47 protein-coding genes and 1 pseudogene (1 of these 48 running past the window's edge) are annotated in these 57,671 nt (G+C 59.6%); 14 read left to right on the top strand and 34 right to left on the bottom strand.

Annotated elements, in window-relative coordinates:
• Window positions 1-533, top strand: partial view of an eCIS core domain-containing protein gene (locus EHF33_RS16425; RefSeq protein WP_124874196.1) — the 3' portion only. Its footprint begins 4,963 nt before the window's first position; 533 of the gene's 5,496 nt are visible here — the last part of the coding sequence; its start codon lies off the left edge, out of view; its stop codon occupies window positions 531-533.
• Window positions 534-953: 420 nt separating this feature from the next.
• Here EHF33_RS16425 and EHF33_RS16420 read toward each other — a convergent pair whose 3' ends face one another.
• Entirely contained in the window at window positions 954-1,859 is a 906-nt protein-coding gene (locus EHF33_RS16420; protein WP_124874194.1) for an SDR family oxidoreductase, read from the bottom strand.
• A gap of 562 nt (window positions 1,860-2,421) precedes the next feature.
• Window positions 2,422-3,195 (bottom strand): IS982 family transposase, encoded by a 774-nt coding sequence (locus tag EHF33_RS16415; RefSeq protein WP_124874192.1) that lies wholly within the window; start codon window positions 3,193-3,195, stop codon window positions 2,422-2,424.
• 161 nt (window positions 3,196-3,356) lie between these two features.
• Between EHF33_RS16415 and EHF33_RS16410 the strand changes: the two genes are divergently transcribed.
• The 5 genes from EHF33_RS16410 to EHF33_RS16390 all read left to right on the top strand — a co-directional run bounded on the left by EHF33_RS16410 (window position 3,357) and on the right by EHF33_RS16390 (window position 8,548).
• A complete protein-coding gene (locus EHF33_RS16410; RefSeq protein WP_124874190.1) occupies window positions 3,357-4,031 on the top strand; it encodes a ParA family protein in 675 nt (224 codons plus the stop codon).
• Complete coding sequence (locus EHF33_RS16405) at window positions 4,028-4,978, top strand: ParB/RepB/Spo0J family partition protein (protein WP_124874188.1); 951 nt, start codon at window positions 4,028-4,030, stop codon at window positions 4,976-4,978. Before EHF33_RS16410 ends, EHF33_RS16405 begins: the two co-directional genes overlap by 4 nt.
• A gap of 162 nt (window positions 4,979-5,140) precedes the next feature.
• Window positions 5,141-6,739, top strand: a complete 1,599-nt coding sequence (locus EHF33_RS16400) for a dihydrolipoyl dehydrogenase family protein (protein ID WP_124874186.1) — start codon at window positions 5,141-5,143, stop codon at window positions 6,737-6,739.
• Complete coding sequence (locus EHF33_RS16395; protein WP_124874184.1) at window positions 6,739-7,815, top strand: flavin-containing monooxygenase; 1,077 nt, start codon at window positions 6,739-6,741, stop codon at window positions 7,813-7,815. The genes EHF33_RS16400 and EHF33_RS16395 overlap by 1 nt, the downstream gene beginning before the upstream one ends.
• Window positions 7,790-8,548 carry a hypothetical protein gene (locus EHF33_RS16390; RefSeq protein WP_124874182.1) on the top strand — a complete coding sequence of 253 codons (759 nt, stop codon included), beginning with the start codon at window positions 7,790-7,792 and terminating at the stop codon, window positions 8,546-8,548. The genes EHF33_RS16395 and EHF33_RS16390 overlap by 26 nt, the downstream gene beginning before the upstream one ends.
• A 136-nt stretch (window positions 8,549-8,684) precedes the next feature.
• On the opposite strand, the gene EHF33_RS16385 is transcribed toward EHF33_RS16390, so the two are convergent.
• The 3 genes from EHF33_RS16385 to EHF33_RS16375 all read right to left on the bottom strand — a co-directional run bounded on the left by EHF33_RS16385 (window position 8,685) and on the right by EHF33_RS16375 (window position 11,336).
• Window positions 8,685-10,169, bottom strand: a complete 1,485-nt coding sequence (locus EHF33_RS16385) for an MFS transporter (RefSeq protein WP_124874180.1) — start codon at window positions 10,167-10,169, stop codon at window positions 8,685-8,687.
• Window positions 10,166-10,675: a MarR family winged helix-turn-helix transcriptional regulator gene (locus EHF33_RS16380; protein ID WP_124874178.1), complete on the bottom strand. Its 510-nt coding sequence runs from the start codon at window positions 10,673-10,675 to the stop codon at window positions 10,166-10,168. Before EHF33_RS16380 ends, EHF33_RS16385 begins: the two co-directional genes overlap by 4 nt.
• Before the next feature lie 82 nt (window positions 10,676-10,757).
• The gene (locus EHF33_RS16375) at window positions 10,758-11,336 is read right to left on the bottom strand and encodes a TetR/AcrR family transcriptional regulator (protein WP_124874176.1); all 579 of its coding nucleotides are present in this window, start codon (window positions 11,334-11,336) and stop codon (window positions 10,758-10,760) included.
• Window positions 11,337-11,486: 150 nt separating this feature from the next.
• Between EHF33_RS16375 and EHF33_RS16370 the strand changes: the two genes are divergently transcribed.
• Window positions 11,487-13,931, top strand: coding sequence for a YhgE/Pip domain-containing protein (locus EHF33_RS16370; RefSeq protein WP_124874174.1), 2,445 nt, complete (start codon window positions 11,487-11,489; stop codon window positions 13,929-13,931).
• A gap of 122 nt (window positions 13,932-14,053) precedes the next feature.
• Here EHF33_RS16370 and EHF33_RS16365 read toward each other — a convergent pair whose 3' ends face one another.
• The 10 genes from EHF33_RS16365 to EHF33_RS16320 all read right to left on the bottom strand — a co-directional run bounded on the left by EHF33_RS16365 (window position 14,054) and on the right by EHF33_RS16320 (window position 20,287).
• Window positions 14,054-14,473, bottom strand: coding sequence for a hypothetical protein (locus EHF33_RS16365; RefSeq protein WP_124874158.1), 420 nt, complete (start codon window positions 14,471-14,473; stop codon window positions 14,054-14,056).
• A gap of 77 nt (window positions 14,474-14,550) precedes the next feature.
• Window positions 14,551-14,871, bottom strand: coding sequence for a hypothetical protein (locus EHF33_RS16360; protein ID WP_124874172.1), 321 nt, complete (start codon window positions 14,869-14,871; stop codon window positions 14,551-14,553).
• A 218-nt stretch (window positions 14,872-15,089) separates the two neighbouring features.
• A complete protein-coding gene (locus tag EHF33_RS16355) occupies window positions 15,090-15,335 on the bottom strand; it encodes a hypothetical protein (RefSeq protein WP_124874170.1) in 246 nt (81 codons plus the stop codon).
• Window positions 15,322-15,510, bottom strand: coding sequence for a hypothetical protein (locus tag EHF33_RS16350; RefSeq protein WP_124874168.1), 189 nt, complete (start codon window positions 15,508-15,510; stop codon window positions 15,322-15,324). The genes EHF33_RS16355 and EHF33_RS16350 overlap by 14 nt, the downstream gene beginning before the upstream one ends.
• Window positions 15,511-15,587: 77 nt before the next feature.
• Window positions 15,588-15,935, bottom strand: coding sequence for a hypothetical protein (locus tag EHF33_RS16345; RefSeq protein WP_124874166.1), 348 nt, complete (start codon window positions 15,933-15,935; stop codon window positions 15,588-15,590).
• Window positions 15,936-15,993: 58 nt separating this feature from the next.
• Window positions 15,994-16,389, bottom strand: a complete 396-nt coding sequence (locus EHF33_RS16340) for a hypothetical protein (protein ID WP_164473582.1) — start codon at window positions 16,387-16,389, stop codon at window positions 15,994-15,996.
• 156 nt (window positions 16,390-16,545) lie between these two features.
• Window positions 16,546-16,944, bottom strand: a complete 399-nt coding sequence (locus EHF33_RS16335; protein WP_124874162.1) for a hypothetical protein — start codon at window positions 16,942-16,944, stop codon at window positions 16,546-16,548.
• A gap of 92 nt (window positions 16,945-17,036) precedes the next feature.
• On the bottom strand, window positions 17,037-17,345 hold the full coding sequence (locus EHF33_RS16330; RefSeq protein WP_124874160.1) for a hypothetical protein: 309 nt from the start codon (window positions 17,343-17,345) through the stop codon (window positions 17,037-17,039).
• Between the two features lie 87 nt (window positions 17,346-17,432).
• Window positions 17,433-17,852, bottom strand: a complete 420-nt coding sequence (locus tag EHF33_RS16325; protein WP_124874158.1) for a hypothetical protein — start codon at window positions 17,850-17,852, stop codon at window positions 17,433-17,435.
• 77 nt (window positions 17,853-17,929) lie between these two features.
• Window positions 17,930-20,287 (bottom strand): alpha/beta fold hydrolase, encoded by a 2,358-nt coding sequence (locus EHF33_RS16320; protein WP_124874156.1) that lies wholly within the window; start codon window positions 20,285-20,287, stop codon window positions 17,930-17,932.
• 207 nt (window positions 20,288-20,494) lie between these two features.
• Here EHF33_RS16320 and EHF33_RS16315 point away from each other — a divergent pair, with 207 nt between their 5' ends.
• Window positions 20,495-22,549, top strand: a complete 2,055-nt coding sequence (locus EHF33_RS16315; RefSeq protein WP_124874154.1) for an ATP-binding protein — start codon at window positions 20,495-20,497, stop codon at window positions 22,547-22,549.
• Window positions 22,550-22,558: 9 nt separating this feature from the next.
• Here EHF33_RS16315 and murQ read toward each other — a convergent pair whose 3' ends face one another.
• From murQ to EHF33_RS16285, 6 genes are all read right to left on the bottom strand, one after another.
• On the bottom strand, window positions 22,559-23,509 hold the full coding sequence (gene murQ, locus EHF33_RS16310; RefSeq protein WP_124874152.1) for an N-acetylmuramic acid 6-phosphate etherase: 951 nt from the start codon (window positions 23,507-23,509) through the stop codon (window positions 22,559-22,561).
• The gene (locus EHF33_RS16305; protein WP_164473581.1) at window positions 23,506-24,417 is read right to left on the bottom strand and encodes an N-acetylglucosamine kinase; all 912 of its coding nucleotides are present in this window, start codon (window positions 24,415-24,417) and stop codon (window positions 23,506-23,508) included. Before EHF33_RS16305 ends, murQ begins: the two co-directional genes overlap by 4 nt.
• Window positions 24,418-24,485: 68 nt before the next feature.
• On the bottom strand, window positions 24,486-25,745 hold the full coding sequence (locus tag EHF33_RS16300) for a cytochrome P450 (RefSeq protein ID WP_124874148.1): 1,260 nt from the start codon (window positions 25,743-25,745) through the stop codon (window positions 24,486-24,488).
• Window positions 25,742-26,242, bottom strand: a complete 501-nt coding sequence (locus tag EHF33_RS16295) for a MarR family winged helix-turn-helix transcriptional regulator (RefSeq protein ID WP_164473580.1) — start codon at window positions 26,240-26,242, stop codon at window positions 25,742-25,744. Before EHF33_RS16295 ends, EHF33_RS16300 begins: the two co-directional genes overlap by 4 nt.
• 415 nt (window positions 26,243-26,657) lie before the next feature.
• Complete coding sequence (locus EHF33_RS16290; RefSeq protein ID WP_124874144.1) at window positions 26,658-27,101, bottom strand: hypothetical protein; 444 nt, start codon at window positions 27,099-27,101, stop codon at window positions 26,658-26,660.
• A gap of 444 nt (window positions 27,102-27,545) precedes the next feature.
• A complete protein-coding gene (locus tag EHF33_RS16285; protein WP_164473579.1) occupies window positions 27,546-28,046 on the bottom strand; it encodes a hypothetical protein in 501 nt (166 codons plus the stop codon).
• A 343-nt stretch (window positions 28,047-28,389) separates the two neighbouring features.
• Between EHF33_RS16285 and EHF33_RS16280 the strand changes: the two genes are divergently transcribed.
• From EHF33_RS16280 to EHF33_RS16260, 5 genes and pseudogenes are all read left to right on the top strand, one after another.
• Window positions 28,390-29,700: a hypothetical protein gene (locus EHF33_RS16280; protein ID WP_124874140.1), complete on the top strand. Its 1,311-nt coding sequence runs from the start codon at window positions 28,390-28,392 to the stop codon at window positions 29,698-29,700.
• Between the two features lie 37 nt (window positions 29,701-29,737).
• Entirely contained in the window at window positions 29,738-35,452 is a 5,715-nt protein-coding gene (locus EHF33_RS16275) for a hypothetical protein (RefSeq protein ID WP_124874138.1), read from the top strand.
• 24 nt (window positions 35,453-35,476) lie between these two features.
• Window positions 35,477-37,420 carry a fibronectin type III domain-containing protein gene (locus tag EHF33_RS16270; protein WP_124874136.1) on the top strand — a complete coding sequence of 648 codons (1,944 nt, stop codon included), beginning with the start codon at window positions 35,477-35,479 and terminating at the stop codon, window positions 37,418-37,420.
• A gap of 243 nt (window positions 37,421-37,663) precedes the next feature.
• Window positions 37,664-38,134: a helix-turn-helix domain-containing protein gene (locus EHF33_RS16265; protein WP_124874134.1), complete on the top strand. Its 471-nt coding sequence runs from the start codon at window positions 37,664-37,666 to the stop codon at window positions 38,132-38,134.
• Window positions 38,135-38,142: 8 nt separating this feature from the next.
• A pseudogene (locus tag EHF33_RS16260) lies at window positions 38,143-38,748 on the top strand (IS630 family transposase); the annotation flags it as partial.
• A gap of 158 nt (window positions 38,749-38,906) precedes the next feature.
• Here the strand turns inward: EHF33_RS16260 and EHF33_RS16255 are convergent.
• From EHF33_RS16255 to EHF33_RS16215, 9 genes are all read right to left on the bottom strand, one after another.
• Entirely contained in the window at window positions 38,907-42,083 is a 3,177-nt protein-coding gene (locus EHF33_RS16255) for a hypothetical protein (protein ID WP_124874132.1), read from the bottom strand.
• Between the two features lie 156 nt (window positions 42,084-42,239).
• Window positions 42,240-42,767, bottom strand: a complete 528-nt coding sequence (locus EHF33_RS16250) for a hypothetical protein (protein WP_124874130.1) — start codon at window positions 42,765-42,767, stop codon at window positions 42,240-42,242.
• 3 nt (window positions 42,768-42,770) lie between these two features.
• The gene (locus tag EHF33_RS16245) at window positions 42,771-43,616 is read right to left on the bottom strand and encodes a COG1361 family protein (protein ID WP_124874128.1); all 846 of its coding nucleotides are present in this window, start codon (window positions 43,614-43,616) and stop codon (window positions 42,771-42,773) included.
• Window positions 43,617-43,777: 161 nt separating this feature from the next.
• The gene (locus EHF33_RS16240) at window positions 43,778-44,653 is read right to left on the bottom strand and encodes a hypothetical protein (protein WP_124874126.1); all 876 of its coding nucleotides are present in this window, start codon (window positions 44,651-44,653) and stop codon (window positions 43,778-43,780) included.
• A gap of 405 nt (window positions 44,654-45,058) precedes the next feature.
• Window positions 45,059-45,916 (bottom strand): tyrosine-type recombinase/integrase, encoded by an 858-nt coding sequence (locus tag EHF33_RS16235; RefSeq protein ID WP_124874124.1) that lies wholly within the window; start codon window positions 45,914-45,916, stop codon window positions 45,059-45,061.
• Window positions 45,917-46,002: 86 nt separating this feature from the next.
• Window positions 46,003-46,935, bottom strand: a complete 933-nt coding sequence (locus EHF33_RS16230; RefSeq protein ID WP_241191404.1) for a VOC family protein — start codon at window positions 46,933-46,935, stop codon at window positions 46,003-46,005.
• 15 nt (window positions 46,936-46,950) lie between these two features.
• Window positions 46,951-48,342 (bottom strand): NAD-dependent succinate-semialdehyde dehydrogenase, encoded by a 1,392-nt coding sequence (locus EHF33_RS16225; protein WP_124874122.1) that lies wholly within the window; start codon window positions 48,340-48,342, stop codon window positions 46,951-46,953.
• Between the two features lie 139 nt (window positions 48,343-48,481).
• Entirely contained in the window at window positions 48,482-49,396 is a 915-nt protein-coding gene (locus tag EHF33_RS16220; protein ID WP_241191403.1) for a lysophospholipid acyltransferase family protein, read from the bottom strand.
• Between the two features lie 87 nt (window positions 49,397-49,483).
• Window positions 49,484-50,872, bottom strand: a complete 1,389-nt coding sequence (locus tag EHF33_RS16215; RefSeq protein ID WP_124874120.1) for an FAD-binding oxidoreductase — start codon at window positions 50,870-50,872, stop codon at window positions 49,484-49,486.
• A 62-nt stretch (window positions 50,873-50,934) separates the two neighbouring features.
• Here EHF33_RS16215 and EHF33_RS16210 point away from each other — a divergent pair, with 62 nt between their 5' ends.
• Window positions 50,935-51,990 carry an alpha-hydroxy acid oxidase gene (locus EHF33_RS16210; protein ID WP_124874118.1) on the top strand — a complete coding sequence of 352 codons (1,056 nt, stop codon included), beginning with the start codon at window positions 50,935-50,937 and terminating at the stop codon, window positions 51,988-51,990.
• 13 nt (window positions 51,991-52,003) lie between these two features.
• On the opposite strand, the gene EHF33_RS16205 is transcribed toward EHF33_RS16210, so the two are convergent.
• The 4 genes from EHF33_RS16205 to EHF33_RS16190 all read right to left on the bottom strand — a co-directional run bounded on the left by EHF33_RS16205 (window position 52,004) and on the right by EHF33_RS16190 (window position 57,671).
• Window positions 52,004-52,492 carry a hypothetical protein gene (locus EHF33_RS16205; protein WP_124874116.1) on the bottom strand — a complete coding sequence of 163 codons (489 nt, stop codon included), beginning with the start codon at window positions 52,490-52,492 and terminating at the stop codon, window positions 52,004-52,006.
• Window positions 52,493-52,977: 485 nt separating this feature from the next.
• Complete coding sequence (locus EHF33_RS16200; protein WP_124874114.1) at window positions 52,978-54,264, bottom strand: PKD domain-containing protein; 1,287 nt, start codon at window positions 54,262-54,264, stop codon at window positions 52,978-52,980.
• A gap of 75 nt (window positions 54,265-54,339) precedes the next feature.
• On the bottom strand, window positions 54,340-55,692 hold the full coding sequence (locus EHF33_RS16195) for a PKD domain-containing protein (RefSeq protein WP_124874112.1): 1,353 nt from the start codon (window positions 55,690-55,692) through the stop codon (window positions 54,340-54,342).
• A 260-nt stretch (window positions 55,693-55,952) separates the two neighbouring features.
• Window positions 55,953-57,671: a S8 family serine peptidase gene (locus EHF33_RS16190; RefSeq protein WP_124874110.1), complete on the bottom strand. Its 1,719-nt coding sequence runs from the start codon at window positions 57,669-57,671 to the stop codon at window positions 55,953-55,955.

Genomic DNA, 57,671 nt, shown 5'->3' with positions numbered 1-57,671 from the left:
AAAACTCGGCAGCCCACAACTCGCCCAGTCCCAGCTTTGCCAACCTCCCCGCTGGAGCAGACGAAGAGGGGTTGGCGGAATACGTCGAAGGCCAAGTTCGTAGCCGCTTTCAGGCAGCAGCGTTGACGCAGGCCAGCTCCAATGCTTTTTCGGCTGCTGCGGCTGCGCCCGAATCACCTTGGGGCAACCTGCCTGCGCCTTGGGAGCCGATGCCGATTTGGGATGTGCCAAGTACACCGACGCCGCAGGCCGCTGCACGTCCGACGTCAGTCCCGGTTTCCCGGCCCACCGTAATAGCCAAAGTCAGCTCGCCGGGCCGCATGGCCGCGCCTCAGGCCGTCAGCGCTCAAGCGGCCAGCAGCTCGCGTTCCGACACTGCCCCTGCTGCTGCGCCTCTTGCCATGAAGGGGCCGCCCACCGGCTCAGACCCCAATAAATCCAACCGATCTTCACCGGATCTTGACCGCCTCGCACAGCAAATTTACGGCATTCTCAAACGCCGTCTGGCCACCGAAGTGCGCCGGGAGCATTAAGGCAGAAAACATACGCCTCGTTCAAAACTCGTCTACTGTGGCCCTGTAGCCCTGTAGCGTCGCGGGCAAAAAGCAGTGGATCAGTTGACTCAGGGCAATAGTTTGAGTTACAGCATCTATAGCTGCTCGTTGGAACGACTGAAGGCAAACTTGCCGTAAATTGTTAAGTTGAAGTTGTTAGTCAGCAGACCAAGACAGAGCCGCTAGTGGGCATATCTACAAACGAACAAACTGTGCCTCAAGTGGTCAAATCGAGCGCCAAAAGCTGCCCCCGACTCTCAAGAATGAACCAATCTGCCACTGAGACGCCGAACCGCGTACTCTCAGGTCGCCGCTGGCTCACGACACAGGGGAGGTGAGCCAGCGCTTAAGAAGCCATGCCAAACCAACTCCAGTAGACGGCGCGGGGTGTGCGGTAAATCAGCTCAGCAACAAGCCGCCGGTACTGCCGAACAAGCTGCCTGTGCTGTAACTTGATTCCTGAGAAGCCAAAAACACGTACAGCGGCGCAATTTCGGCGGGCTGTCCGGGACGGCCCAGTGGCGTGGATTTGCCAAATTCTTCGATGGCGTCTTGAGGCTGCCCGCCACTGGGTTGGAGCGGCGTCCAGTACGGCCCCGGAGCTACCGCGTTGACACGAATACCCTTCTCGGCGACTTGCTGCGCCAATGACTGGGTGAAAGCGTAAATCGCCGCCTTGGTCGAAGCGTAGTCGAGCAGATTTGGGGAAGGCTGGGTGGCCTGAATAGATGAGGTATTGATAATGGTTGCTCCATCCCCAAGGTGAGGCAGGGCGGCTTTACAGATCCAAAACAGAGCGTAGACATTGGTCTTGAACGTTGCGTCGAACTGTTCGGTGCTGATGTCGGCGATGCTTTCCTGAGCAGTTTGCTTGCCCGCGTTGTTGACCAGAATATCCAAGCCGCCCAACTGCTTTGCAGCGTTTTTGACGAGTTGAGCACAAAAGTCTTCGCTGCTGATGTCACCGGCCAGCGCCACCGCTATCTGCCCCGCCGCTTCAATCAGCTTGATGACTTCCTGCGCGTCCCCCTCTTCTGAAGGGAGGTAATTGATGGCCACGTCTGCGCCCTCGCGGGCGAAAGCAATGGCGACGGCTCGACCAATGCCTGAATCGCCACCAGTAATCAGCGCTTTACGCCCTTTGAGACGGCCCGAACCCTTGTAGGTCTCCTCGCCGTGATCGGGTAACGGGTTCATTCGATTGACGCTGCCCGGTGCGTCTTGGGGCTGGCGCTTGAAAGGCGGCTGCGGGTACTGTGTCACGGGATTTTTCATCTCGGTCTGATCTTTTTTATCGCTACTCATATGGTCTCCTTGTTTGGTGCTAGGGAATTTCTCGACGGCTTTCTGTGATTTTCTCTTTCAACCTAGTGCTCTAGAATTCTTCTTGACATCATGGCCGTCAATTACAGTTTGCCGCTGAGCAGATACCCACAAATCAGCAAAATGGGTGAGTCTTACCCGCTGACGGTGTAATGGATGCTGGCTCCGTCGATCTCTGGGTTGCGCTAAGGCCGAGGTGCTGCCAGATGAGGCCAGAGAAATGAATAAAGCAGACAAGAGGGCATTCATCTGTAGAGTCTTTTGAAAGGTGCACGAAAATCCATCTCCGATAGTTTGCCGCCGCACAAGCAAGCTGGCTATTACGGGAGGCAAGAGCTTTTATTGAGCTGACCTTGGGTTTTGAAAAGTGTAATGAAAAGTTCAAACTGCCCTGACTGAGAGAAAATGACTGTTGCCGGTAAATATAAAATGCTGGTCACCTCAGATAAACTAGGGTGAAGCCCTTTAACCTCACTTATTGACCGATAGTGGACGCCCTCCCCCACTGCAAGTTTTCGTCTTTGATGCTAACGGCTAACGCCGTTTAGGGCTGAGCGAGATTGTGGGCAAGCACGGCCAGCACGACACGCAGCCGTAAGGCGGCTACGGTTTTCGTTTGTGCCGAACGAATTTGGGTGTTGACCAGTTGAGAAAAGACCGTTTCAATACGTTTGCGGAGCTGGGGGTGGCGGGAAACCCGCCACCCGGTGTCATAGCGAGTGTTTTTCTTGGGTGGAAAGACGAATCCTAAGCAGCAATAGCCTTTATCGCCAATGATCTTCGGGCCGTCAAAGTCCGGCCAACGCTGGTTGAGTTCAAAACCGACCGTCGTGTCATGGAGATTGGCAGGTTTCACGAGATATTGGAGAATCCGGCCTTGAGGGCTGACCCAAGCGTGAAGCTTGTATCCGAAGACATGGCCTTGTGTGCCGTACCCCCAACGAGCACCCGGAAACGTACACCCCTTCGCCCGCTTGGGACGACAGACTGGGAGTGGCATGGAGTCAATGATGACCTCCGCACACTGCTGTGGTGGGCTGACCACGGCCTCCAACTGCGCGAGGAGCCGGACGCCACGTGTGTAGGCTTGGGTGTAAGACGGAAGACCGGGACGGTCTTCACGCAAGATGTTCCACCATACTGAAGCGTAGGGATGCTTGAAAACGAATCGCGTCAACAGCAAAGCGACGAGCATCGCGTCGGTCATTTTTTGATGTTTACAGCGCTTCGTATCCCAGAAGTAACGTTGAGACCAGCGATGAAAGAAGCGGATGACCGAACGACGGGTTAAACTGTGGTGGGGACGGTATCTGTACATACCCTCCCCATTTTCGCTGTCCACGTGCATCCGGAGTCAACCTCATCGCACCCCTAAACGGCGTGGCTAATATAGAAAAATGCCCTCGCAGACGCTCTTTTCCGCTGAATTACGTAATTCAGAGCTTGTCTTTTACGCTATAAGCGCTCTAATCTGAAGCCATGAAACGAACCAAAACTGAGGCAAACGTGGTTGGCCCAGAGTCGCCGCTTTCAAAATGTCTCATCATCGCGCTGACTAGTCTGAAGGGAGGTGTTGGCAAAACCACACTCACTATGCATTTGGCGGCGGCTATTGCTGAAGAACTCGAAAACGTCGTGGTGCTGGACGCCGACGAGGAAGTGAGCGCAGTGCGTTGGCAGCAGCACGCCGCAGCCGATCAGATCCGGTTGCCCTTCGAAGTGGTGGCTGCTCAGCGTAACAGCTTGATGCGCCAAGCCCGCGAACTGGCCCGGACAGGACACACCGTGATTATTGACACGCCGCCCAACAACCGCGAGGTCCTCAAGAGCGCCGCAACGGTGGCGGACGTGGTGCTGGTGCCAGTGTTGCCGACGGGTCTGGACGTAGACCGACTGGCCACCACACTCGAACTCCTGACCGATCTGGAAGCGGCTCTCGAAACCTTTAACTACGCGATAGTGCTGAACCGTTTCGATGCCCGCAAAGGCATGGCCCACGAAGCCAATCAAGCCCTCAACGCCCATCCGCGCCTAGAGACGGTTATCAAGTCGCTCAGTGCTTATGAGAAAGTGTTTGGGCAAACGCCCAGTGAGTTGGGGCAATTTAGAGCAATGTGGGCCGAGATCAAGGTCGCATTTGGAGAAGAGGCATGACCAAAAACCGTTTCCAAAGAGGAAATCAGGCCTCAGGTTTGGGTAATCTACTGAACCGTTCTTTGCAAATGTCGGGTGTGGGCACGCCAGATTTAGCTGATCAGCAGCGTCTGCCTGAGGCTCAGGTCTTGCCGCTGAGCGCTTTGATGGCCAATCCGCGCCAGCCGAGGCGCTTTTTTGATCCGGCCTCACTGCAACAACTCTCGGAGAGTCTCAAAGAACGGGGCGTCTTGCAACCGCTGATGGTGCGGCCATTGGAAGGCCAAAACGGGCAATACGAGATTGTTTACGGCGAGCGGCGTTGGCGGGCTGCACAGCTTGCCCAACTCAGCGAAGTACCGGTGCTGATTCGTGATTTGACGCCGCAAGAAGCCGAGATCATTTCGGCAGTCGAAAACTTGCAGCGAGAAGACCTCAACCGTTACGACGAAGTGGTGTACAAGCTGCGCTTGGTGGCCCAGCTGTTTGAAATCACGCCTGAAGAAGCCAGTAGCGTCCTCAAAGGGCTCCGCGCCAATCCGGAGAGTGGCCCTGAGAAGGTCACTCAGTTAGACGAGCTGTTTACCCAGCTTGGGCGCGAGCAGTGGCGCTCGTTTGTCACCAACGGTTTGCCGGTGCTTAGACTGCCGCCAAGCATTGCAGATGCGCTGCAAAGCGGAGCACTGGAATACAGCAAAGCGGTGCTGCTTTCCCGCGCTCCAGAGCAGCACCACAAAGCGCTGCTCAAGCGGGTCATCACCAAAAATCTGACCCACGCCGAACTCAAAGAAGCGATTGCCAAGCTCAAACCCGCAGCGCCTCAGCCCGCCGCTTCACCGCTGAGCCAGGTGAAGCGCCACCTCTCCGTTCAGCGTTTAAGCCAGTTGCCTGAGCAACAGCGGCAGCGGGCGGAAACGCTCATAAGTGAACTCGCCGACCTGCTGCAAATCTCAAATCAGAGCTCCTGAATTACGTAATTCAGAAGAATAAGCCGTGTGGGACAAGTCCTATGTCTTTCGCTTGAATTGGATTGTAGCAGTCAATGGCATCTGGCCTGCGGTGTGATTTGGTTGTGGCGTGCAAGATAAATACTCAAGGTCATTCCCAACCGTTTCACCAAAAGGAGCAGCATGAACCGCACGCCGGAGTCCCCTCATCCTCAACTCAACCCGCCGGATTACTCGTGGGCCGAGCCGCAAGAGAGCGGCCACTCGCCCCTCAAGGCAGATGTGGCGGTGATCGGAGGGGGAGCGGGTGGCCTGACAGCTGCGTTGATGGCCGCCGTGACCAAAAAGCGGGTACTTCTGATTGAGCGCGAGCTCACTGGAGGCGAATGCACCTTCACAGGCTGCATTCCTTCAAAAGCGCTGCTGTCGATAGCCAAAACAGTTCACGCCGCTCGGCAAAGTGTCGCGCTGGGCTTGGCCGTCAGCGGTGAAGCCGACTGGATCAAAGTGCAAGCCGAAATCCGGCGGGTGATCAACAGTTTTGAAGACGTGGATTCGCCTGATTCGATTGAGCGGCGCGGCGTGCAAGTGGTGGCGGGTGAAGCCAAGTTCGTTTCACCGCATGTATTGGAAGTCCAGACCTCTACAGGCACACGCACAGTGATGGCTGAAAAATTTGTAGTGGCGACAGGTTCCGAGGTGATCGTTCCTGATTTGGAAGGGCTAAGCGGCGTGCCTTACTTGACCCACCAAACCATTTTCGACGTGGCCGAGCGGCCCCCGCACCTGCTGATTTTGGGTGGCGGGCCGATTGGCTGTGAGTTATCACAAGCGTTTGTGCGCCTCGGGAGCCGGGTGACGATCTTGCAGCGCGGCGAGCGTCTGATCAACAAAGACGAACCGGAAGCGTCTCAAGCTTTGCTGGATGTCTTGCGGCGTGACGGCGTGACGGTTCATCTCGGCGTGGATGTGGTGAGGGCTGAAGCACTGCCGAGCGGCGTGCGGCTTCATCTTGGGGATGGTCGCCATATTGACGGCTCACATCTGCTGCTGGCGGTGGGCAAAAAGCCGAGAGTGGAGAATCTGGGCCTAGAAGTGATCGGTGCGGCTTATGACGAGAAGGGGCTGAAAGTCAAGGCCGATATGCAGTCGGTAAGCTGCTCCTATGTTTGGGGAGCGGGCGACGTGGTGGGCGGGCCGATGTTTACGCACGGCGCAACCGAGCGCGGCACTTTGGCTGGACTCGGCTCGTTGGCGTGGTGGGGGAGAGCGGCAGCCACCTTCCGCGCTCCCGCCGCACGCGTGGAAGATATTCCTTGGGTGACTTACACCGAACCTGAAATTGCCCACTGGGGGCTGACTGAGGCCCAAGCGGTCAAGCAGTATGGCCGCCGTGTGCAGGTGGTGGATTATGATTTCAGCCATTTAGATCGGGCCGCCACCGAGCGGGAAAGCGGCTTCGTCAAGCTGGTAGTGCTCTCGGGCTTGCTGGGATCGCCGCTGGGCCTGACGGTGGTGGGCGCTCAGGTGGTCGGCAGCCGCGCTGGAGAACTGATTCAACTGCTCAGCTTGCCCAAGCGTTTGGGCTTTCACCCAGTCCGCTTGGCGCTGCTGCCCGTCTCGTATCCCACTTACGCCGAAGCGGTACGTCAAAGCTATTTGGGCTTGTTTACCACCGGACTGGCTTTTGGAAAGCGGCGTGCAGGTCGGGCGGAACAGGAGAGCGGCCAACAATCACCGCAGCCGCCACCCCTGCCCAAGGCGCTCGGGCCTGAGTGCTGATGACGGCACTTGACGCAGTGGTGATCGGTGCGGGCGCGGCAGGGTTGGCGGCGGCTTATGGTGTGCAGCGGCGGGGCCTGCGCTTTGTGTTACTGGAAGCGGGCCAAGCGGCGACGGGAGCTTGGCCCGCTTATTACGACAGCCTCAAGCTGTTCACGCCTGCTCGGCACTCGGCCTTGCCCGGATTGCCGTTTCCCGGCTCACCGCAGCGGTATCCGGGCCGCGACGAGATGAGCGCTTATCTGAAAGCTTACGCCGCTTATTTTGCTTTTCCGGTGGAACTTGGAGCAGATGTAGCGAAAGTGCAAAAGCGTGGCCGACTGTTCAATGTCATGGCGCGGGACGGCCAAGAATGGACAGCCCGCGCCGTGATTTGCGCCTCAGGCACTTTTCGGCGTCCCTATCAGCTCGGTCTGCCCAATATGCAGCAGTATAGGGGGCGTCTGCTGCACTCAGCCAAGTACACCGCGCCCCAGCCGTTCGCAGGACAGCGGGTCATCGTGGTGGGTGCAGGCAATTCTGCGGCCCAGATCGCTGCCGAGCTCGGCCAAGTGGCGCGGGTGACTTTGGCCGTGCGCCGCCCACCGCGCCTTTTTCCGCAGCGTCCCTTTGGCGTCGATCTCATTGATTGGCTGGCTCTCAGCGGGATTGAGCGCCTGCCGCTCGGCGCGTTCGGGCGGGTGCCGGACGCTCAGCCGGTGATCGCGGTGCCCCATTTGCGCTCCGCCCTGCAAAGGGGCAACCCTGATCTTCAGCCGATGTTTAAGGAGTTCACCTCCGACGGGGTACGCTGGAAAAATGGAGAGGTAGAGCCGGTGGACACGGTTATTTTTGCCACTGGCTACGCTTGGAACGGCGCTTACCTTCCGCCTGAAGCAGTTGATCCGCATGGTGAGCCCCGGCAGCGGCTGGGGGTGAGCACCATTTTGGCGGGCTTGTATTTCGCCGGTTTGCCCGGCCAGCGCAGCATTGCGTCCGGCACCATTCGGGCGGCTGGCCCCGACGCGGAGTACGTCGCCGCGCACCTGAGTCGATATCTGGAGGAAGACTGTGCCACCTATTCTGCGACGACCTAACCGTTTGACCACTGCTTTTTTAATCTTCGTGCTGAGTGGGCCGCTGGGCCTCGCCGCCCCACTGGACGACGCCCTCAACGCCTTGATGGGTGGCAAAGTAGACGCCACCGTGAATATGCTGAGAGACAACACTGACGCGCCCTCATTGGTGGTGTTGGCCCGCGCTTATGTGGGGCAGTCGCTGTTTGTGGGCAGCATGACCGCCAAGAAAAAATTGTACGAATTATCGGAAGCGGCGGGGCGGAGAGCGGTAACGGCTGATCCTAGAAACGCCGAGGCCAAAACGGAACTGGCCTACGCTCTGGGTTTACAACTTCAGGGCGCAGGGATCGTGGAGGCCACCCGCACAGGGCTGGAAGTCAAGCGCCTTTTCGACGATGCGGTGAAACTCGATCCCAACACGGCGCGGGCCTGGGTGGGTCTGGGCACCTGGAATGTGCAGGCGCTTTCGCTCGGTGGGCTGGTGCGTTTTGCCACCGGAGCCAGCGAGGCGGACATGCGTCAAGATCACCGCAAAGCCATCCAACTCCAACCCAACGAAGTGTTTTTTCGGCTGAGTTACGCCGATAGCTTGCTGCTGTTGGCCAAAAATGACAACCGCCGCGCCGCCGGTCTGAAACAAGAAGCGAGGAGCATTTTGCAAGCGGCCCTGAACCTCACGCCGGAGACGTATTGGCAGCGCTACGACCAGGAAGCAGTACGCCAGCGGCTCAAAGCGTTGGGCGGCAGCTAAGCTCCGCAAAGTCCTCTGCCGCTCTCCAATTCCCACCTTGCAGTAGGGAAGAGGCGATGAAGTCTTTTCACGGCGTGCAAAATCAGAAAAAGGGAAGCCGTAAAAGTGGCTTCCCTTTTTCCTCCTGAGCTTCGGCTCAGTCTGCGGCCTGCGAAGTCGCCCCCAACCGGTTCTGTGCCGGCACCACCAAAGACAGCAGGGTGGCGAGAGCGCTCAAAGCGGCCAACAGCCAGAAGGCCAATTTCAACCCGTCAATGAAGGGAGTCAGGGTGGCGGCAGGCAAATTGCTGCTCAGGCCGCTGAAGACTTTGAGCATCACGTCTCTGGGCACTTCGCTCACCACGATGCTGAGGGTAAAGATGATGGCGATGACGCCGCCCACGCTCATCAGCAAGCTGCGCACGCCAGCCGCCACGCCGCGCCGGTCAGGAGCCACGCTGCCCATGATCAAGCTGGAATTGGGTGAGTTAAAGAGGCCGTTGCCCACGCCTGCCAGCAGCATCAGAGCAGCGATCAGCCAGTACGGAGTGGTGAGGCTCAGCACTTCGGCGAGGCCTGCCAGCGCCAGCGTACCCAGCACCAAGCCCCATCGAATCAGAATGCGCGGATCCATTTTGTCGGCGAGGCGTCCGGCAATCGGCGAGGCCACCAGCAGTCCCACCGCCACTGGCCCCAGCATGATGCCTGCCAGCACGGCGTCAATGCCTTTTGCGCCCTGAAAGTAAAACACGAACAGGAAGGTCAGGGCCATCCGCGCCACGGCATTCAAAAAGACGGTGGCATTGTTGAGCGAGAAAGCGGCGTCTTTGAACAGGTGCAAGTCCAGCATCGGCGCTTTGACTTTGCCCTCGATGACCACGAACAGGGCCAGGGCTGCCAGGCCGACCAAAATGTACGGCAGCACGCCGCCCCACGACTGAATGCCGCCTTCCGAGAGGCCGATCATCAGCAGCGCGAAGCCCGCCGCGTAAGTGAGGTTGCCCCACACGTCGAAGCGGTCTTTGCGGTCTTGCTTGGTCGCCAGATCGCGCAAGGTAAAGGCCGCCCACAACGTGCCGATGATGCCCAGCGGCACGTTGAACCAAAAGACCCACTGCCAACCAAAAGCGGTCAGCGCTCCGCCGACAATCGGCCCCAGAATCGCGCCGACGGCCACCATCATCTGATTGGTGCCGATGGCAAAGCCGAGTTCTTCACGCGGAAAAGCGTCGGTGACGATGGCGCTGGAATTGGCGATCAGAAAAGCTCCGCCGACGCCTTGGAGGGCACGCAGCGCGATCAGCAGCGGCACATTTGAAGTAAAGCCCGCCAGCAGAGAAGTCAGGGTAAAGACCCCGAAGCCCAGTACGTACAGCTTTTTGCGCCCCATCATGTCCGACATTCGGCCCACGTTCAGCACAAACACCGTTTGGGTGACGTTGTAAGCCAGCAGAATCCAGATCAAATTGAGCAGCGTGGTGTGAAGGTCGCGCAGCAAGGTCGGCAGGGCAATAATCAGCGTGCCGGAGTTCATAGACGCCATCAATGCGCCGAGGCTGGTGACGCTCAGCGCCAGCCATTTATAGGAAAATTTGTCGTGCAACGTGGCTTTTTTGGCTTGATTGGGTTGGAGCTGACTCATGCGCGGGCCTCCGACGTGGTGGTTGCCGCGTTGGTCTCCGGCTGGCCCAGCAGGTGGCTTTCCAAACGCTCCAAGAGTGCTTGCATCTGGGCAGTGTCATCAGAGCTGAGCGGCGAGAACAGCTCGCGCAGGTGCGCGTGGAGCGCAGGCACGGCTTCTCGCATCAAATCTTCGCCTGGGGGGGTGATGCACACCTGCAAGCTGCGGCGGTCTTGCTCGCCGCGCTCACGGGTCAGCAGGCCTTCTTGCTCCAAGCGGTCGAGAATACCAGTCAGGTTGCCGGGGGTGACGCCCAGCCGCTCGGCCAGTTCGCTGGCGCTGAGTGGGGTGGACGCGCCAACTTGGCGCAACTGGCGCAGCACCCGGTACTGCGGCGCGGTGAGGCCCAGTGCGGTGACTTTGCCGGTCACGTTGCGGCTGAGAATGGTATAGACCCGGTCGAGCGTAACCCACAACTGCACTTCAGGCGGACGCGATAGGGGAGAGGGCAGCGAAGAAGAAGTCATACTAAGAGTATAAGCCTAAATCATATAGACTTAAAGTATCTGTGCGTCAAGCGGTAACAATTGAGCGGTGCGGAGCTGGTTCTTATTTGGGCTGTCTGGTTCCGGCGATGCCCGCCACGATAAAGCTGCTCAGCACGTCTGGGAGGTCGTCGGCGGCCACCCCGGCCGCGTCCTCAGTCTGCATGACGCGCTCGTAGGCCAGACTGGTCAGCAAGTTGAGAATAATCGGCAGCAAGTGGGGGCGGCGGCGCACGGCGGGCAACTCGTGCAAATTCAGCCGCGACTCGATGGCCTGCAAAAAGGTGCGGCGGCAGCGGCGAAACAGCGGCCCGCCGCCGCTATTGAGGAGCAAGAGGAGTTCGCGTTCTTGCAGCAGCAATCGGAAGAGCGCCGCATACGGCACCACGCCCGATTCCGGCAGCAGTGGCGAGAGGCGCTCGGGGAATTTTTCCAGCTTGGCTTCAAACAGCGACTCCAGCATCGCCTCGGTGGACGCAAAGTAACTGTAGATGGTGGGGCGCGAGACGTGCAATTCGGCGGCGATATCGGCCATGCCCACCGCTTCAAAACCGCGCTGAGTAAAGAGCGTCGCTGCAATGTCTAAAATTTGCTCACGGCGCGTCTGCGCGTTGAGACGGCGGGCCAACACAACGTCAGTCATAGGAAGGAGTTTAGCAAAAAACCTTAACATGGCGTCACTTGACAGATCGTCAGTAAATGCCCATACTCAGAACTTGTACTGAGTCTAATATTTTGGACTTGCCTTTTATCACTTTTCTCAACTCGCCGTTCTGCTCAAGGAGTGCCGCTTATGCCGCTCATCAACGATTACAAAATTTTAACACCCGCCGAGCGCAGCTTGTGGCGGCAGCCGATGATGTGGCTCTCGGCGGGGGCGATTGCCTTGGTGCCGCTGCTCTACGCCACCATCTATTTGGACAGTTCGCTCGATCCTTACGGCAATTTGTCTGAGTTGCCGGTGGCCTTGGTCAATGTGGACGCCGGAACTGCTGTGCGAGGTGAGCAGCGCAACATCGGGGCCGAGACGGTCAAGACCCTCAAAAAAGACCAGCGGTTCAATTACCTGAGCTATAGCAGTGTCGCCGATGCCGAAGACGCCGTGCAACGCGGCGAGGCTTACTTCGCGCTGAGCTTTCCCAAAGATTTTAGTCAAAAAGCCCTCGGCGCAGACAGTTCTCAGCACGGCCTGATCAATTTTTACATTTCGGAAGGCGGCAGCTATTTTGCCAGTCGGGTGGCCAAGACTTTTTCTGCCAGCCTCACCGACACCCTCAATGCCAAACTCGGCCAAAACCGCTGGAAGGCGGTGCAGACCTCGCTCGGTGAAGTGCAGCGCGGGTTTGCAGACATCCGCACGGCCACCGGCAAGCTGCAAAGCGGCGCGGCCAGCTTGGCAAGCGGCACCGCCTCGCTGAGCAGCGGGGCCGCCACCCTGCAAACTGGAGCGCGTCAGGCGTCGCAGGGCGCTCAGCAACTCACGGCAGGGGCCAAGACCCTTTCCGGCGGTGTGAGTAAGCTTACAGGTGGCAGCGGCCAGCTTTCCAGCGCCGTGCGGCAACTGGAAGAGGCTGCGCCGGGTCAAAAGGAACTCGCACCTCTTCAGCAAGGAGCCGCGAACCTCAGCGGCGCGGCGGGGCAACTCGCAGGCGGCCTGGGGCAGCTCAGCGGCGGCGCGGCGCAGCTCTCGGCGGGAGCCAGCTCAGCGGACGCGGGCGCGGCGCAACTGAGTAAGGGCAGCGGTCAACTCGCCGCGCAGTTGCCGCAGCTTCAGGGTGGTTTGGGGCAGCTCACGGCGGCGGCCAATCAGCTTTCAGCCGGAGCCAACACCGCCAATCAAGCCGCGCAGCAAGTTGCGGCGGGCAGTGGGCAACTCGCCCAGCAGCTTCCGGCGTTGGCGAGCGGTATCGTCTCGGCCCAGCAAGGCGCGGGGCAAGCCGGAGTGACTCCACTGGCCCAAGCGCTCGGCAAGCTCGGCGTGGGTGCGCAGCAAGCGGCGGGCGGAGCCAAGTCGCTCAGCGCTGGGGCCACACAACTCGCCGCAGGTACAGCTCAGTTGCAAAGCGGCAGCCAGACACTCGCCAGCAAACTTGGTGAAGCTGAGAAAGCCAGCAGCGCCGCCGTCAAGGGTGCGTCGCAGCTCAGCGTGGGCGCAGCCAAACTGCAAAGCGGCACGGCCAGCCTCAGCAGCGGCGCGGCAACCCTAGCCCAAAAAACCCAGCAAGCTGCCGAGGGAGCAGTGGCTCTCAGCGCGGGGGCCAGTAAGCTGCAAAGTGGCGTAGGACAACTTGTCGGCGGCAACCTCAAGCTGAAGGGTGCCCTCGATCAAATCACCGCCAAGTTACCTTCCCAAGCCGACCTCACCCAACTCAGCGGCGGTGCGGCGACGTTGGCCGAGAAAAGTGGTGAACTCGCTGCTGGCCTCAACACTCTGAGCAGTGGAGCGACCCAACTGAGAAGCGGAGCAGAGCAAGCCCGCAGCGGCGCGGCCCAACTCAGCAGCGGCCTGAGTACGCTTTACAGCAAGGTGCCTGCCAAGATAGAGCAGCTCGGCGGCGATCCGGCGGGCCTGAGCCAAAGCGTGCTGCCCGTCATCAAGACGTTTGCGCCGGTCAGCAACAACGGAACTGGATTCGCGCCTTACTTCATGGCGCTGAGCTTGTGGGTGGGCGTGACCCTGACCACTTTTATTTTCCCGTATCAGCAGCTTCCCCAAAGCGGGCGTGGCACCTCGCAGTTTGCCCGAATGCTGCGCAAGGCCAGTGTTCCGGCGCTGCTGGTGGTGGTCCAGGCCTTGCTGGTGGTGCTGGGCGTGCATCTGCTGGGCGTGAGTTACCTGCACCCCGCCGAAGTTGTCTTCACGGCGGTGGCCTCCAGCTTGACGTTCCTTGTAATCGTGCTGGCGCTGATCTTCTTGCTGGGCGCGGCGGGCCGCCTCATCGCCCTGATCTTGCTGGTGTTGCAGCTGGCGGCGTCGGGCGGCAGCTATCCGGTGGAACTCTCGCCGCGTTTCTTTCAGGTGATTCACGATTATGTGCCGGTTACGCAAAGCGTCAAGGCTTTTCGGCACGCCATTTCTGGGGCGTTTAAAGGCAGCTATCCAGTCTTTACGGCGGTGCTGTTGGGACTGGCGGTCTTGGGCATCTTGTTGGGCCTACTGGGGCGGCGCAGGTGGGAATTTGTGGCCGACAGCGATTTCAAGCCGTTGGTGTCATCACCGATTCGGGCCAACGACTGAGCCAAAGCTTGAGGGGGAGAGAGCTGCGGCTGCGCTTCAAAGTCACTTGGGTTTTTGGCAATCTCCGCAGTCTTGGTAGCGGCCACTTCCGACATCAGGCGTGCATGCTTGGCTGCTGAAAGTTATTTTTTAGGTTCATAGCCGATAAAAAATCTACCAACCGTTTTATACTTATTGACCATTGGATCTGCCCTCATCGTTTCACTCAAGCCTGGGGCGCTAAGATTGAGTGAAAATTCTTGGTCACTACCTTTAATGCGCCTATACGTTGTCCAATCACCCAAATCCATTCTCCAGTCCATAGAAATCTCAGTCGTGGATTCCAAAAGCGAGTCAAAAAGTGGGATCAATTCCTCTGGTTGTCTCATAGAAACGAAGCAGTGTTTTACATCACCTTCCTGTGATGGTGCAAGACTTGTAAAATAGCTGGGACATTTGATTGATTTGAATCCAGCGTCATCGATGAACATGCCATCCAATTTCTTGGAGAAGTTCGTTATCTCATTAATATATTCAGTCTTATTTTTTTTGACTGTTCTCATGTTTGAACCTCCAGCCTGAGTTTTGCATGATGAGATTAAAGTCAGTGACGCTGTAAATAGAATCAAAACAGCGCTTCTCACTTTTTATCCCCAGGATGGAACATACCCCAAATATCTTTTACTTGTCTTTCATCTAGCTGATCGAGTGTTCTCCTGTCTAACTGGACTTCATAGCTTTCACGCTCATATTGCTCGAGAGTAGGCTGATTAGAAAATCTACTGATAAATAAATGGAGTTCTGAAATAGCAGTTTGGATCATACTTAAATCTGTGACTGAAACAACAGCTAGTTCGACTCCTGCTTCCAATGTTCTTCTAATATCAATCTTTGTCAATTCCTTAAGTGTCTGTTCATTATTGGCACGGGGCGATTTATCCAAATTCATCTGCTCGGTCAAGTTGACACCTTCTTGGAGCATGTACAATTTGTCTTTTATGAGAAGATCACGGGCCTGTACTTCAAAATTACTGAGGGTCTTGGCACTCTCCGCCAATTTGAACAAGTGGTGCATGGCAGTGTTGAAGGCAATATTTTTTCAAAAGTCTTGGCTGCTGCGCATCCGTTCTGAAGTGTGGCCACTTCAGGCATCACGTCGGCATGGTTGGCGACTGAAAGTTATTTTTTGGGTTCATAGCCGATAAAGAATCTACCAATCGTTTTATACCTGTTGACAAGCGGGTCTTCTCTGATTGCTGCGCTTGAACCAGTGGGGGTTAGATTAATTGAAAATTTTTGCTCGCTTCCTTTTATCTGCCTAAATGTGGCCCATTCTCCAATATCGAATCTCCAGCCCATAGAAATTTCACTTGCAGGATTGAGCAAGAAATTAAGAAGTGGGATGAGTTTCTCAGATTCTTGCATCGAAACAAAACAGTGTTTTACGTCTTCTTTTTTTTAGAGGAAACAGGCCCATAAGGTACTTTGGGCAATTTATCTGCTCAAATCCTGCTTCTTCTAAAAAAATCCCATCTAATTTAATAGAGAAGTCTTTTATCTCTGCTATATAATCTGCTTTGTTTTTTTGTATATCACTCATGGTGGACACTCTAACTTTCATTTTGCATGAAGAAACTGAAAACAAACTTAGAGCGACAAAGCATAATATAGAGCTTCTCATTCTGATCCGGTAGGGTGAAGCAATGACCAAACTTCTCGCAAACGGCTTTCTATAAACTGATCCCTCACTCTTCTATCCAGCTGGACTTCATAGCCTTCACCGTCTTCGCGCTCGTATTGATCTAGAGTTGGCTCGTTGGAAAATTGTCGGATGAAAGTGTTGATCTCTGCAGCCTTATCTCCCAATCGCGTTCCCACACCTGAAATGCCGTAAACAGCGAACTCGACAGCCGAAGCTCTGACTGGGGTGATCCCTGCCAAGTCCTCAAGCGCCTGCTCAGCATTGGCACGGGGCGATTTATCCAAGTTCATCTGCTCGGCCAAATTGACGTCTTCTTGGAGCATATCCAATTTGTCTCTTTTAAGAAGATCACGGGCCTGTGCTTTAAGCTGGTAAGAAAAATCATTTCACGTCGTCATGTGGAATGAAATATTTTCCTACCGTTTTGTGCTGGTTTACTTTGGGATCATTTCGCATATCCACATTTATGCCCGGTGCGGTTAATGACATGGCGAAAGATTGCTGTCCCTTTTTAACCACCCTATACGTGACCCATGTGCCAAGATCCATTCTCCAGCCCATCTGTACGTCGGTAAATTTCTCAAATCGCTCTAATAATAAAGGAATGATCGCTTCAGGTTCTAATTCACTAATGAAACAGCCTCTAATGTCTCTACTATCATTCATATCGAGTAAATAGCTAGGGCATTGTATTGGCTTAAATGATAACTCTTCTCCAATGATTACATTTAGACGAATCCTTACTGCCTTCATCGAATTATTATCTTCGGGAGACACGTTTTGCGAGACTTTCTCATCAGCTCCTTTCGTATTATTTGTGACAATATAGAGAGAACCTGCTAGAAAGGCGGTCGAGAAGATTATCAATGTTTTCATTTTTCATTTTCTTGATGAAATAAACTCCATATCTGAGCGGAAAAGAATAATGGAGATTCATTTATTATCGTCATAACTAATGAAACATCTTGCAATCGTCTTGTAATTTTTGAGTTGAGGATCTTCCCGCGTCTTTTTTGTCATGCCTGAAGCGGTAAGCGAAAATGAGAATTTCTGCCCGTTATCTTTTGTACTGCGAAAAGTTGTCCAAATGCCAACGTCCATTCTCCATCCCATATCAACATTAGCAAATTTTTCAAGTTCTTGTGAGAGAAGAGGTATAAGAGCTTCTGGTTCTAAACTAGAAACAAAGCAGTGAATGATGTCATTTTTTTCAATTAAATCACTATAATATTTTGGGCAAGAGATAGATTTGAAATTCGCTATATTCAGAGCAGTTTCATCCAGCTTCTTCGCTGTTTGTTTCATTTCTTCTAGAGTAGAAGGCTTGTTCACATTCATCACCCCTTTGCTGGAGTCCTCTGCTTTAACCTCACATGAAATTAGACTGTAGAAGAGTATGAGAAACAAAGGAGCAATCTTAAAGTTCATTTGGGGCCTTGTGGATGAAAAAGATCCCAAATACTATCTAACCTGTCCTTCATTTCTAAACAAACTCTACTGTCCATTTGAACTTCATATCCTTCGCCGTCTTTGCGCTCGTATTGATCTAAAGTCGGCTCAGTTGAGAATTGGAGGATGAAAGATGTGATTTCGTTTGAAGTCCCTACCTCCAAGTTTGGCCCAACGACTGGAACGCCCATCAGGAGACTCTGAGCAATTACCGCTTTTTTTGGCGTAATCCCTGCCAAGTCTTTAAGCGCCTGCTCAGCATTGGCACGGGGCGATTTATCCAAGCTCATCTGCTCGGCCAATTTGTCTTTTTTGAGAAGATCACGGGCCTGTGCTTCAAAATCACTGAGGGTATGGTTGGCGACTGAAAGTTATTTTTTAGGTTCATAGCCGATAAAAAATCTACCAACCGTTTTATACTTATTGACCATTGGATCTGCCCTCATCGTTTCACTCAAGCCTGGGGCGCTAAGATTGAGTGAAAATTCTTGGTCACTACCTTTAATGCGCCTATACGTTGTCCAATCACCCAAATCCATTCTCCAGTCCATAGAAATCTCAGTCGTGGATTCCAAAAGCGAGTCAAAAAGTGGGATCAATTCCTCTGGTTGTCTCATAGAAACGAAGCAGTGTTTTACATCACCTTCCTGTGATGGTGCAAGACTTGTAAAATAGCTGGGACATTTGATTGATTTGAATCCAGCGTCATCGATGAACATGCCATCCAATTTCTTGGAGAAGTTCGTTATCTCATTAATATATTCAGTCTTATTTTTTTTGACTGTTCTCATGTTTGAACCTCCAGCCTGAGTTTTGCATGATGAGATTAAAGTCAGTGACGCTGTAAATAGAATCAAAACAGCGCTTCTCACTTTTTATCCCCAGGATGGAACATACCCCAAACATCTTTTACTCGTCTTTCATCTAGCTGATCGAGTGTTCTCCTGTCCAACTGGACTTCATAGCCTTCACCGTCTTCGCGCTCGTATTGATCTAGAGTTGGCTCGTTGGAAAATTGTCGGATGAAAGTGTTGATCTCTGCAGCCTTATCTCCCAATCGCGTCCCCACACCTGGAATGCCGTAAACAGCGAACTCGACAGCCGAAACTCTGACTGGCGTAATCCCTGCCAAGTCCTTAAGCGCCTTTTCAGCATTGGCACGGGGCGATTTGTCCAAGTTCATCTGCTCGGCCAAGTTGACGTCTTCTTGGAGCATATCCAATTTGTCCTTTTTGAGAAGATCACGGGCCTGTGCTTCAAAATCAATGAGGGTCTTGGCACTCTCCGCCAATTTGAACAAGTGGTGCATGGCCGTGTTGAAGGCAATATTTTTTTCAAAGGTCTTGGCGGCTGCGCCTCCGTTCTGGAGTGCGGCCACTTCAGGCATCACGCGGGCGCGGGCGGCTTCCGCTTTGATGCGGGGATCAGTCTGATCGCGCTTGGTATTGACACTTTCAATCAGCCCATTGACCCACGCAGGATATTTGTCTCTAGGATGGAGATCGGTGCTGCCCAAACTGGCCGCAACTGAGCTGGGGTTCTCGTTTTGGGTAGGCCCCTCGGGTTGGGTGTTGTAGTTGCCCGCAAAAATAGCCCCAACATCTTCGGTGGGCATCATTAGCGGTTTGCCGCCCTTGTCCAACATTGGCTTGCCATTTTTCAGCAGCGGATGCGACAGGGTGTTTTCGTCTTGAATGCCGTACTGCAGCAGCACTTGGCGCTTGGGATCGATTGGCCCCGTTTGCTGAGGGCTGAGTCCATGCATGTAAGTAGAAAGAATCGGAATGACATGGCCTTTGGTGGCCGCACCCATAGTGAAGAGGGGAAATTTCGTTGACAACTGGCTCGCTGCAAATTTACTCACCCCGCCCATTGACGGATCGAGATTTTTTCTGGCGAATTCCTCCGAAGCGGGCATGTTGGTCATTGCCCCCTGACTGCCTTGTGGGCGGCTGACTCGGTCAAAATAGTTGATGCTGCCGGGCAAACTGGCTTCGCCGGACATCGGTACCGTGTCGCCTTCGACGCGGTAATGTCTGGCGTTGATGGCCTTTTCGGGGTGTGCGGCGTTGTAAGCCTTAACCTTATCGGCATCTTCCTGCGGGATATTGGCGGCCTGAAACGTAACCACTCCGGCGGTGAGTTGCGGATACCGTGCGGCGGCTTCCTGCGCCAACGCGCCGCCCAGCGAGTGACCCACAAAGGTAATTTTTTGTCCACTGGCGGCAGCTTGCTTGATCACTCGGTCAATCCAAGCTTGATTGGCCTTAAATTGATTGACGCCCGGTTGCTTTTTGGCAAAGTCGCCGATCAGCGTATCAATTGCGCCCTCGCTTCCGTCGTTGGGATCAAATGAAATGCCCTCGGTGCCGCGAAAAGCCACCACGATAGGCTGACTTTTGGCTTTCTTGGGATCGGGCGTAAAAATCCGCATTTGCAGGCCCCATGCGCCGTTGAGCGATTCACCGGCTTTGTAGCCAAAAGCCGCTAAAACTTCGCCGGGCTTGCCGCCGCGCCTCTCGTCGTCTTTGGCCTTGTCATTCATGGTGGCCGCCGATTCATTGGAGTAACTCATCCCCACCGCGATATTTTCTAAAAAGGTGTCGCGGGTGATGCGCTGCTGATCGAGCGGAACCGGCAAAATATTCAGGATCTTGGCGCGGGCTTGGGTATCGCGCACGCGCTCGCCCAACACGGCATAAATGGATTTGCCGTTCTGCGTTTTAAAGGCGTCCAAAGTGGCCTGCAAAGTGCCTGTTTTCTGTGCGGCGACCAGCACCAGTCGGATGCGGTTGTTGAGTTCGTCTCCGGCAATGACCGGCATGGTGTAGTTTTTGATTTTGTCGCTCTTGCCTTTCTGAGGAGCGGCCAAAGCTCGGGTCGTTCCCATCGCGACATTTGCGAGTAGGGGTCTTCCCATCGTCTCACCTCCCGCCACATCTGCAACGGCGGAAGCCAGTTTGCTGATGAACTGGGTTTCTTCGCCCGCCGTCAGTTTGGTCAGCAGGGCCGCTCGATCTTTGGGGCCACCGCCCAGCACGGGGGGTTTAGGAATCTGGATCGCCGGCTTGGCAGTGGGGATCTTCTGAGGGAGCGCAGCAGCTTGACCCGTTCCACTTTTTTGCGGCTGGCTCGGCGGCTTGGGCTTGATGAGGGGAAGCGCCTTGTTTTTGTCGGGGACATTGAGCGCTCCACTGGGGCGTTTCTCCTGTTCGTATACGCTCATCTCCACTCTCCTGCGGACTTGGCCGCACGCTTTACGGCACCGAGGGGCGGCACACCAACAACCTCAACCACGTGTCAGCAGTTTACACCGCTTTTGTCTGCGCTGAGTCTGGGCAGGTAGCGCTCGCCTCCGGACGCCTTCGAGAATGGGTAGGGCTTGTGGTCTCACGGGTTTGTGAGCGCAGGGGCAAGGCGTTACCATCTCCACATGCCCACGCGTTTGCCGCGCTCCATCAACGAACTCAGCCACGAATTTGCCCTCGAACTCAGCGGTCAATTGGTGGCTGGAGAACTCAGGCCGCTGCCGCTCAAGTTGCCGGATTTGCGCGGTACGCCGTGTCAAGCTGTTTTTGAAGTGTTCAGCTTGAGTGCCGAAGAGCGCCTGATTCTCTTTTTGGCCGCCACCACGCAGCTCAATACCGGACTGATGCTGCAAACCTGCGCGGCGGAACTCGAACTTTCCGGCAGTGACAAAACGCTCAGCGCTTTTTTGTGCCCATACGTGATTCAGCAGTGGTTCGGCCCCCTCGATCCGGCCGTATTTGCGGCGAGTTCCCCCTTACGCCAAATGAACTTGCTGGAATTGCACCCGACCCATTTCGGCAACGGCAGCGGCAGTGACTTGCTGTCTGAAATCAGAATCGCGCCGGGCGCTTTGGCGTTCATGCAGGGCGGCAAGGCGCTGTCCAGTGAGTTGAGCCCGCTGCTGACGCCGCTGGGGAGCTGGGCTTGGCTGGGGCACTCGCAGCAGGCCGCGCTCGCGGAGTTGAGCGAGGTGATGCAGCTCAGCGGCCCCGATGACCTTGTTCCGGTCATCAATATCTACAGCGCTTCACCGGCTGCCGCGCTGGAAGTCGCGCAGATGTACAGCGCCCCAATTTCGGGGATGCCAGATTCGGCGGTTTCAGATTCGGGGGCGGGCGGCTGGCTGCTGGATTTTGGCCAAGTCGAGCGCCGTGTGCAGCAGGGCAAGTGGAGCGTCGAGGCGCTGCTGGGACTGCTGCAACGCGATTTTACGTATCTCGGCGCGACGTTGGTTATACGCTTAGAAGAGCAGGGTGATCTCAATGAAGCGGCCTCCTCGCCGCTCACGGCGCAGGGATGGTCGCCGCTGGCTTTCGCGCAGGCGCTGTGCGGCTCGCTTCAAACGCCGCTGATCCTGCTCTCGCGCGATCCTTTGGTGTTTGAGTCGCCCCGTGACCTCTATGCCGTCGCCGCTGAGCGGCCCACCCCTGAAGAGCAAGTCGAATTTTGGAGCGACGCGCTGGGCCTCGGTGCCCTGACCCAGCGGCAATCGGAGGTGGCTGCCGAATTCCGCCATCTCACCACCCAGTTTTCGCTGAGCAGCCAAACCATCGCCACCGTGGCCCGCGACGCTCAGCGCCACCTGCAGCAGCGTGGCGTGGCCGACTCAGACGACTTGGAGCTGCTCGCTGAAGTGTGGGAGGCCTGCAAGCGTCAAGGCCGCAAGGCTTTTCAGGGCATCGCTGAGCAAGTTCCCACTGGAGCCGATTGGGAAAGCCTCATTTTGCCGCCCGAAGACCTCCTGACCCTGCGCGATATCGTGACGCAGGTGCAGCATCGCCACGAGGTCTACCGCGCTTGGGGTTACACCAGCGCCGAGCGCGGCCTCGGTATCACGGCGCTGTTTAGCGGCACCAGCGGCGGCGGCAAGACCTACGCGGCGGAAGTGCTGGCCACTGCCCTCAACCTCGATTTGTACCGGATCGACCTGTCGAGCGTGAGCAGCAAATGGATTGGCGAAACCGAAAAGAACCTCAAGAAAGTCTTTGACGCCGCTGACGAGGGCGGGGCTATTTTGCTGTTTGACGAAGCCGACAGCGTCTTTGGTAAGCGCGGCGAAGCCCAGAGCAGCAATGACCGCTACGCCAATCTGACCACCAATTACTTGCTCCAGCGCATGGAATCTTACCGGGGCTTAGCAATTCTCACCACCAATTACGAAGGCAACATCGACTCGGCGTTTATGCGCCGGATCCGTTTCACGGTGCGCTTCCGTGAGCCGGATGAAGCGTTGCGCCTGCAACTCTGGCAGCGGGCCTTTCCAGCGGGAGTGGAAGTGTCGGCCCTCGACTACAAAGCCCTGGCCCGTCCCAAGCTGACCGGAGCCAATGTCAAGTCCATTGCCCTGAACGCCAGCTTTCTGGCCCGTGCCCGTGGTGAAGCCGTGACCACCACGCTCATCGAAGAAGCCATCAGCCGTGAGTTGCGCCGTCAAGGGCGGTTGGTGTTCAGTCAGTAACCGGCTCGTTCAGCGCTGCTGAGTGTTGGTCAGTGCCCGCTTGGTGTGGCCTGCCACTGCCTGCAACCGCTCCCGCGCTGCCTGAGCGTCCAGCCCCGTTTTGAGCATCACGATGGCCGTTTTGACGTGCATGGCCGAAGCATTCAGGGCGCTCAAAGCTTCAGACTCGCTCACGCCGGTGGCGTGCTGGGTGAGGCGCACGGCGCGGCGGCGCAGCTTGGCGTTGGTGGACATCAGATCGACCATCAAATTGCCGTAGACCTTGCCCAGCCGCACCATCAAGCTGCTGGAAAAGGTATTGAGGGCGATTTTCTGGGCGGTTCCGGCTTTGAGGCGGGTGCTGCCGCTGATGACTTCCGGGCCGGTGTCCAATTCAATCGGGGCGTCTACTGCACGGGCCAGTGGGCTGCCGGGGTTGTTGGTCACGCCGATGCTGAGCGCTCCGGCACTGCGGGCCGCCCGCACGCAGGTCAGGACATACGGAGTGGTACCGCTGGCTGCCAGCGCGATCAGCACATCATTGGGGCTGAGCTGCGCCGCCTGCATATCCGCTTCGGCCAGCGCCTCGTCGTCTTCCGCGCCCTCTGCGGCCCTGAACATGGCCCTCTCGCCGCCCGCGATCAGCGTCACCAACCGCTCCGGCGGCCAAGAGAAGGTCGGCAGCAGTTCCACGCCGTCCAGCACGCCCAGCCGTCCCGAAGTGCCCGCGCCCACGTAAACCAAGCGCCCGCTGCCCGCCTGCAATCTGGCATACGCGAGGTCAACCGCTCGCGTGAGCTGCTCAGCGGCTTTTTGCACCGCCTGTGCGGCCCGCGCCTGGTCAACGCTAAACGCCGCGACAAGTTGCTCGGTGCTGTACTCGTCGAGCTGGGCGTGTTGCTGGCTAGGCTGTTCGGTGCTGAGTTGCTCGGTGCGCTGTTGCTCGGAGCTGAACAGACCGGTATCGGGAAGCGGCGTCATGGCTGAACTCCTTGCGAAGAGGGAGCAAAAAACCCCAGCGAGCGGGCCAGCGCCGGGCCGCCCAACAGAGGAGAGACGCTGGGCACGAGCTGAAGTTGAGCGCCGAGTTGCTTGACAAAAGCCCGTTTGACCAGCGGATTGAAGGCCCCACCCGCCGCCGCGACCTGATCGTTGCCGACCTGCCTAGTGACGACCCTGCCCAGCCGTGCCAATTCCTCTCCAGCTCGGTTCTCAATGGTTTGGGCCTCGGGATCATTGTCCAAGGCTGCCGCGTACACGGCGGGCGCGAGGCGGGCGACGGCGGCGCGGCCTCCCGCGTAGACATAAGCGCGGATGTCGGGCCAGTGCCAGCTGCCGATGACCCCGTACAGGGCCGCCGCCAACCGACCTTCTGGCTGCCCTTCATCGGCTTGGCGTAGCGCCACCTTAAGTCCTTGCCGCCCTTGCCAAAACGCTCCCCCCGCGTCATCAATCAAAAAGCCGTGCCCACCCGCCCGAATGACGTCTTCCCGCGCTGTGCGGTGGTACGCCATGCTGCCGGTTCCAGCATAAACCAGCGTGCCGGAGCCGGCAGCAAAGTGCGCCGAGTAAGCCAGGTGAAGATCATCGGTGACGTAAACGGCGGCAGGCGGCAGGCCAAACGTTCGGCTGAGCAGCTCAGCAATCATTGGGGCGTACTCAGCCTGCAAACCCGTCACTCCAGCGACGAGAGCAGCGGGCCGACCTTGAACCTCGGCGCGAATACTCGCCAGTCCCTCGGCCATCTGCTGCCGCGCTTCCGGCGTGTAGAGGTGACCGGAAAGGGGGACGGCTTTGCCCTCGGCCAAGTACTCTTCGCCTGCGTAGAGCGCCCATTTGCTGCTGCTGGCCCCCAGGTCAAGGCTGAGCAGTGTCGGGGGGCCACTCACGCGGCGGCCTGCTTTGAAGTTAGATTCGACAGAACAAAGTGGTATTTGATTGGTAAAGTTTACCACCCTTAAGCAGATGCTGCTTGGCCTGCTCCTTTCCCCAGCGCCACCCGAAAACCGCGCAGCTCATAGCCCTTGACCACTTCGTTGTAACTCACGCTCGGTGGCGTGACGATCCGCAGGTCGTTCCAGATCAGCAGGCGGCGCAAAAACACGTCGCTTTCCCGGATCGCCAAAAACGCGCCGGGACAGCGGTGGTGGCCGTCGCCAAACGCCAGCACCGGGGCCTGAACGCCGCGTGGCAAGCTGCGGGCCGGGCAGACTTCCAGCGGGCGCTCGCCCACCGTGGCTTCGTCGGTGTTGGCTTCCTGCACGTTGAGCGCCAGCAAACTGCCTTTGGGCACGCTGACGCCGTCAATCTCCAAGTCCTGCTCTGCGCGGCGGTAGAGGGTGGACACCACCGGCTCAAGCCGCAAAATCTCGTGCAAAATGGCGTGACGCTCCTTTTCGGTGCCGTGCAGGTATTCGCTTCTCAAATCGGCGTTTTGCAGCAGGTGCCAAGCGGCGGCGCTGATAAACTCCCGCGTCGTGACCATGCCCGCCGTGCCGTAGGTCAAGCACTCGGTCATGATTTCGAGGTCGCTGTAGTTTTTGTCGAGCAGGTGGCTGATCAGATCGTCGCGGCGCTCTTTTTTGCGGGCTTCGATGGCCGGTTTGACGTCCAGAAAGTAAAACAGCCCCAAGTTGAGCTGCTGGCTCAGTGCCTGACTGCGGTTGCGAATCTGCGCCGAACCGGGTTCGCTGTCGCCGCCGCCGTCCACAAACGAAGTGATGCGCTTTTCCATGCCGGGCAGTCGGCTGCTGGTCAGGCCCACCACCTGCGCGGCCACCTCGACGGCCAGCTTGAGGCTCAGATCATCCAGATTGACTTCACCCTTGGCGCTCAGCTCAGCGACCAACTCGTCGGCCAGCTTGGCGATCATCGGCTGGTAAGTGGCCACCGAAGTCGGCGTGAAATAGCGGGCGGTGTCGCGGCGCATGGCGTGGTGGGTGTCGCCCTCAGCAAACAGCACCGGCGCGTTTTTCATTGCGCCCATCTTGCTGGCCATCTCGGACATGAAGCCGGCTTGCCGCACGCCCTCGTCGCGCAAAATCTCGCGGGCGGCCTGAAAGCTGTGAACCCGGTACACGCCGCGCTCGTCCAGCTCAATGCTGGCTCCGGTTTTGGAAAGCTGATCGTGGCGGCGGGTCAGCGGCGGAGTGGGGGCGGCAGATGGAGTAGACGAATGGGGAAAAGGGCAGGTGCCCTCATTGGGATGCTGGGTCATGGTTGCTCCGGTGAAGTGGGGGAAGGGTGAGGAGTAAGGTGCTCGACGGTGCAGCGCTGGGCGTGGGCGGCCAACTGCTCCAAGCCGAAGGTCAGGGCTTCCAGCGGCCCCAACGCCTCAAGTGGCGGCTGCGTAACCGCTTGCACGGTGGCGAGCGCCGAGGCCCACAGCGCTTGCCCAGACGGAGTGACGCCGAGGGTGCGGCGGCGGGCATTGGCCGGATCGCTGCGGCGGGTGATGGCCCCCAGCTTGGTGAGGCGGTCTAAGGTGCGGCTGACCTCGTATTTGGGAATGCTCATGGTGGTGGACAATTCGCCGGGCGAGGTCATGCCGCCCTGTACATAGCTCAGAGCAATAAAGGCCCGCAAATCGAGGCCGTGCAGCCGCGTCAAAGTGCCGTCTATCGGCTGCGCCAGCGCTTGCCACAGCGTCCAGTAAGCATTCAGGAAGCGCAGCGGCTGGGCAGCGAGGTCGGGAGCAGAGGAGTCGGGCAGCACAGTTGCATTCTGCAACAAAAGCATGAGAGCAAGGGTTGAGTTTGGTTGCTGCTCAGCAGGTATTGGGGGAAAAGCGCTGTGTCCCCGGTGTGAGAGTTGCCCTCTTCGTTCCAGATCAGTGGGTTGAAGCGGTATGGCTGGGTGCTTTGCGCTTTGGGAGGAGAGGCTTCTGATCCGGCTCAGGCAGGTAGTACGGAGAGCTGCCCAGCGAACGCTTGAGCGCTTTGCCCAGCACAGCAAGCGGGCGGGCGTCCGTTTTGTCCAAGAAGGAGGGGGTTTGCGCTGGTGGTGCCTCTCTGAACGCCTTTCTCGCTTTCATCACCCAAACTGCGAGGTGACCTCACTAAATGGCCTCAATATGCAGATCAACGCGTTCAGGAGCCCAGAGCACCAAAGCCAAGATCACTGCGATGTACTAGGCGAGTACGCCCCCACAGACGAACAGCATGGAGCGGAAATTCAGGGCAAATACCCCAAACAGAACTCCGACGGCACCCAACAGCAAAAACGGTGCCCGTGCCTGAGGCTCGGAAACGTAAAACATGACGTAACCAGCCGGCCACATGGTGAGGATGATCTGAGCAGCAGTCATACTCGGGTTCCTGAAACGCAGATTGACGTTGGTGAAAATCAGGAGCAGAAACGTTGTGCAAACGACAGTGATTCCCACCAGGTAATACACCAAGTGCACGGCGGTAAGCATGCCTGTAATGAAACAGGCGACAACGATAAGGGTGGTTCCCAGGTGTGTGACCATACCCAGAAATGTTCGTTTGAGGCGCAACTGCTGTGCATGGGCAGTATTTCCGGAACGGGCCACCCGCGTCACCGAATGAGGAGCTTGTGGTGAAGCATTCACAGCCCTTCCTGTGCCATGGAGAGGAATCGGCCCTGAGTCATCAAAGCATCCTGGGCAGGCAGAGGCTGGGCCACTTGGTCGGCGCATATACACAGCGCAAAGACATCCCATAAATGATGGAGGCGTCTCTAAATTGCACCATCTGTTCACCAGTACATGCATGAAAAAGATTGGCCCTCGGGAAAATCTGTCTGCCCCGCCGACCGTCCTCAAAGCGCTGTTGGCTTATTGGCCTACAGTTGAGCGGGAGTAGCGGCGTCTCAGACATTCATCTCATAGTGAGGAAACGGCTCTTTCAGGCCTCTTACCCTCACAGACCTCTCATCCTTAAAAAGACCAAATCAGGATCTGTGTGCGCTCTTACGCTGAGGAGGGGCATCCATGTTTCTCAGCTTCAGCAGGCGCAAATGACCGGCGGTTTGCTGGCGCTGAACCTCAGTTGCTTCATTTCCCAGCTTCGCTCACGATGTCCCACAGGTAGGTATTCAGCTCCTTGAGCGTGCTCTGCGGAGGCCCATACGGATTGATGCTGATGACTGTTTTGCTCAGCCTCATCTGCATCCAGACGATATAATCGGCCGTCACGGTCGAGTTTCCGAACACGCGTTTGTCCTGGGTATTGGCGATGCTGGTCAGGAGTTGAGCCACTTTTTCCTGCTGTTGGCTGGTCAGGATGATGGGGCTGCTCAGTATGTTGTCTGCCTTCACAGACGCTCCCGCTTTAGTTACCTCCGACCTGAGCGTGCCCCCACGTAGATCGTAGACCAGCAAAGTTCTGTCCGACATCAGACCACCCGAGCGAAACACCACGCCGTGAACGGGAAGCAGCGGATCGACGGTTTCAGTTTGGGCCGAAGTCGTGCTCAGCAGGCCCAAGAAAGCAACCGGGCCCAGCAGTACGCGGGACAGTCTGGACGGGAAATGCCAGGTCAACTGTTTCATCATTCCTCCATCCAGCAAAAACTCTCGTCGGCACTGGTCTGCTCATCAGCATAGAGCTGTGCTCCGAATACCTGCAAGCCGGCGCTCGGTACGGTAATCCTCAGCACCTGCCTCAGCAGCCGTCAGCTTGACTGGCGAAGTGTAGGAGCCGCACGAGATAGAAATCTTTGACAGGTTTTTGACGCTCCTCAGCCTACCTTCATAGATGGAGGTATGTCATGTCAATTGGCCGCTTCGTGGCTTCCGGTGTTCTGCCCTCGGCGTGTTGGGACAACCGGCGAACATCGGTGTACAAGCCGCCTCAACCCAAGCTGCCCCAATTCGATTCGCTCAGCCGAGCTTTACGGTGAAAAGGGCCAAGTCTGGGAGGGCCGGAGCGCTCAGTCTGCTGCTGTGCAGCTTTGCCAGCGCTGCCAATACCAGCGGCGATTATGTGCAGTTTCGCTATTTTTATCCGTCCAGCGGTTTGGAGGGAGGCACGCTGGACGGCCAGTACAGTTACCGCGCCGCGGCCTTCAGCGTCAGTCTGCGGGCCAGCGAACTCAGCTTGCAGCGCCAGAACGCTAATCTGTCGCTCAGCAGCGGCGGCTATTTCGGCTATGCCAGCGTCAGCAGAGAAGCCGAGCGCCAAACCGCCACCTACACGGCCCTGGCGGGCTACTCCTCGCCCAATCCGGGCCTTTTTTCAGACGCCACCCTGACTTACGTGCGGGCTGAAGACGGGCGGCCCGATCAGGGCTACGTGCTCAACAGCGTCTCGCTGGATACGCGGGGTCAATTTTCCAAAGCTTGGCGCTGGAGTGCTGGCGGAAGCTGGGACAACACCAAGCTCAACTTGACCCCCGACGATCCCGGCACCAACCGCAGCCTGAATCTGGGCCTGACCGGCAAAGTCGCCAGTGTGGACATACGTGCCCGCGCCAAGTTAAGCAGTTCGGACACCGGCAGTGCGCCCAACGCCCTCAAGTGGTCGGCCAACTTGGACGCGGGCGTGCCGATCACCAGCACCGAGCGCCTGGCCGCCGCCTTGAGTTACAACAGCCAGCAACAAGACAGCGAGAGCTTGACGCTGAGCAGTGCCCGCTTCACGCCGCTGAGCCTCAGCGCGGCGCTGACGCGGACGCGGGCCGACAGTCTGTTTGGCGCTCGGCTGAATGCCGATTACACCTTCAGCGAGGCGCTGAGTGTGTCGGGCGAGTACGGCCTGAGTTTCGCTTCACCCTTGTCGCAAGACGGCAGCCTCAGCTTGGATTACCGCAGCGGCGTTTGGACGCTGGGCGCGGGGCTGGCCGCCGACTCCACGCCGGACGTGAACAACGTGCCGACCTACAGCGTCTCGCCGCGCCTGAACGTGGGCTATGCAGGCACGGCCTTCACCGCTTCGGTGCGCGGCAACGCCCGCTACGCCCCGGCTCAAAAAGACCCTTGGTCGTATCACGTGGACGCCAACGCCCAAACCCTCGGCTCGGCGCTGACCTTTGCCTTGAATCTGGCCGCCGACAGCCCCAGTACCAGCCGCCCCCTGACCGCGCAAATCGGCTTGCAAGCGCTCTACGCCCTGAGCGACCACTGGACACTGAATGTCAGCGCCCGCTCCCGCCTCGGCACGGCTCAGCCGTCCATTCAGGGCGGGCTGGGGGTGCGCTATGTGTTCTGATTCCGGATGTTCTGAAGTTATTTTTAGGAGGTGGACTGTGCAACGTTTACCGTTTCAACTCTCGCGCTGGCTCGCCATGTTGCTCACGGTGCTGGGGGTGTTCGGCGCGGCGCTCTCCGGTACAGCGTCGGCCCAAAACTATGAAGAGTTCAAGATCGTTCCTGCCACTGCCCAAATCGGGGAGTTGGTTACGGCCACCTTTGGCTACAACGCCACCGCAACTGAGAGCGTCATCATTGATTGGGGAGACGGCACCCGCGACAAGGAACTCTACGACTACGGGACGGAAACCCACCGCTACGAAAAAGCTGGAAAGTACACGGCCATCATGTTCGTAAATACCAGGGTGTTGTTTCGCCAGCAAGTCACCATCACCGAGGCCACCGCCTGCGAGATTACGGCTGATCCCAACCCCGCGCAGCCCGGCAAGAACGTGGACATTGTGGTCAAGTTCACTGGCCCGGCGGACAGCAAATACGGCATCGACTTTGGAGACGGCGGCGTCAATAACTTTGGCGCACCGAACAACAAGGTTGCCAGCTTCAAGCACACTTACCAGCAAGCGGGCGCTCAAGTGGTGGTTCTGAGTGACCTTGTTACCCAGCGCCCGCTGTGCCGTTTGGTAGTTAATGTCGCGGCTTCTCAGCCGACGCTGAGTCTCGATCCCAGTCCGGCCAACGTGGGTCAGACGGTCACGGCCACGCTGGGCAATTTGACAGTAGGTGTCTCCGGTCACTCGCTGGACTGGGGTGACGGCACCACCGATCAGGTGAACGGAGTTGGACAGGCCAGCCTCAAGCACATTTACAAAACGGCGAGCCTTTATGTGGTCAAGTTGAATGCGGGCGGCCCACCTGTGATCGCCAACATCACCATTCTCGACCCCACCGCCTGTGAGATCAGCGCTGATCCCAACCCCGCGCAGATCGGCAAGAACGTGGACATCGTGGTCAAATTCACTGGCTCCGCTGGCAGCAAATACGGCATCGACTTTGGAGACAGCGGCGTCAATAACTTTGGCGCACCCAACAACAAAGTCGCCAGCTTCAAGCACACTTATCAGCAGGCGGGCGCTCAGGTGGTGGTGGTTAGCGACCTCGGCACCCAGCGCCCACTGTGCCGTTTGGTGGTTAATGTCGCCGCGCCGACACCGACACTGAGCCTCGACCCGAATCCGGCTCTGGTGGGCCAAACGGTCACGGCCAGCATCGGCAGCCTCGTTCCCAGCTTGACCTACTCGCTGGACTGGGGAGACAGCAGCGTCGTTTCCGTGAGTGGCGGCAACGGCAGCGCGAGCGCCAAGCATGCTTACCCGGCCCCCGGCACTTACCTCGTTAAACTCACGGCAGATGGCGTGGCTCCGGTCATTGTCAATGTCAGTGTGCGCCCGCCTGTACCGACCCTCAGCGCCGATCCCAACCCGGCGGAAGTCGGCCAAAGCGTGACGGCCAGCATGGGCAACCTCGCGGCGGGCCTGAGTTACTCGCTCGACTGGGGAGACGACGCTTCTGTGCCCGTCAGCGGCGGAAATGGCAGCGCCAGCGCCAAGCACACCTACGCTGCTCCCGGCGTGTACGTCCTCAAGCTCAGCACCGAGGGCGCAGCGCCCGCCACCGTCAGCTTGGTTGTCAAACTGACGGTTCCCACCCTCAGCCTCGATCCCAACCCCGCCAACGTGCGCGAGGAGGTGAGCGCCAGCATCGGCAATCTGGTGCCCAACTTCAGATATAGCCTCGATTGGGGAGACGACACCACCGTTGCTGTCAGCGGCAACACCACCGCCAGCGCCAAGCACAAGTTCACGGCTCCTGGTGTCTACGTCGTCAAACTGACGCCCGAAGGCGGCGCACCTGTGGTGGTCAGCTTGAATGTCAAAGTTCCGGTGCCGACGTTGGACGCCCAGCCCAACCCGGCCCGCGTCGGTGAGAACGTGACGGCTACCCCCGGCAACCTCATAGCAGGCCTGAGTTACACCCTCGATTGGGGCGACGGCACTACTACGCTGGTGACTGGCCCGCTCAAGCACCAGTACGCGGCAATCGGCCTCTATGTCCTCAAGCTCAGCGTGGACGGCGCTGCGCCTGCCACCGCCACCGTCAAGGTAGACCCTAGCCTGACGGTCGATACCCTGACGCTGCACTTCACCAAGCCCGAAGACAGACCCAACTTGATGGTTCTCCTCGGCAGCAAAGTAGACGCCGCGCTGGAGCTGGACTACAGCGGTCAGGGCCAACTCACTGGCGAGCTGCAACTCGACGGCACCACGCTTTCCAGCGTCAGCATCAGCGCCATCAAGGGCAAAACCCACGTCACTTTCCCCATTCCCAACTTGCCGACTACTGCCCTCGGCGTGCATACCTTGATCTATGTTCCCGCCCCCGCTGCCGGTGAAGCGCCGGTGCTGTCCACCCCGCCCGCCATCAGCTACACGGTGCGCCCAGTGCCCACCGAGCTGGAAATAGACGGCTTTATCTTCAAGATCACTTCCATCAGCAACCCCGACTTCGCCGCGTTTGCGGGCAAAGCCAGCCACACCTTGGTGGTCGGCGGCGTGGAAGCCTTCAAAGATGTGCAGGTCAGCTTCTCCAAACTGGTGGTCGAAGCCGTCAATGACGAGCGGGTGCATGTCACGTCCGGCGAGATCGGCATGAACCTCAATACCTTCAAGACTGTGCCGCTGCCAGCCGGCCTCGGCGGGTTCCAGGTGCTGCCCAACAATGTGCAGTTCACACCCACCAGCGCCGATTTCAGCGGCCAAGTTTCGCTGGCGATCACCTGCGAGCCGCCTCCCAGCAATTCCGATCCTTTTAGAGACCGTCACGATTATCTGCCCGCCCACCCCACCATTCTCGACATCGTCTCGCGCACCAATGAAGTGCTGTACGGTGATCCCATCAATATCCTGAACGGCAAGGGGCTGCTGCCGGTGTTTGCCAGTCCCGTTACCGGCCTGCGCGGACAGGGCCAGCAATTGGTCATCCGGGCCGCCAGCACCCGCACGCCCGTAATGGCACAGGCGGGGGCCGCGTCTCTGAGCGCCTCAAACAGCTTGGGCCACAGCCAGGACTTCCGCTTCAGCACCTTGCAAGGCGGTCTGAAAGTGGCCACGGCGGTGAGCGCTTCCGGCGTTCTGTTGGAGACCACCAAGTACTGCCGCCCCGATCCCAAGTTCACCTACCCGATCAAAGCGGCTCTCAAACCCGACTCGGGCGACCTTTACGGCAGCGCCAGCGCCGATGTGAGCGCCCTCAAAGTGCCCACCACCCCGCTGACCTTCAGCGGCAGCACCAGCCTGACGCTCGACCTGAGCGCGTCGCAAACCGCCGACTCGGTGGCCAGCGTGCTGAGCCTCTATGACGTGCAGCCCAGCGTCACCAAGCCGCTGGAAGGCGCAGCTTGGATGGGTGTGGTGCTGGACAAAGCCAAAGTCGGCTTCAACGCCGCGCTCACGCCGTCCACCACCGCCACCTTGCGCAGTGGCTACACCTTCAGCGGCGACCTCGGCGCGGGCAATTTCACCGATAGGGGCTGGACTTTTACCCTCAAGCAGCTCAGCTTGGTGGCCGTCGAAAATCACATGAGTGACGCAGCGGGCGCGGCCACCGCCAAGATCCCCCTGTTCGAGAAGCAGGCTGATGTGGCGATCACGCTGGCAGGAGGCGACTTCCACTACGCCCTGACCGGCGAACTGAGCCGCGACTTCGGCAAGAGTGACCTCTCGGCGGGCGGCGGCGCGTGGGTAGAGCGCGGCCAAACCCTTGATTTGCAAATCACCGCCAACAGCTGGGATCTCAAAGAACTCTCCACCCTCAAAGCTGGAGCGCAGGGCAGCGGCATCGCCTCCGGCACCACCTTGGGACAGTTCACGGGCAGTTACAGCGGCGGCTTTAAGTACGTCGGCAATGTTCCGGCCATCAGTGGCGGGTCTGCGGCTTCCAATGCCATCAGCAGCTCGGTGAGTGCCAACGCACCGATGCTCACGGCGCGGATGCTGGGGGTAGCCTTCGTCAGCACGACTGGCGGCACTACGCCCGCAGCTGGCGGAAGCTCGCTCAACACCGCCCAGCTGGTCAGCCCCATCGGCAGTCTCACTTTCGGCAGCGCGGGCCAGTACCTCAAGTTGCCCAGCGCCTCGCTCAGCGGCGGGGTGGCGACCCTCAACACCCTGACCTTTACCGCTGACGGCAGCGTGCGCTTCGGTGAATCGGCCCTCAGCGCCAGCAACCAGAAAAAGAGCGCCGACGGCCTGAGCAAAGTCAACCTGCCGTCCAGCGACTTCAAGTTGTTCGGCCAGACCTTTAACGTCACCGCAGCCGTCATCGGGCGCAGCGGCAACGGCTACGCGCTGGGCCTAGACGGCAAGCAGCAGCTCAGCAGCCTGACCCCCAGCGTACCGGCTCAGATGCGCTACCTCGTCAGCGGCGGCGTCAACCGCAGGCTGGACCTTCACACCGACGCCTTCAGCAAGCAGGTTGACCCCAACGCCACCATGCGGGTGGAGGGCAGCGACGTGTCGGCAGTCTTTACCACCACCGGCATGCTTTCCTCGTCAGACGTGCGGGCCAGCCTCGGCAGCCTCACGCAAAGTGGAACGATTGGCCTCAGGCAGGTGACAGGCGGCTATGAGCTGACCATCAAGGGCGGCCTAGACACCGGTCAGGGCGCGTCGGTCATGAAAGTCACAGCGGAGGCGCTGTTCGGCCTCACCAACGACCCTTACTTCTACGTCAAGGCGGCCATCGACAGCCGCACGCCCATCGTCACGGTGTTGGGGGCCTTCAACCTCTACGGCTTTACCGGCGGCATTGCCTACAACATGAAGTGGCCAGACAACGCCAGCATTCCGCAGTACGCCCTTGCCCCCACCAAAACCGGCACCCACGGCGTGCAGATTATCGGCGGCATCACGGCAGCTTTTGAGGAAGGCAGCAGCCTGCACTTCAAGGCCATCTTCAAAATCGACACCCAGCGCGGATTCGAGCTGACCGCCGACGGCTGGATTCTCACACCGATGAATCAGGGCGTCTTTGGGAACAAAGCGGCTCAGGCGCGGATTCTGATATCGGTCACGGGCGACGGCTTCGATATGCTGGGCTGCTTGGGGCCGCAGTATCTCAGCGGCCTGAACTGCAACGACCTCAGCAAGTTCACGCTGGCCGGCGTGGTGGACATCACCGCGTGGCTGCATGTGAGAATTGCTGACCAGAAATTTGTCAAAGTCGGCACCTACGGCAACCCCATCTCGGCCAAACTCAATATTCCCTTTCTCGGCGGCGTCGAATCACGCGGCTACCTGATTATCGGGCAGGCCTTTGAAAACGGCGACCGCAAAGACAACAAGAAAGGCACCGGCCTGTTTACCGGCTACGCCTTTGACGCCAGATTCGGCATCGCCGGTTCGCTGGGCCGCATCGGTTGGCCGTTCAAGTGCTACCCCTGGGGACGGGCCTCGCTCGGCTACGGCATGAACATCGACATGGGCTTTGAACTCGACCCCGTGCGCTTCGACGCCGCCGCAGGCTTCCACGCAGACCTGGACGTGCGGGCAGGCTGCGCGGGCCGTGACCGTCCATTTGCCAACAAGCAAGAGATCATGAACTGGAACGGCAAGAGCATCGGCATTGGTCTGGGAGCCGACATCAACGGCCACCTCAGCGCCTTTAACCCGATTGCCTTTAACGGCGACGCCACCCTGCACGTCGATCTGCCGATCATCCCTACGTTCAATATTCACGCGAACGTGAGTTTCTAGCCGTGCTTAAGGGGCGGAGTGAGCGTGAAGAATGTTGACCTCACCCCGCCCAAGGAGAACCCGATGCGAACCCTGTTGACCCTCTCCCTCACGGCCTTGCTGGGCCTCGGTTCGGTGCTGGCCCAACCTGCCAACAAGCTCCTCGTTCTCGGCCTCGGCCAGAAATCAAGCGTGCTGCTGCGGCTGCCGATTTTGCCCGCTGGTCTGCCCGACGCCGGATACGTCGTCAAGCGCTCCGGCACTGGCGGCACGCAAACCTTCACCGTCAAGCCGCTCAACAAGCTCGAAGCGGTGGGCAAATACAAACTCGACCCTGACGACTACGACCTGGCGGTGGGCGCACTGGCCGCACTCAACGACGACAAGCTCAGCGCCGACGAACGGGGGTTTTTGCTGCTCAACTTGCTCAGTACCGTGAGCAACCCCAATCTGGCCCGCGCCCTGGGCCTGATTTTTGAAGATTCCAACTTGGCGGCGGGCAGCTACAGCTACAGCGTCACGGCGGGGACTCAGAACCTCGGGACGGTGACAGCTCAGGTGGGCAAAGACGTGCCCTTGTCTGCGCCCAATGCCCTCAAAGTTTCGCCCGCGACCCGCCAAGCTGCCCTGACTTGGCCGCGCGGCGACGACTTGGTGGTGTCTTACCGCGTTCAGCGTGCGCTGGGCAGCGGCGAATTCGCCAACCTGACTGAGAATCCCCAACTCATCAACCGGGGCGAGGTGCCCAAGTTCGGCGACACCAAACTCGACCCCAAACAAAGCTACCGCTACCGCGTCACAGCCCTGGACGTGTTTGGGCGCGAGAGTGCGCCGAGCAATGTGGTCACGTTGGAAGCCCGCCTCGCCTTCCCGATTTCAGCCCCGCTGATCACCACCGTCAAGAACAACCAAAATCAAGTCGAACTCAGCTGGGACAAGGTAACGGATGCGGGCATCAAAGAAATTACTGTGCTGCGCGGCGACCGTCCCGGCAAGCTCGCGCCGCTGACCAAGCTGCCGCCGGGGGCCACCAGCTACACCGACAAGAGCGCACCGCCTGCCAGCCCGCGCTACTACGCTCTGCAAGTCAGCGACGGCAGCCGCCAGAGCGACCCCAGTCCCGAGCGGGTGGGCCGCGCCTACAACGAAACGCCGCCCAGCGCTCCCAAGGCGCTGAAAGCCGAGGGCAGCGAAACGGCGATTGCCCTGAGTTGGGCGGCCAACACCGAAAAAGACATCGACGGCTACAACGTCTACCGCGCCGAGATCGGCGTGAGCGGCAACGCCCCGGTGGTGCTGCTCAACGGCGAACCCATCAAAACCCCAGTGTTCAAAGACGCCATCCCGCAGGGCATTCAGAGCCAGTTCAAGTACACCGTCAAGGCCGTCAACACCTCCGGCGTGGAGGGAGAAGCGTCCAGCGCAGTGCTGGCAGAGCTGACCGACAAGACCCCGCCCCAAGCGCCGCTGCTGATTCACGCTCAATCGGCGGCGGGCAAGGTGGCGATTATCTTTACGCTTGCGCCCACGCCTGATCTCATGGAATATCAGATTTACCGCGCCGCCCAGAATGAGACCGAGCCGGTCAAAGTGGCGACCCTGCCGCCTGACAGCCTCGGCTACTTGGACAGCAAGGTGCGCGGCGGTGTGCAGTACAGCTACGCGGTGGTGGCTGTGGATTTGCGCGGCAACCGCTCCAACGCCTCCAATGTGTTGTCTGCCGAGCCGCCCACCCAAAAACTCAGCGCTCCGGCGGGCCTCAGGGCGGTGCTGGGCAAAGACCAAGTCAGCTTAAGCTGGACAGACTCCCAAGACGCTCTGGCCTACTACGTGTTCCGCTGGGAGGGGCAACGCCGGGTTCAAATTGCTGGGCCTCTCATCAAGCCGCAGTACGCCGAGGCCGCCCGCAAAGGCGCTCGCTACAGCGTGCAGGCCGTGGACGCGGCGGGCACGGCGGGGCCGATGTCGGCGGCGGTAGACGCCAAGTAAAGACTCGCCTCCTACAGACAACTGCGCCGTCTTTCATCTTCTTGCCGAGGGAAGATGAAAGACGGCGCAGGATTTTGAAGTTATATTTTGGGAATACCAAAACATTTCCCGAAGAAGCTCTTTTTAATCGACTAACTAGAGCGTTTGAGAGAATAGTTAGTCGATTATGATTTCAGCTCAGCCGTCTCTTATTACAAATGATCTAGTGCATGACCACAGGCATGCCTTCAGGTAAACTGAGGGATGGGACGACGGAAACAGTGGGTTGTGCAGCTGAGCGACAATGAGCGGCAGCAACTGACGGACATGACTCGGAAAGGCGTGCACAGTGCGCGGGTCGTGGCCCGCGCACGCCTCCTGCTCCTGAGCGACAGAGGCCTGCTGGATCGGGACGTGGCCGAGCGCCAAGGCGTGAGTTCTGCCACCGTCGCGTCGATCCGCAAGAAGTACACCGAGGGCGGCCTCCAGGCTGCCCTCCACGAGAAAGCACGGCCCAAACAGCCGCCCAAACTGAACGCGCAGCGGACGGCGATCTTGATCGCCGAAGTGTGCTCGAGTCCCGACGGCCGGGAGAAATGGACGATGCAACTGCTGGCCGATCGTCTGGTGACCCTGGGTGTGGTGGACAGCATCAGTGACGAGACCGTACGGAGAACACTGAAAAAAACGCACTCAAACCGTGGCAGGTTCAAAGTTGGTGTGTCGCCCAGGTAGGTGCGGACTTCGTGTGGCGCATGGAAACCGTGCTGGACACCTATGCCCAGCCCTACGATGCCTCACGGCCTGTCATCTGCTTCGATGAAAAGTCGTATCAGCTGTTGGATCATGTCCGAGAGCCACTGCCACCCGTGCCGGGATCCCCAGCACGGGTGGATCATGAATACAAGCGGTATGGCACCGTCAATTTCTTTGTCGCTCTGGAACCACACACCGGTCAACGCACAGTCACGGTGACCGACCGACGGAGCAATGCGGACTTTGCTGAGCAGCTCCAGGCACTGGAGCTGCGCTATGCGGTTGCCGAGAAGATCGTTCTGGTGCTGGATCAGCTGTCCACGCACAGTCCAGCAGCGCTATATCAACATCTTCCGGCAGAGGAAGCTCGGCGGCTGAGCCGACGCTTCGAGTGGATCTACACACCAAAACATGCGTCCTGGCTCAACATGCGAGCAGGCCCCATATGGGTGCCGTTCTGCCCAAGACGGCGGAATTGGAGTGGTCAGCCTTGCAACGCCAGTGTCTGGGTCAGCGCTTGGCGAGTAAAGAGGCCGTCGAGCGTGAAATCCACGCCTGGGAAACAGACCGCAACGCGCGGTCTGTGCGCGTGAACTGGCAGTTCTCGACACCCACAGCTCGGGAGAAACTCAAGCGCCACTATCCGACTCGCAAATAGCTATAGACATGCCTGTGGTCATACACTAGATCACTAAAAACAGACTTATTTACAAAACATATCTACAGCTACTCTACTTAAGCGTCCCAACCCTTACGGCCCGGTTACTTCGCCCACCGGCGTCGTTGCTGTTGGCGTCAGAATCAGGCGCACACTACTGGTTTTTTGGCCGCTTGGCCCGGATGCGGTGAGCACCAGATCATACACGCCCGGCGCGGCGTGCTGAGGCACTCTCAGCGTGATCTCGGCGCGGTTGTCACTGAGGGCAGCGGGATAATCTTGCCCGAAGGCCCGCACGCTCAGTGAATCTGCGCCCTGAAGCTGCACGTTCAGGCGCACGTCGTCGCCCGCTTGAGCGGTTTCGCTGTCCAAGCGGGCAAAAATCGCCGCCGCGCCGTTTTTGTAGGACAGCACCGCTTTGGGCATGAAAGAAACCGCGCCGAGTTGCAGCGCTCCGGCCCCTGCCGCGCCGACTTGCACATCGGCTTGCAGCGGAGCGGCGGCGCTCAGGCCCGCGATGCCAGTCAGATCCAGCGCTGCCGTGTAGCGGCCCAGCGGCAAAGTGGTGCGGGCGTGGCCCCGGCTGTCGGCCTGCACAGTGCGCGTTACCGGCCCCACCAGCCGCACTGAGGCGTAAGGCAAACCCGGTTCGTCTGCGTCATACACACCGTTTTGGTTGAGGTCTTGATAAGCCAGCACGTCCACGTTGCCGACCGGCGCAAAGCCGATGTCGCGGGTCTCGCGGCTGCCGGCTGTTCCCGTAAGGCGGCGCGAATCGCCAGCCCCAAACGGTTCGAGCGCGGCGCTGAGCCCCGAGGGAAAACTCAGCGTCTGCGGCCCGCTGACTTGCAGTTGGTAGCGGCCCTGCGCGTCGGTGACGCTGGTCTGGTTGCCCGCCTGCACCGTGACGCCCGCCAGCGCCGCTTCGCCGGGGTCGCGTACGCCGTTCAAGTTGTCGTCGCGGTAGAGCGTGCCGCTGACCAAGCTGCCGCTCAGGCCGCCGAAGGCCTGCACCACTGCCGCTGGTGTGGCGACTGCCAAGGCCAAATCGTAGCTGACCCCCACGCGTGCCGCTTGACTCAGCGGCTGCCCGCTGCTGCTCGGCCCCGTTTTGGCGCTGTCGTAAGCGAGGCGGTAGCTGGCCCGCAGGCTCAGCCCCGGTGTCAAAACGTCTTGGCCTTCGACGCTCACTCCCGCCGACGAACGGGCGCTGCTGCCCTCGGAGTTGTTCTGCCAACTCTGGCTAAAATCGAGGGCGCTGCTGAGCTGGGCGCTCCACTGGCGCTGCCAACTGACTTGCCCGCTGTAAGTGGTGGTGGGCACGCCATCTAAACTGACCCGCGCCGCGCCGACCTGCGCCCCGAACTCGTTCTCGCCGAGGCGGTAGCTGCTGGCCAGTCCCAAGCTAAGCTGCTCGCGCTGCTGCTGGGTGTTGGTGTAGTCCTGCTGGGCGCTGGCGCTGGCCCGCAGTTGTAGCGCCGCCGTGCTCAGGCCGCCTTCCAGGCCCAAGCTGCGGTCTGTGGCGAGCGGCTTGTTGTCGTCGCTCGACAGCGCTGCCCTCAGGGTCGCGGCCAAGCTCAGCTCGCCAAAGCTGGCAGCCTTGACGCGGTAGGTCGGTGACGAAACACCCGCGCTGGCTTGCCACTGCGAGGCCCGCGTGGGGTCGCTGCTGAACTGGTAATGCCCGCCGATGCTGGCTCCAAAGCTGCGGCTGCCGCCTCCGTCAAAAAAGGCCAGGCCCGACACGCCGTACCAGTTTTCTTTGGGCGTGAGCTGCACGGTGGCCGCCGCCCGCAGACCCAGCGGCGCGGCGCTGCTCAGTCCGCCCGACACCCCAAAAGTGTGCAGCCCGCCCAGAGAAGCGCTGTACGTCTCGGTGAAATCGACATTGCCGCTGCGGTAGGTCAGGATTTGAGCAGCCTGCGCCCCGAAGCTATAGTTGCTGGTGGGCGTGCCGGTGGGCGCGGGCTGAGCGGCTGGAACGGGGGAGCTGGCGTCAGCGGGTGGATCAGTCGGTAGGAGAGGAGCAACACGCCGCAGACTGCTCTGGGTGCCCTGAGCGCTGGCCGACACACTCAAATCCAGCGCGGGGCTGAGCGTCACCGCGTAACGTGCGCCGAAACTGTCTTGCCGCTGGCTCTGCTCGCCGAGTGTCACGGCCTGCGAACTGGCGCTGGCGCTGAACTTGCCGCCCGCGACCGGCCCGCTGACATCCACCCCTGCGCCGTAGCGTTTGGCCGCGCCCAGCGCTTGATACTGCGCTCTGGGCGCAATGGTCCAGTCGCCCGCTTGGACGCTGCCGCCCACGCTCACGCCGCTGCTGCTGCCGGTAACTTGGGCGCTCCACGTTTCGCTGCGGAGTTCGAGCTGAGCGGAGAGGGTGCTGGGCAGCGCCGCAGCTTGGTCGCCGCCCACTTCGCTGCTGGCGGCGGCTTCCACCGAGTCTGAGAGCTGGCCGCTGCCGCTGGCTTGCACGCCGTACCCCCAGTCCACTTGGTCGCCCTGATCGCTGCGCTGATAAGCCACTTCCGCTTCCGAGCGCACCTTGAACAGCAGGGAAGGGCCGCTGTTGGCCGCGCTGCCGCCAGTTCTATTCGTGCCTGCCCTAAAAAGAATTTCGCTACGGCTGCGGGCCACCACTGCCGAGTCTGAGCGCGAAGTGGCCAGAACATAGGTGGTGTAGTGGTAATCCGGTGAAATCCCCGACAAGATCAGTGAGACCTGCACAGTCGTGCGCTCACCGGCCTTGAGCGTGACGCTGCGGGCGCTGAGCTGCGGCCTGCTGTCTACGTTTTCAAGCGCCAGATCAAAAGTGTCGGTTTGGTTGCCGAGGTTGACCACGTCCACCGGAATTTTGAGAAACACGCCCGCCGCGCCCTCGACTTTGGCCGGACTGCTCAGGCCCACCAAGCTTTTGGCCTGCACCGTGACGTTTGACTTGGCGCTCATCACGTCCTGTCCGCCTTGCTGGGCACGGACGGTAATCGGCACCTGACCCGCCGGAGCCTGCGCCGGAATGCGGAACGTCACGGGGAAGAGGGTCTGTCCGCTGAGGTCGAGCTGGGCACGCGGCGTAATCGGCACCCAGCCCGGCGGCGACTCGACCGCGAGGTCATAGCGCCCCTGACCCTCCAGCCGGAAAGTCAGTGTGACGAGCTGGCCGGGTACGCCGCTGCGGGGCGTCGGTGAGGTCAGCGAAAAGGGCGTGGGCACCGGCAAAGCGCTTTGGGCCTGCGCCGCACTCAGCGACGCCGCCAGCATTGCCGTCAAAACTGCTGCCCGCCGTGACCTTTTCACTGTTTCTTTCACCTCCTTAGTCTTTTCCGTGTCTTTGAGAGTGTTTGATCAGCGAAACAACGTCAATTTGGCTTCAAAATGAGCTTGTTCGTCTAAAAAGCAATGGACAACAGAAGAGACATCTAATTTTTAAGGCAATACAGTCGCCGTAAAGCGCACGTTGAAGCTCTCCTCGTCGAGTTCGCCGCCTTGTAAAACGAGGGCAAATTCCAAGGTGATCGGCTGCCAGCCGAGGGTGGGTGAAGTGCCGCTCAGTACCACTTGGGGAGTGGCGACCACCGGCAGCCATCCGCCGCTGTTGATGCGGTAAGACACATTCTTGAGCTCGGGAACGCGTCCCCGCGTGTCGGCGTTCGCCACGATCTCCATTTGCACCGTCCACGGCTTGGGGCTGCTGCTCAGCACCGCGAAACTCTTGAGCGGCGCGAGGTAGCGGGCCGGAAAAGTGGCGGGCGGATAATTTTGCGGGGTGATGGCAAAGTCGATTTGCCCGTCCGCCGGACTCCGCAGCGAAATCACTTCTGGAATCAGGCCGCGAATCACTGTATCGGGCTTGCTGGGAGCGGTTTGGGCCACAGCCGGCAACCAGAGCGCCGCGCCGAGCAGGATTGACCAGCCCGACAGCAGCCAGCCACCTGGACTGCGCGACGCCGGCACGCTTTATTTCCCCGCTGCGCCGGGCGCAGGCAGTGGAGCGGGGGCGGTCAGATCAAACGGCAAGCTCAGAACATGCTCGCCGAGCAGCTCCCGGCTGGGGTCGCCGTCATTGAGCACGACGAGGGCGCTGTACTGCCCTTTGGGAACTGGCCCGGTAAGGCTGGCCTGGAGCAGCAGGGTGTGATTCGGTAGCGCCACGTCCAAATTGAGTGGCAGCGTGGCAATCCGTTCGCCGCCCGCGTCCCGCAGCTCGACTCGGCCCTGCACTCCGCTCACGGCGTTGCCGGTGTTGCGGTATTGCACGCCGATGGTGTAGGGCCGGTCTGCTGTTTGGGGCACCTGATCGAAAATGCCGCTGATCTCGCCAGAGCGCTTGATCGGCTCCACGTTCACGTAAACGGTGTGGGCCACCCGCAGCCGGAACGACGCCAGCGTTTTGCCGGGCACTGGCGCGGCGTCTTGGCCCTCCAGCATCAGCATGATCCAGTGGGTGCCGGGCGCGGCGTCTTTGGGCACTTGCACGGTGTAGCGCACGTTCTGGGTTTGCTGCCCGCCCAAATCGAGTGAGGTCGGTGAAAACGTCATCCAGTTTTTGAGACTTTCCGGTAAGGTTCCGGCGCTGAGGTACTTGGTTTCGCCGGTTTCGCTGATGTCCATATCGGACAAATAAACCGCCACCCGCAGTGAGGCCGGGTCGGCGTTGGGATTGTAGATATTGAGATCTTGAGTAATGCTGTCGCCCGGCTTGGCCGTAAACAGCCGCGCCACCGGGTCAACGCCGACCGTGCCCTGAGCGCTGATCGGCGCAGCGAGGAGAAGAGAAGTGAGTAAAGCGAAAAGGCGGCGCATGAACCTCCAATAAAGGGCTTAACCGTGTTTGTAGAACGAAGACAGAGTCTCAAAAGCCAGAAAGCGCAAAACGAATTGCGGCGCTTTCTGGCTCGGGGGCACTCCTTAGAAAAGTACCGAAAAATTCAGCATGACCTCTAGAGCCCTAGAGCAGGGAAGCTTTAAGGATTGACGACTTTAGAATCGGCCAGCACGAACGGCGCGGCTTTGGATTCGAGGGTGTAGGTCAGCGTGGCGATGTTGTCCCCGGCCAAGTCGCCGTCAACCACGACGGCCACCACCACCAGATCGTCGAGCCAGCTGGTGTACTCGCGGCAGAGTTTGGGCGTCGCGGCTGCGCCGGCTGCCGCCCGCTTACCAGTGGTGCCTTTGGTGAGATTGAGCGGAATGAGTTCGCGGGTCGAGCCGGGCAGCAGTTGGTAAAGGCCGGTGGGCTGTCCGAACGAATCACAGGGGTTGTCTTGAATGTACATCAGTTGCTTGCCACGGTCACCAGTGGGCGTATCGCGGCTGACGCTCAGCTTGAAGTTGCCGAGGTTGGAGAACTTTTGCAGCACGAAGGTGCGGTAGCACACGAAGTAGGCTTTGGACTTGTTGTCCACCACGCCGTTGAGCAGCGCGACAGGCGGATACGACTTGACCTGCGGGCCAGCATTGATAGTTACTTTGCCGAACTCGGTGGTGGGCGAGTACGAGGTGCCCAGTGGCAGCACTTCTTTTTGGTTCCAGAAGTTTGCGCCGGGGGTGTCGGTAATGTCACGGGCCACGCCGTCGCTGCCGGGTTTGCCGTAAGCGCAGTACCACGTGCCGTCTTGCTGGCCGATCTTGGAGATGTCGAATTCGAGGTTGGTGGTGGCGAGGTGAAGCGCCGTCGCTTCGGGCAGCTTGAGGTTGACGGTCTGCTGTACGGTGGCGGTCTTGGTGCCGGTGGCCACCGCTTGATTGGTGCCGCCCAACGTGGGCGAAATCGTTTGAGCGCTGGCCAAACAAGCTCCCGCCGCTGCCAAGGTCAACCAAATGTGATTGATGTGCTTCATGAACCCTCCTCAGCCCCCTACTGTCAGATTTTGGACAGAGTGCTGTGTGAATAATTCTACTTGTCTGAGTAAAAAATGTGATGAGGACGACACCCTTTGTGAGAGCAGAGAGAAATCTGCACATTTTTCTAAGACTGAGAAGTGAAATTTAATACGTATTTTAAAATGACGAGCGTTCTACCATCACACCGGAGGGTTCATTTCTTTGCTAGAGCGAGCTTTCCCTCACACTTTTCACTCTTTCAGTGGAACTGCAAAGCAGGGCACACCTATCTGTAGAATTTCTCACGTCCAGAATAAAGCGATCATTTTCAACACGCATTCAGAAAACGAGTAAAAATGAACCAGAAAAACGAAATCCGCGCAAGATATTTATGCTTTGCTCATTTTATGGGGGGGGGTCTGTTACCCGCTCGCTTGGCCCATGCCCCGGTCAACCGCCCGCTGAATAAATTTGACGGCCTTAAGGGTGCTCAGGCCCAAATACTGCGCAACCCGCTGCTCATCGTGGGTGAGGTTGAGCATCCGCAGCCCCGCGTGGTTTCTCAGCGCCCGCCAAGCACGGTACGGCACGTTGCCGCTCATGCAGACCCGGAAAAGCGCGGCCCGCACCATGTGGTCGTTGTCTAATTCTGGAAAGACTTTGCCTTCGCCGCCGAACAGTTGGGTCACGCCCTGCGCGTGGGCGTAGTGCTGCAAAGCGGCGTGCAGGGCCGTGCCGGTGGGCACTTCGCGGCCCCGCACGCTGAGGATGCCCTGCTCGAACTGCATGTCGCGCCAGTTGAGCTTGGCGACTTCCGGCCCAGTCAGGCCCGCGTGTGCGCCGAGCAGCACCAGCGCCTGTTCACGGGCGTTGCCGTGCGTGATCAAGCGCTGAATTTCAGCTTCGGTGTAGGCTTCCTTGTGCAGCGCTGGATCGTTGCTGGGCGCGTCGAGTTGGGTGAATGGATCGGCGGCGGCTGCGCCCTGATCTCGCAGCGCCGTATAGAGGTTGCGGGCGTGCGCGAGGCGGTTGATGACGCTGGCGGGCGTGTCGGGGTGCTTGCGCTTGAGGAAAGCCAGATACGCCGCTCCCAGCGTTTCGGCAGGCGACAGCACGCTCTGGCCGCTGTCAAAGGCCCAGCGTAAAAAAATCCGGCAGCCGCTGACATTGTTGCGGCGGGTGGCGTTGCCGGGCTGACCGGGCAAGCTCGACTCAACAGCATTGAGGACGCCTTCCACATCTTGTTTGATCAGCAGTTGCCGCAGTTCGCTTTCGCTCATCCCTAGAATATATAACGGCTCACCCAGAGAAACACTTCACGGTTTGAAAGAACACTTTGCAGCCCGATGGGCGACCAATCAAACAGTCAAGCGGGCGGCTCGACAAATTCAAAGACATGTCCTTCCGGGTCGCGCACCGCCAGCCCCACTTCGTCGAGCAGGTGCGGCAGGCCCGCTTGCTTGACCCGCCGGGTCACGGCCTGCACGTCGGCGTAGAACTTGACGAGGGCGTGGTCGCCTCCCAGCATATCGGCGAGGCCCACTTGCGGATCCCAGGCATAGAGCCAGCGCCGGGGCGTGCCGTTGCCGTCAGGTTCGGGGCGCGGGGCCAACGTGAACTGAGCAAAATCACGGTCTTCTTGCTCTTTGGCAAAGGCGAAGCCGTAAGCTTGCGGCAAGCGCGTTTTCATGGCGGAGTAATCCTGAAACGCCAGCGCCGCTTCGCGTAGGCCGAGGATCGGCAGAGCGTGGGGGCGGGCCGGTTGCACTGAAGGCAAAAAGTAAGGGCGGCGCGAATCGGCCAAGTTGACGCCGCGCAGTTCCAAGCCGTGCCCGAAAGGATCGAAGAAATAAAGGCCTTTGTCGGGCGCGTCGGGTGTGCCCAGATTGATTTCTTGCCAACTCAGGCCGTGTTCGTCGAGCACATCTTTGCAGCGCGGCAAGTCTGTAATCTGCACCTGAAAAGCGTAATGCAGGTGAGTGGCCCCACGTGCCTGCAAAGGTGCGAGCCGGGCGTCGTTGTGCTGCCGCGTCACCGGCTGCCACAAACTCAGGGTCTGGTGGGCATTGACGCGCAGGGTGGCGACGCTGCTGGTGTTCCCCGCTTCCTGCTCAAGTCTCTCAAGGCCCAGAACCTGTTCATAAAAGCGCACGCCCCGCGCCAGATGGTTGACTTCCAAGGTGATGCCTGCCAAGTCGAGCAGCGGTGAGTCGGCGGTCTGAGAGGCAGTGGTGGTCTGCGAATCGTTCACGCCCCCAGCATGAAAGGCGTCGGCCTGCGCGTCCGTAGGCTGGCCCACTGGCACAGTGAACTGTTACTTCACATTCATGCTGAGGTACTTGGTGGTGAGGTACTCTTGAATGCCCCACAGCCCGCCCTCGCGTCCATACCCGCTCTGCTTGACGCCGCCGAATGGAGCCTGCGCCGTGCTGGGAACCGGATCGTTCAGCCCGATGATGCCGTACTCCAAGGCAGCGGAGACCCGGAAGGCGCGGGAGAGGTTGTTCGTCCACAGGTAAGCGGCCAGCCCGAACTCGGTGTCGTTGGCAGCCTTCACTGCTTCTTCTTCCGTGTCGAAAACGATGATCGGAGCTACAGGGCCAAACGTTTCTTCCTGCATGATGAGCATCTCAGCACGGACACCGCTGAGCACGGTGGGCTGGAAGTACAAGCCTTCACCAGCCTCACCACCTGTCGTGGCGGTTGCGCCTTTGCTCAGCGCGTCCGTGACATGGCGCTTGACTTTGGCTAAGCCCTGCGCGTCCACCAGCGGCCCGATTTGGGTGGCAGCGTCCAGTGGGTCGCCCACCTTCAGCTGGGCCGCCGCCTCGCTCAGCTTGCGGGTAAACTCGTCGGCAATGCCGCGCTGCACATACACCCGGTTGACGCACACGCAGGTCTGCCCGGCGTTGCGGAACTTGCAGGCTATGACGTCGGCCACCGCCTGATCGAGGTCGGCGTCATCAAAAATTAGGTACGGTGCGTGCCCGCCGAGTTCCAGCGACACGCGCTTGAGGGTCGGTGCAGCCTGAGCAGCCAGCAAGCGGCCCACTTCGGTGCTGCCGGTGAAGGTAATCTTGCGAATGCGGGCATCATCCATCATCACCTTGGTGGTCGGCACCGGATCGGAGGTGGTTAGCACGATAAAGGTGTCTGCCGGGCCGCCCGCCTCAGTCCACAGCTCGGCCATTTTGAGGGCCGTGAGCGGCGACTGCTCAGCGGCCTTGAGAATGATGGTGCAGCCTGCCGCCAGCGCTGGGCCTACTTTGCGGGTCGCCATTGCCGCCGGAAAGTTCCAGGGGGTCACGGCGTAAACAGGCCCGACCGGTTCATGGGTGACCATCAACTGCTTGGTCACGCTCTGGCTGGGCACCACCGTGCCGTAGATGCGTTTGGCTTCCTCGGCGTACCACTCCAGAAAAGACGCGGCGTACTTGACCTCGCCCGCTGCCTCGGTGACCGGTTTGCCCATCTCGGAGGCGATCAGGCGGGCGATTTCGCCGACGTCGCGCAGCATCAGATCGTTGAATTTGCGCAGCAGAACCGAGCGCTCGTAGACGCTGGTTGTGCGCCACGACCCGAACGCCTTGACACTGCGCTCGACGGCGTCCTGGGCGTCCTGCACCGTCTGGTCGGGGATCTGGGCAATTACTTGGCCGCTGGACGGGCTGATCAGGTCAAAAGTTGGCTGTGCTGTTCCGGTCATGCGTTTACCTCTTCTGGCGCTGCCGAGAACGGGCGCGGCAGATAAAATGGAAGTCGTGGGAAAGGTCGTTACCTCAGCAGTCTACCCGCGACGCTGGGACGTGTGGACAGGCGTGTGCCCCGCGTCCTGTTTGCCGTTCTCAGGCCGTGCCTTTCAAAAAAGCGGCGCGGTGGTCGCTCATCTGGTGCGCTACGCCGGGAAAGTCGGGGTCGATATCGAGTTTGTAACCGTCCCAGTAGCCGTCACGCTCAGGATCAAAGAAGCGGGCGGGCGGCATCTCGGCGCTCATGGCCGCCGCTTTGACGGCCCGTCGCGTGCGGACGCGCAGGGTTTCTGGGTGGGCGCTCCGCACTTCTTCGGCGCTGATAGGCGGCAAAACCCGCAGCCCCACCCGTACACCGGAGCGCAGTGTAGGTGCAAAAGGATGCTCCCAGATGCGGTGCGCACCGGTCAGCGCCACTGGCAAAATCGGCACACCCAGCCGCTTGGCCACTTCAAACACGCCGCGCTGAAAGTCGCTTTGGATGCCCGCGATGGTTCCCTGCGGAAAAGTCACCAAACTCTCGCCGCCGCCGAGAATCTCCTCTGCGCCGCGCAAAAGGTCGCGGAAGCCGCCCAGCGGATGTTCGGGATTGATCGAAACATGGCCGAGTTTGCTCAGCACCGGCCCGATCTCAGGCCAGGTAAAAATCTCGCGCCGCGCCACGAACCGCATCATCAGCGGCAGTTGCAGCAAGCACGGCACGTCGGCAATGCCTTCATGCAGTGAAGCGATCAGATACGGCCCTTTGACGGCGGCGGTCGGGCCGATGTTTTCCAAACCGTGCAGTTCCAGCTTGACCTTCAAATGGGCCAGGATGCGGCGGCTGAGTGTCCGCTGAATGTTCAGTCGCTGGGCGGGCGTCAGCGATTCGGGGAAGCGCTGCGCCCACTTCAATCTGCTCCAGATCAGCGGGCGGCCCAGCAGAGCAAAGCGCAGCCGCGTGGCGAGGCCTTCCGGCGCAAAGTGCAGCTCGACTGGGTCGTCGGGGTGTGGGGTGATGGGCGGGGGCAAACAGACCTCAAGCGGGGCGAGTGAGAGAGAGTGCTAAAAGGGGGTCTTCCATTTATTTACGCAAGAGCGCGCCAAAAAGTTCAGTGCTCAATCTTCCTCGAAAATCTTGCCGGGATTCATCAGGCCTTGCGGATCGAACAGCGCTTTGATGCCGCGCATCAGTTCTAGGAGGTCGCCGTGTTGGGCGCGGAGGTGGCGGCGTTTGTGCAGGCCGATGCCGTGTTCGCCGCTGCAAGTGCCGCCCACCGCCAAAGCTGCGGCGACCATCAGGTCATAAACCCGCCCGATCATTTGCCAAGTCGCCGCGTCTTCCGGCTCAGCGTGAAACAGCACGTGAAAATTGCCGTCTCCCACGTGGCCGACGAAGCTGGCGTCCAGGTTGTTCTCGGCGCACAGGCGGTGGGTCAGGGCGATGGTGGGAGCCAGTTCGTGCAGCGGCACGCACAGATCGGTGCTGAGCATGGCGTGGCCGGGGTGCAGGGCGCGGGCGGCGTAGTAGGCTTGGTGCCGCGCTTGCCAGAGCTGCTGGCGCTCGGTTTCGCTGCGGGCCAGCTCCACGCCGCCCGCACCGCCCGCCGCGCAGAGTTCGGCGCAAAGGGCCAGCGCTTCGTCCAGCGCCGTGCGGCTGGCGGCAGCAAGTTCGATCCAGAGGGTCGGCGCTTCGGGATAGCGGGTGCCCTGATGCAAGTTGACGGCCCTCATTTGCCGCTCGTCCATCAGCTCCAAGCGCTCGGGTTGCAAGCCTGCCTGCATCACGCTGGCCGCGCACTGGGCCGCTGCTTCCACGCTCCTGAAGTGGCAGCGCAGCACCGCCAACTCAGAAGGCAGTGGGTGAAGCTTGACGCTCAGTTCGGTGATGACGCCCAGCGTGCCTTCCGAGCCGATCAGCAGGTGGCGCAGGTCGTATCCGGCGCTGCTTTTACGGGCCTGAGTGCCCAGTTGAATCACTTTTCCACCGATCAGCACCGCCCGCATAGACAGCACGTTGTCGCGCATGGTGCCGTAGCGCACCGCTCCCGTACCCGAGGCGTTGGTGGCCGCCATGCCGCCGAGACTGGCCTCCGCGCCCGGATCAACCGGAAAAAACAGGCCGTGTGGCCGCGCCTGCCGGTTGAGCGCCGGATACGTCACGCCCGCCTGCACCGTTGCCAAAAAGCCCTGCGGCTGGATGTCCAGCACGGTGTTCATCTGCGAAACGTCTAAAGAAATCCCGCCGCGCACCGGAATCAGTTGGCCTTCCAAGCTGCTGCCCGCCGCGAAGGGAATGATGGGAATCTCAAACTGTGACGCGGACGCCATCACCCGCCGCACCTCGTCTTCGCTGCGGGCAAAAATCACCGCGTCGGGCAAGTGGCGCTCGGCGCGGCTCTCATCGCGGCCATGCTGCTCCAGCACGTCCGGTACGGTTGAAAAGCGTTCACCAAAATAGGCACGCAGTTCGCTGAAAGCTGAGCTGTTTGGAACTGGGCTGTTCATCTGGGCAGCAGTTTAGCGTCTGGGCAGCTATGCTGAGCGTACAAAGCCCTACAGGAGGCTCGATGAACCTTGCAGACTTGCACAACCTCGCCCAGATAGAAGCGGCGGCCAAGTCGCGGCTTGCTCCCAGCACCCTGAGTTACTACGACGGCGGAGCCAACGACGAGCTGACGGTGGCGGCCAACCGCGCCTCCTATGCCAAATTGTCGCTGCTGCCCCGCGTGATGGTGGACATCTCGGAGATCGATCTGACCACCAGCGTCTTGGGCACGCCGCTCAAACTGCCGATCGGCATTGCGCCCAGTGCCCTGCACGGCCTGGCTCACCCAGATGCCGAGTGCGCCACCGCCCGCGCCGCCGCCAGCATGGGCAGCCTGATGGCCCTGAGCACACTGAGCAATTCCACTATTGAGGAGGTGGGCGAGGCCGCGCCGGGAAAATGGTGGTTTCAGCTCTACCTTTACCGTGACCGCGAGGTGAGCCGCGCTTTGGTGCAGCGGGCCGAGGCCGCCGGAGCCGGAGCGCTGGTGCTGACGGTGGACGCCGCCTACCTGGGCCGCCGCGAACGCCTCCTGCGCTTGCCGATGGTGGTGCCGGAGCAACTGGCCCTGCCGAATATCGGCGCTCAGCACCCTCAACCGCTTCAGTATTTCGTTTCGCTCCTCGACACTTCGCTCAACTGGAAGGATCTGGCGTGGCTGCGCGGCCTGACCGATTTGCCGATTGTGCTTAAAGGGATTTTGACTCCCCAAGACGCCGACCTCGCCGCCGAGCACGGCTGCCACGTTTGGGTCAGCAATCACGGCGGGCGGCAACTCGATACGGCGGTGACGGCTCTAGAAATGCTGCCTGAAATCAGCGCGGCGCTGGCTGGACGGTGCGAACTCTATCTCGACGGCGGTATTACGCGCGGCACCGACGTTCTTAAAGCGCTGGCGCTGGGCGCAAACGCGGTCTTTTTGGGCCGGGCAGCGCTGTGGGGCTTAGCCGTAGCAGGCGAGATCGGCGTGGTTCACACCCTCAAACTGCTGGAAGATGAACTGCGGTTGGCGATGGCCCTGTGCGGCAAAACGAGCTTGGCGCAGTTGGGGCCGGAGTTGGTGCGGGCGGGCGGCTGAAACGGGAGAAACTTCAGTTGAGGCTCAGCGTGACCCCGCCCGGCGCGGCAGAATCTTCTACGAGTGTCAGGGTGTGAGTGGTGTCACCCAGGAGGGTGAAGCTCTTGGTGACTTCCGGCGAGGTGGCCGAGCAGCGAACGCCCAGCGAGTACGACACGTTGCCGGTGTCGCTCTGGCTGCCGCCCTTACTGGTCAGTGTTTGCTGCGTGTAGGGCGGAGCAAAAGCAGTGGCAAGCGCCTGAGCGCTGCCCGGCTGAATGTAGACTTGAAGCTGCTGGGCACCGTAGCCAGTGACCCCTCCCGACGCTGTAAACACCACAATCTCACTGCTTTTATTGATCAGTGCCATATCGGGACAGGCGCTCGCTGGTGAGTAGGTCATGTTCAGAATTGCCGGAATTGGCTGACGGGGAACAACGTTGTTGGGATAACCGCAACTGCCGAGCAAAGGGAAGGCGAGCAAGGTAAGAACGATGAACTTGAGCATTTTTTTGGTGGGCATAGTGGTTCTCCTTGTGGGGTGAGGGCTGAACTGACTTCGGCTTGTCCACGGTGGGCTACGTGCGGCGCTTAGCCCGTTCCCAAACCTGGGACGATGGCCCAGATGAGCGTGACAAACGCAATCAGCCCGACGCCCAAGCCCACCCCAATCACTTTCAGGATGGTCATGCCCGCCCCGGAACTCTGCGCCGCCTGACAGGTCTTCGAGCCTTCCTCTGGCCCACGTTCGCGCACAAAGGTCGCCAGTACGCCCGCGCTGCAGTCTGGGAAGATGACCTACGCGTTGGCTGGCGTTTGATCTGTCAACTCTGCCAGCGGCACTTTTACGGCAACGTCATACGCTTAGCCCCTGACCGTAATCGGCAAACTGCCCAGCTCCATCATGGCTGGCGCACAGGATGAGAGGGCGGCTGCCAGCATGGCTCCCACGGCTTGGACTGAAACGGCTCCCGCCAGCTTTTAGACTGGGCGGGGGCCGAGAAGGGTTTACGATCCGTTGACCGAAGTCAGGTAAGCCTTGATCTGTGCGTCGGTGGCCTCAGAGAAGGTGAGCTTCTCGCTGAGGCCAGCCGATACGGTGATGGTTTTGTGGGCCAGATACTGCTTGCCCGCGTTGAAGGTGATGGCGACGAGTTCGGCGTTGAGGCCAATCGGCAGCGAATTATCGTAGCTCTTGCGGGCATTCGCGCCGTCTTTGGTGTAGAGCGCGATGACCGTTTTGATGCCCTGCGGCACCAAAAACACGATGGTGTTGGCGTCGTTGATCGGTTCCAAATCAACGTGAATGGTGGTTTTGGTGCGGGGATCGTTCCAGAAGAAATCGCAGTTGATCCAGCCCTTATTGAACACGCTGAAGACATATGAGCCGGGGGGCGTGGTGGTGTCGATGGTGAACTTGCCCGCCACCGGACACCAATTGACGCTGGAATCGCCCGCCGGAATCGGGACAGGAGTGCGAATCGGCCCGGCATTTCCCTGACCGCCGCAGGTGTTGGACTGGCCGACAAATTGCTGCATCGGATTTTTAATCTTCGGGTCTACGTCAAGTTTTGCATCTTTGATCGGCACCTTAGCTCCCACCCCTACCGCCGGATTGATCTTGAGGTCTGCGCCCGCTGGCGTTTTGATGTCCAGGTTGAACATGCCGCCCGACACCAGCGGAGCCGGATCAGCGTTGGTCGGCACAGAGACAGTCAGCACGTTGCTCAGGATCATGTCCGACTTGTCCTGAATCTCGCGGACGCTGACATTGACCACGCCGCTGTAGGGGTTGCCGCTGGCGTCCAGCACCGAATTGGGGGCGAACACCAACTGAGTACCCTGCGCGAAGGTCAGGGTGGTGTCTACAGTTCCCGGCGTAAAGGTCTGTTTCTGAACAATCGCGCTATTTTTGGCGAAAAATTCGGCGGGTGTAGCAGGCGCGGCCATAGTCACGGTCACGCTGGCCGTCTTGGTGCTGGAGGCCGCGTGGTTGTCGGTGGTCTTGAGGGTAATGGTAAAGATTCCGGCGCTGCTGTAGGTGTGGCTGGGCGACTTGGCGGTGTCGTGGGTGCTGCCGTCTCCCCAGTCCCAGTCGTAGGTCAGCGTGTCGGCGGTGTCGGCGTCGGTGCTGGTGTTGTCGGTGCTGACACTCAGGGCAGCGGGGCCACTGGCGGGCGTGAAGGTGAAGCTGGCAACCGGCGCAGTATTGGCGGCGGGCGGAGTCTTGGGATTACAAGCGGCGAGGCCGAGAACGGCGGTCAGGACAGCAGCGGCAGAAAACAATTTGTTCATGGTGGTTCTCCTAGAGAAGAGGGCGAGTGAGGCGGGCGAACAGATGCGGCGCAAGCGGCTTAACCCAAACAAGGCTCAGTTGTCGGCGAGGTAGGTCAGGGTCAGCTTGGGGCGGTTGGTGGTGTTGAGCGGGTCGCCGCTGAAGATGTAAGCCTGATTGGCAAGAAACGCCGAGGCAGTAATCTGGGCAAAGCGCAACTGGTACTGCGAGAGATTGCTCTGCGCGGCGCGGTTGATCCAGTCTGTTTTGACTTCGCCCAGCACGTCGGCATTCATGATGGTGCCGTTGAGGTTGCTGGCCAGTTCGTTCATCGGCAGCAGTTCGGTAATGTCAACGCTGTTGCCGTAGACCAGGCCCTGCACCGTCAGCATTTTCGGCCCGATATTGAGGGTGGTGTACGGCGCACCGATGGGGGCAGCCGAGGGCGTCACTTTGAGGTCGGCGGCCAGCATGTTGGCGGGCTGGACACTGGCGGGCAAGCTGCTCAGATCGAAGGTGAGGTAAGCGGCCTGCGTGCTGTTGAGAGCGTCGTCACCGATGGTCATGCTGAGGGCGGGGGGCGTGACGGTATAGATGCCTGCCAGAAAGCCGCCCGAGATACCCGCGTCTTTGCTGAAGTCGCTGTAATGCACCTCGTTGAGATGCTTGACATAGGTTTTGAAGCTGGTGTTGTACTGCGAGGCGAGGAAAACGCCCGCTGCGCTTTTGGCTGCCGTGGAGATGTAGTAGGTGTAGTTGTTGGCGGCAGCGGGCGCAATGGCGTAGTTCAGCGGCGTATTAGGGATGATCGTCAGCACCTTATGATCGGGCGACCAAGAATAGGTCACTTCGCCGAAGGCCTGCCGAATGCCCACCGAGGCCGAGTTATAAGCCGCCTGCGTAGAAATGGTGTCCATCGGCTCGCTGAAGGTCACGACCATGCTGGTGCTGTCGACGTTGCCCAGTGAGGCGTTGGTGGGCGACACGCTCAGGATGGTCGGCGCTCCTGCTACTGGCGCGGTCACGGTGACGTTGACGGTCTTGGTATTGGACGCGCCGTGGTTGTCGGTGGTTTTGAGCGTCAGGGGGTAGGTGGCGGCGGCGGTGTAAGTGTGGCTGGGCGAAGCAGCGCTGGCATGTGGGCTGCCGTCGCCCCAATCCCAGTCGTACATCAGGGTATCGCCCGCATCGGCGTCGCTGCTGGTGTTGGTGGTGCTGACGGTCAGTGCGGCGGGCATGAAAGTGAAGTTGGCAACCGGCGTATGGTTGGCGCTCGGCGGCGTGGTGGTGCTGCATCCGGCGAGGCTGAGCGCGGCGCTGAGCAGCAGGGCGGGAACGAGGGCGGTCTTGAGGGTCTTGTTCATGGTGGTACCTGCCTTGTTGTGGGTGAGTGAGCGGGCCAAGAAACGCTGGCGGGCGGTGATTTGGTCTGCGGCGTGGTCTGACATGGGGCTTCCTCCTGTGGACGTGAGAGCGAAGTGGTGAAACCGTCAGGCAGCGAAGGAGATCGGCAGATACCTTTGACTCTTCACTGAGTCGCTGCTCTTTTTTGTGTACCTCGTCTTGCTTGCTGCTGAACTCAAGGTACGCACCCACCCCTGAACGACCCCTGAACGACCATGAACGCTGCGGCAAGGCAACAAAAAACCCCGCACGGAGCGGGGCAAGTAGCGAACATCAAATTTCGTTTTTCAGTACCCGCTCGGCCTCAATACCCGCTCAGCCGCAGCATCGGCAGACCCTGATTGAGTGCGGCCTGATTCGCAGCGACGCCAGTGACAGCACCTTGAGACGTGGGTAAATTGCTGCTGGCTCCCGAGATGATCCGTCCGCCCGACAGCATGAACGTCCGCAGCGCTGCCGCCGTCATGTTGGGGTTGGCTTGCCGTGCCAGCGCCGCCGCGCCCGCGACCAGTGGCGCAGCAAACGAGGTGCCGCTGTACAGCTGAACGTGGCCCAAATCGAGCGCCTCACCCGGAGCGCTGATGTTGAGGTAACTGCCCCGCGTGCTGAACCCAGACACCGGCCACAGCGCGGAAGCGACCAAGCTGCGGGCGCTCCACGTAGGCGGCGTGGCGGAGGCCACCGCCAAGAGTGGCAAAGCAGCCTGACTCGGCGCGTGCGAGCGGGCAAAGGCGGCGGGGTACTCTTCGGGGTCGGTCGGATTGCTGGCTTGGTGCTGATTACCGCCTGCCGCCACCACCACCGCGCCCTGAAGCTGCGCCCAGTTGAGAACCGCGTGAATGGCCCCCGTCGGTGACGCGCCGCCCAAACTCAGGTTGATGACGAGTTGCTGCGCCGGAACTTGGCTGAGCGCCACGCACAGCCCGCGCAGCACGTCTTTGGTGCTGCAACTGGCTTGCCCAGCGCCCTCCGAGCAGACTTTGATCGGCAGCACGCCCGCAGCAGGGGCCGAGCCGCTGAGCGCTCCCGCTGCCAAGATAGCCACCTGTGTCCCATGTCCTTCCCAGAAGTCCTGTGACCCGGCCAGCGAAGGCGCGAGATTGGCTGGATCAAACGGCACGAGAGCATTGATCGGTGGCGACACGCGGGCTAAGCGGCCTCCCTGCTTGTCGGTCAGTTCATGGGTGGGGTCAAGCTGGGGGCTGAATCCGGTGTCCAGTACGGCTATGGTGACGCCTGCGCCGGCCATGCCACCCGCCGGACTGCCCAGCACCACTCTTGGCGACACAGGCGCGGGGGCGTAATGAAAGCTTTGTTGAAAAATTTGTGTTTGAGTGCTCGGGAGCTGAGTTTGGGCCGGACTGAGTGAGGCTTGAGTGATCGTACCAATACCCCAGCGAGAAATAGGATCGGGATACCAGACATCATCACCGCCTTGCTGCGCGAGTTGGTTAAGAGCTGCTTCCAGCGTGATGCCCGCGCCCAATTGGATGTCTGCCAACGTGCCGCCGCAAGGCGAAGCCCCTGCCGTTTTGGGCACATTCACTGGAGCGGGTAGTGTTTCCCGCGAGTTGAGCGTACCCACACTCGGCAACAAGCGGGCCAGCAATGCGTCGACTTGCTGCGGCGTGAGCTTGGGACTGATCAAGAGTTGCACTCGCCGCGCCTCGGGATTGCCCTGCGCTTCTGGGGCCAGCACTTCTATGTCGCGGGTGGTAATGGTTTGCTGGGTGCTGTCGTTGATAAACTGCACCCGCAGGCGTCCCGGCGGGGTGCGCAGTGGAAGAGTAACGGTGACCCGCTCGCCCGCGCTGGGGAGGGTGAGCCCGGAGACCGTCACGGGTTTGCCTGCCACCTCCGGCACGCTGAGGATCACTTTGTTGCCTGCTGTACCCCAAGCGTCGGGCAAAGCGCTGCCCGGCACCGGGGCCGTCCGTGCACTCAGTGCCGCCCCGCACAGTAGACTCCCACACAGCAAACTTAGTCTCAACTGCCCCAACACTCGCCTGATTTTGTTCATCAT

It is taken from the genome of Deinococcus psychrotolerans, assembly GCF_003860465.1.
GTDB classification, from domain to species: Bacteria; Deinococcota; Deinococci; order Deinococcales; family Deinococcaceae; genus Deinococcus; species Deinococcus psychrotolerans.
Note: the sequence above shows the minus strand (reverse complement) of the source record. Positions and strands in the feature narration are given on the sequence as shown.

What these genes read in the sequence shown, in the direction of transcription:
- EHF33_RS16420 (WP_124874194.1), bottom strand. Translation starts at nt 1,859, where the DNA reads ATGAGTAGCGATAAAAAAGATCAGACCGAGATGAAAAATCCCGTGACA.
- EHF33_RS16415 (WP_124874192.1), bottom strand. Translation starts at nt 3,195, where the DNA reads ATGTACAGATACCGTCCCCACCACAGTTTAACCCGTCGTTCGGTCATC.
- EHF33_RS16410 (WP_124874190.1), top strand. Translation starts at nt 3,357, where the DNA reads ATGAAACGAACCAAAACTGAGGCAAACGTGGTTGGCCCAGAGTCGCCG.
- EHF33_RS16405 (WP_124874188.1), top strand. Translation starts at nt 4,028, where the DNA reads ATGACCAAAAACCGTTTCCAAAGAGGAAATCAGGCCTCAGGTTTGGGT.
- EHF33_RS16400 (WP_124874186.1), top strand. Translation starts at nt 5,141, where the DNA reads ATGAACCGCACGCCGGAGTCCCCTCATCCTCAACTCAACCCGCCGGAT.
- EHF33_RS16395 (WP_124874184.1), top strand. Translation starts at nt 6,739, where the DNA reads ATGACGGCACTTGACGCAGTGGTGATCGGTGCGGGCGCGGCAGGGTTG.
- EHF33_RS16385 (WP_124874180.1), bottom strand. Translation starts at nt 10,169, where the DNA reads ATGAGTCAGCTCCAACCCAATCAAGCCAAAAAAGCCACGTTGCACGAC.
- EHF33_RS16380 (WP_124874178.1), bottom strand. Translation starts at nt 10,675, where the DNA reads ATGACTTCTTCTTCGCTGCCCTCTCCCCTATCGCGTCCGCCTGAAGTG.
- EHF33_RS16375 (WP_124874176.1), bottom strand. Translation starts at nt 11,336, where the DNA reads ATGACTGACGTTGTGTTGGCCCGCCGTCTCAACGCGCAGACGCGCCGT.
- EHF33_RS16370 (WP_124874174.1), top strand. Translation starts at nt 11,487, where the DNA reads ATGCCGCTCATCAACGATTACAAAATTTTAACACCCGCCGAGCGCAGC.
- EHF33_RS16365 (WP_124874158.1), bottom strand. Translation starts at nt 14,473, where the DNA reads ATGAGAACAGTCAAAAAAAATAAGACTGAATATATTAATGAGATAACG.
- EHF33_RS16355 (WP_124874170.1), bottom strand. Translation starts at nt 15,335, where the DNA reads ATGCAAGAATCTGAGAAACTCATCCCACTTCTTAATTTCTTGCTCAAT.
- EHF33_RS16350 (WP_124874168.1), bottom strand. Translation starts at nt 15,510, where the DNA reads ATGAGTGATATACAAAAAAACAAAGCAGATTATATAGCAGAGATAAAA.
- EHF33_RS16345 (WP_124874166.1), bottom strand. Translation starts at nt 15,935, where the DNA reads ATGCTCCAAGAAGACGTCAATTTGGCCGAGCAGATGAACTTGGATAAA.
- EHF33_RS16325 (WP_124874158.1), bottom strand. Translation starts at nt 17,852, where the DNA reads ATGAGAACAGTCAAAAAAAATAAGACTGAATATATTAATGAGATAACG.
- EHF33_RS16320 (WP_124874156.1), bottom strand. Translation starts at nt 20,287, where the DNA reads ATGAGCGTATACGAACAGGAGAAACGCCCCAGTGGAGCGCTCAATGTC.
- EHF33_RS16315 (WP_124874154.1), top strand. Translation starts at nt 20,495, where the DNA reads ATGCCCACGCGTTTGCCGCGCTCCATCAACGAACTCAGCCACGAATTT.
- murQ (WP_124874152.1), bottom strand. Translation starts at nt 23,509, where the DNA reads ATGACGCCGCTTCCCGATACCGGTCTGTTCAGCTCCGAGCAACAGCGC.
- EHF33_RS16300 (WP_124874148.1), bottom strand. Translation starts at nt 25,745, where the DNA reads ATGACCCAGCATCCCAATGAGGGCACCTGCCCTTTTCCCCATTCGTCT.
- EHF33_RS16285 (WP_164473579.1), bottom strand. Translation starts at nt 28,046, where the DNA reads ATGATGAAACAGTTGACCTGGCATTTCCCGTCCAGACTGTCCCGCGTA.
- EHF33_RS16265 (WP_124874134.1), top strand. Translation starts at nt 37,664, where the DNA reads ATGGGACGACGGAAACAGTGGGTTGTGCAGCTGAGCGACAATGAGCGG.
- EHF33_RS16245 (WP_124874128.1), bottom strand. Translation starts at nt 43,616, where the DNA reads ATGCGCCGCCTTTTCGCTTTACTCACTTCTCTTCTCCTCGCTGCGCCG.
- EHF33_RS16240 (WP_124874126.1), bottom strand. Translation starts at nt 44,653, where the DNA reads ATGAAGCACATCAATCACATTTGGTTGACCTTGGCAGCGGCGGGAGCT.
- EHF33_RS16235 (WP_124874124.1), bottom strand. Translation starts at nt 45,916, where the DNA reads ATGAGCGAAAGCGAACTGCGGCAACTGCTGATCAAACAAGATGTGGAA.
- EHF33_RS16225 (WP_124874122.1), bottom strand. Translation starts at nt 48,342, where the DNA reads ATGACCGGAACAGCACAGCCAACTTTTGACCTGATCAGCCCGTCCAGC.
- EHF33_RS16215 (WP_124874120.1), bottom strand. Translation starts at nt 50,872, where the DNA reads ATGAACAGCCCAGTTCCAAACAGCTCAGCTTTCAGCGAACTGCGTGCC.
- EHF33_RS16210 (WP_124874118.1), top strand. Translation starts at nt 50,935, where the DNA reads ATGAACCTTGCAGACTTGCACAACCTCGCCCAGATAGAAGCGGCGGCC.
- EHF33_RS16205 (WP_124874116.1), bottom strand. Translation starts at nt 52,492, where the DNA reads ATGCCCACCAAAAAAATGCTCAAGTTCATCGTTCTTACCTTGCTCGCC.
- EHF33_RS16200 (WP_124874114.1), bottom strand. Translation starts at nt 54,264, where the DNA reads ATGAACAAATTGTTTTCTGCCGCTGCTGTCCTGACCGCCGTTCTCGGC.
- EHF33_RS16195 (WP_124874112.1), bottom strand. Translation starts at nt 55,692, where the DNA reads ATGTCAGACCACGCCGCAGACCAAATCACCGCCCGCCAGCGTTTCTTG.
- EHF33_RS16190 (WP_124874110.1), bottom strand. Translation starts at nt 57,671, where the DNA reads ATGATGAACAAAATCAGGCGAGTGTTGGGGCAGTTGAGACTAAGTTTG.